Below are 54,068 nucleotides of genomic sequence, written 5' to 3'. Positions count from 1 at the left end.
ACATATCTGGCGTTGACTTTTGGCACGCTGTTGAGTTCTCAAGGAACGGACACTTCCTTCGAGCCGCTTATCAGGCGGACCCTCCGGGCGCTTCGTTCGTTTCCACCATCCTAGCAGATCCGTTTGCTTCGTTTTAACCGAAGTTTTGCGAATCCGTCATCTGGTGTTCATCGCCGTCTTGCGGCGACTCGACAAACCATAGCCCTTCCGCAGCGGAGTGCCTAATCGAGCCGCCGCGCGCCGCGTCGACCCCTCACCCGGTCGGCCCAGCACTGTCTGCTCACACCCCTCTATGCCGCCCGATCGGCACGATCGTCGCGGCTCATCCGCATGGCGTAGAGTGCGGCGCGTCGACCAAGAGGACTAGACCACTCGTGCCCTCGTAAGCCCCTGCCAGCAGGGACGATGACGGCACGCAGCAGCAACCGTGCACTACGGGCGTCGGATCGCCAGTCGGGACCCGCCCCAGTGGATGCTTGCGAAATGTCCTTAGTTGGCATGATTTAGGCTTCAGAACGATCACACCGCCGCTGTCCGCGGCGGCACGCTGTGCTCCGTACCTGGGAGGCTCCACCATGACCACTGTGACCTCGCCGCTGGCTGGTCGCGCCGTCGGGCTCGCCAACGTGCCCGACCCTGTCTTCGCCGGCGCGATGGTGGGCCCCGGCACCGCCATCGACCCGGTGCGCGAGCCCACCGAGGCGGTCGCTCCGGTGGACGGTGTCGTCGTCTCCATGCACCCGCACGCCTTTGTGGTGGTGGACGTCGACGGCCACGGGGTGCTGACTCACCTGGGCATCGACACCGTCCAGCTCAATGGCGAGGGCTTCGAGCTGCTGGTGTCGAAGGGCGACACCGTCACCCGCGGCCAGGCGGTCATCCGCTGGAACCCGGCCGAGGTCGAGAAGGCCGGCAAGTCGCCGATCTCCCCGATCGTCGCGCTGGAGGCCTCGGCCGACGCGCTGTCCGGGGTGGTCGAGAACGGCGACATCGCCGTCGACGGCGACCTGTTCACCTGGAACTGACGGACCGAGACGACATAACGCGCCGTCCCGCCCCGCAGTCCGGGGTGGGGCGGCTCGGCCAGTACCCGGGTGAAAGGAACCCACAATGGAACAGGCGCTGCGAGGCGTAGGTGTCAGCCACGGTGTCGCGATCGGCCAGGTCCGGCACATGGGCACGGCGGTGCTGGAGCCCCCGGCCACCCAGATCCCCACCGAGGACGCGCCTCGCGAGCAGGCTCGCGCCCAGGCGGCCGTGGACGCCGTCGCGGCGGACCTGATCGCCCGTGGCAACCTGGCGGGTGGCGAGGCCCAGGCCGTGCTGGAGGCCCAGGCGCTGATGGCGCAGGACCCGGAGCTGATCGCCGACGTGAACCGTCGGATCGCGGTCGGCAGCAGCGCGGAGCGGGGCGTCTACGACGCCTTCGCCGCGTACCGGGCGCTGCTCGCCGCTGCCGGGGACTACCTGGCCGGCCGGGTCGCCGACCTGGACGACGTGCGGAACCGGATCGTGGCCCGGCTGCTCGGCATGCCGATGCCGGGTGTGCCGGACAGCGACGAGCCGTACGTACTGTTCGCCCGGGACCTGGCGCCGGCCGACACCGCGCTGCTCGACCCGACCCTGGTGCTCGGCTTCGTGACCGAGGAGGGCGGGCCGACCAGCCACAGCGCCATCCTGGCCCGGGCGATGGGCGTGCCGGCCGTGGTTGCCATGCCCGGTGCCACCGATCTGCCCGAGGGTGTCGTGGTCGCGGTCGACGGCTCCACCGGCGAGGTGCTGATCAAGCCGTCCGAGGAGAAGCAGGCCGAGCTGCGCCGAGTCGCGGCCGAACGCAAGGCCGCGCTCTCCTCGTCCTCCGGTCCGGGGCAGACCTCGGACGGGCACAAGGTGCCGCTGCTCGCCAACATCGGCGGCCCGGCGGACCTGCCGGCCGCGCTGGAGAACGGTGCCGAGGGCGTCGGCCTGTTCCGTACCGAGTTCCTGTTCCTGGACGACTCGGCCAAGGCGCCGAGCGAGCAGAAGCAGATCGAGGCGTACCGCAAGGTGCTGGAGGCCTTCCCCGAGGGCCGGGTGGTGGTGCGGGCGCTGGATGCCGGCGCCGACAAGCCGCTGGACTTCCTCACCCCGGCGGACGAGCCAAACCCGGCGCTCGGTGTGCGCGGTCTGCGCACCCTGCTGGAGAACCCCGAGGTGATGCAGACTCAGCTGCGCGCGCTGGCCAAGGCCGTCGAGGGTCTGCCGGTCTACCTCGAGGTGATGGCGCCGATGGTGGCCGACCGGGTCGACGCCAAGGCGTTCGCGGACGCCTGCCGCGAGGCCGGGTTGAAGGCGAAGTTCGGCGCGATGGTGGAGATTCCGTCCGCCGCGCTGCGGGCCCGTTCGATCCTGAACGAGGTCGAGTTCCTCTCGCTGGGCACCAACGATCTGGCTCAGTACACCTTCGCGGCGGACCGCCAGGTCGGCGCGCTGGCCCGGCTCCAGGACCCGTGGCAGCCCGCGCTGCTCGACCTGGTGGCGCTCTCGGCCGAGGCGGCGAAGTCGGTCGGCAAGAGCTGTGGGGTCTGCGGCGAGGCGGCCTCCGACCCGCTGCTCGCCTGTGTGCTGACCGGTCTCGGCGTGACCAGCCTGTCGATGGGCGCGGCGGCGATCCCGTACGTGCGCTCCACGCTGGCGAAGTACACCCTGGCGCAGTGTCAGCGGGCGGCCGAGGCGGCCCGTGCCACGGACACCGCCGACGAGGCCCGGGCGGCAGCGCAGCAGGTGCTGTCCGGCGAGTAGTCCGGAAAAGGGGCGCCCACCAACTGGTGGGCGCCCCTCTGTCGTACGGTCAGGACCGGCGGTCGCGGCCGAGCTGTTCGAAGAACCGCAGGTGGTCGAGGTTGTCGACCGAGCCGGGGTTGACGGCCTGCTCCAGCGGGGTGCCGGCCAGCAGGCGCTTGACCGGGACCTCGATCCGCTTGCCGGTGAGGGTGTGCGGCAGGCCGGTCACCGCGATCACCTCGTCGGGGACGTGACGGGGTGACAGCTCGGTGCGGAGCGAGCTGCGGATACGGCCGATCAGGTCCTCGTCCAGGGTCGCGCCGGGGGCGAGGACCACGAACAGCGGCATCCAGTAGCCGCCTTCGGCCTCCTCCAGGCCGATCACCAGGGACTCGGTGATCTCGGGGAGGCGTTCGACCACCTCGTAGATGTCGGCGGAGCCCATCCGGACGCCCTGCCGGTTGAGGGTGGAGTCGGAACGACCGTGGATGACCACGGTGCCGCGCGAGGTGACGGTGATCCAGTCGCCGTGCCGCCAGATGCCGGGGTAGGTGTCGAAGTAGCTGTCGTGGTAGCGGGTGCCGTCCTTGTCGCCCCAGAAGCCGATCGGCATCGAGGGCAGCGGCTGGGTGACGACCAGTTCGCCGACCTGGTCGGTGAGCGGGTCGCCGTTGACGTCCCAGGCCTCGACGGCGGAGCCGAGGCAGGGGGCCTGGATCTCGCCGAGGTACACGGGGAGGGTGGGGACGCCGCCGACGAAGCAGGAGCAGACGTCGGTGCCGCCGCTGACCGAGGCGAGCCAGACGTCCTGCTTGACCTCGTCGTAGATCCACTGGAAGCCGTCGGGGGGCAGCGGCGAGCCGGTGGTCCCGATGCAGCGGACGGCCGAGAGGTCGAGGTCGCGGCCGGGGTGCAGCTCGGCCTTGCGGCTGGCGATCACGTACGCGGCGGAGGTGCCGAGCACGTTGGCGCGGGTGCGGGCGGCGACCGACCAGAGGGCGCCGGTGTCGGGGTGGCCTGGGCTGCCGTCGTACGTGACGATCGTGGACCCGACCAGCAGGCCGGCGATGAGGAAGTTCCACATCATCCAGCCGGTGGAGGTGTACCAGAAGAACCGGTCGTCGGGGCCGAGGTCGAGGTGCAGGCCGGCCTGCTTGAGGTGCTCGACCAGGATGCCGCCCTGGCTCTGCACGATGGCCTTGGGCAGGCCGGTGGTGCCGGAGGAGTAGAGCACCCAGAGCGGGTGGTCGAACGGGACGGGCTCGAAGACCGGCTCGACGTCGGCGGCGGTCAGCGCGCTCCACGGCAGGGTGCCCTCGGGGGCCTCGGTGCCGAGCAGCGGGACGTGCACCACGGTCTGCAGGGACGGCAGTTCACGGCGCAGCTCGGCGACCACCTCGCGGCGGTCGTGGTTCTTGCCGCCGTACCGGTAGCCGTCCACGGTGATCAGGGCGACGGGTTCGAGCTGCTGGAAGCGGTCGAGCACGCTGCGGGCGCCGAAGTCGGGGGCGCAGCTGGTCCAGACCGCGCCGACGGCGGCGGTGGCCAGCAGGGCGACCACGGCCTCCGGGATGTTCGGCAGGTAGCCGGCCACCCGGTCGCCGGGGCGGATGCCCTGCTCGCGCAGGGCGGCGCTCAACGAGCCGACCTGGCGGCGGAGTTCGGCCCAGCTGAGCTCGGTGGGCGGCTCGCCGCTCTCGTCCAGGTGGAGGATCGCGGGCTTGTCCCGGTAGCTGTCCTGCTCGCCGCGGCGGAGGGCAGCGGCGGCGTAGTTGAGGCGGGCGCCGGGGAACCAGCGGGCGCCGGGCATGGACCGGTCGGTGAGCACGGCCTCGGGCTCGGTGCTGAACCGGACGTCGAACCACTCGGTGACGGCCCCCCAGAACCGGGGCAGGTCCTCGGTGGACCAGGCGTGCAGGGCCGCGTACCGGGCGGCGGCCTCGTCGTCACCGGCGGTGGGCGCGAGCGGCGCGGCGGGGGCGCCGTGGTGTTCGGCGGCCCAGGCCTGGAAGGCGACGATCTGGGTGGCGGCGGCGCGAGCGGGGTCGGGCCGCCAGAGCGGCTGATCCTGGGGTGGGGTGCTCACGGTGGTGGTCTCCCGGCCGGTCGGTGGGGACGGGACCGGCTTGTGGCGGCCCGCCCGGAGTGGCGCTGACGGTGCTGGACTCTGCCACGTGATCGTCCTGTGCGCCAGGGTGGCAGGTGGGCGCCCACCTGCGGCGACGGGCCGGAAGTCGGCCCGCCGTCAGTCGAAGCTGCCCTTGAACCAGGCGTCGGCGACCTGGTTGTGCAGCGGGAAGGCCAGTGGGGTGGGCGTGTTGATCAGGTACCAGCCGTCGGTCTCGTCGGTCGGGACGGAGGGCGGCAGGTCGGCCAGGGCGCGGGACGGGAAGAGGGCGAAGAGCATCAGGAACGCGCCGCGCGGGTCACTGCCGGTGTCCACCAGGCGGGCGCTCGCGGGGTCGGCGTCGATGCCGGCCTCCTCGCGGAGTTCGCGGGCGGCGCCCTGCTGCCAGCTCTCGCCGAAGTCGACGTAGCCGCCGGGGAGGGCGAGTTCGCCGTAGCCGGGCTCGATGGTGCGGCGGATGACCAGCAGGCTGCGGGTGCCGTCCGGCCGTTCGACGGGGAGCAGCGCGACGGCGACGGGCAGCGGGTTGCGGTAGCTGATCTCGCCGCAGCCGGGGCAGGTACGCGGCCAGACGGTGCCGGCAGCCGCGTACGGCGTGCCGCAGAAGTGGCAGTGTGAGTGGGGGCCGGTCATGACTGGATGGTAGTGCGAAGGGGTGACGACGCGTCACTGTCTCGCGCAGCTGCCTCGAGGAGGAGATGTGATGGCTGCTTCGTTCGCCGAGGCGCTCGCGGCGGGGCCGCTGGTGCTGGACGGCGGGTTGTCCAATCAGCTTGCGGACGCGGGGCACGATCTCTCGGACGGGCTCTGGTCCGCCCGGCTGCTGGCGGACGACCCGTCGGCGATCACCGAGGCGCACCGGGCGTACTTCGCGGCGGGTGCCCAGGTGGCCATCACCGCGAGCTACCAGGCGAGCTTCGAGGGGTTCGCCCGCCGGGGTGTCGACCGGGAGCAGGCCGCCGCGCTGCTGGGCCGCAGCGTCGGGCTGGCGAGGGCGGCGGGACCGGGCTGGGTGGCGGCCTCGGTGGGACCGTACGGGGCCGTGCTGGCGGACGGTTCGGAGTACCGGGGCCGGTACGGGCTGACCGAGGGTCAGCTGGTGGACTTCCACCGGCCCCGGATCGAGGCGCTGCTGGCGGCGGGTCCGGACGTGCTGGCGGTGGAGACGATCCCGGACACCGACGAGGCGGCGGCCGTGCTGCGCGCGCTGGCGGGGGTCGAGGTCCCGGTCTGGCTGTCGTTCAGCATCGCGGGTGACCGGACCAGGGCGGGCCAGCCGATCGCGGAGGCGTTCGCGCTGGCGGGGGCCGCGCCCGAGGTGCTGGCAGTCGGGGTGAACTGCTGCTCTCCGGCGGACGCGGACGCCGCCGTGCGGGTCGCGGCGCGGGCGAGCGGGAAGCCGGTGGTGGTGTACCCGAACAGTGGGGAGAGCTGGCAGGGCCGGTCCTGGCAGGGTGAGCCGACCTTCCGGCCCGACCGGGTGACGTCCTGGCTGGCGGACGGGGCCCGGCTGGTGGGTGGCTGCTGCCGGGTCGGTCCGGCACAGATCCGAGCCCTGGCCGCGGCCGTGCGGAACTGACCGCTACTACCGGGAAAGGTGCACGTCCGGCCGTCGGCCTGGCAGACTCAGTGCGATACCACTGCGGTCGACAATGTCGACCGCCTGTCAGCGGAGGTACGCAATGCCCGGCCCGATCCAGTCGTTGTCCCGGGCTGCCGCGATCCTGCGGCTGCTGGCCGGTGGCGAGCGGCGACTCGGTCTGTCGGAGGTGTCCACCGCGCTGGGGCTGGCCAAGGGGACGGCGCACGGCATCCTCCGCACCCTCCAGCAGGAGGGTTTCGTCGAGCAGGATCCGGAGAGCGGCAAGTACCAGCTGGGCGCCGAGCTGCTCCGGCTGGGCCAGAGCTACCTGGACGTGCACGAGCTCCGGGCCAGGGCTCTGGTCTGGGCGGACGACCTGGCGCGGGCCAGCGGTGAGACGGTCTACCTCGGGGTGCTGCACCAGCGCGGCGTGCTGATCGTCCATCACGTGTTCCGCCCGGACGACACCCGCCAGGTGCTGGAGGTCGGCTCGATGCAGCCGCTGCACTCCACCGCGCTGGGCAAGGTGCTGCTGGCGTACGACCCGGTGGCCCGCGGCGAGCTGGGCGAGGAGCCGTTGGAGGCGTACACCTCGCGGACCCTGACGGATCTGGCCTCGGTGGACGAGGAGTGCGGGCTGATCCGGGAGCGCGGCTGGGCCGACGCGGTGGAGGAGACCTGGGAGGGCGTGGCCTCGATCGGCGCGCTGATCCAGGACCGGCGGCGCAACCCGGTGGGTGCGGTCTGCATCAGCGGTGCGGTGGAGCGGGTCTGCGAGGACGGCTTCGTCCGGCCCTCGTTGGTGGCCTCGGTGCGCAGCGCGGCCCGGGCGATCTCCCGGGACCTGGGTGCCGGCCGGTTCTGACGCCTGGCCTCTGCCGCCCGGCTTGTGCCGCTCGGCTTCTGACGCTTGGTGAGATTCCCGTAGGTGCGGGTGGGCTTCGGCCTGCCCGCTCTTTGGCGTTTTGTCCATATTTTCCGCCATGCGGTTGCTAGTTTCGACGCCACGGCGTGATCACGTCGAGTGATGGATCACAGGTGTGTCACCCCGTCTTGACGTGAGGGTGATAGCGGGGGGAAGCTTCCGCATGACGGTCGACATTGTCGAACGGTGTCCGGAGCAAACGGAACGCCACCGTCATGGCGCGACCCCGGGACGGGAAGCGCCGCCCTCCCCCACCTGCTCCGGTCACGGACGAAGGAGTCCTTAGTGTCCGCGTTCTCCAACGGCGACATCTTTGTCGGCGAAACCCTCGGCACCGCCGCGCTGATACTCCTCGGCGGCGGCGTCTGCGCCGCCGTCACGCTGAAGAAGTCCAAGGCCCTCAACGCCGGCTGGCTGGCCATCACCTTCGGCTGGGGCTTCGCGGTGATGATCGCCGCGTACATGTCCGCGCCGAAGTCGGGTGCCCACCTCAACCCGGCCGTCACCCTCGCCATCGCCGCGAACAGCGGCGAGTGGGGCAAGGTCCCGCTCTACCTCGGCTCCCAGCTGCTCGGCGCGCTGATCGGCGCCGGTCTGGTCTGGGTCACCTACCTGGGCCAGTTCCAGGCGAACGAGGAGCCCACCCTCGGCATCTTCGCCACCGGCCCCGAGGTGCGGAACCCGGTGCAGAACCTGCTCACCGAGATCATCGCCACCTTCGTGCTCTGCCTGGCCATCCTCACCCAGGGCCTCACCACGGGTCTCGGCCTCTCCGGCACCGGCATCCTGATCGTCGCCTTCACCGTGGTCGGCATCGGCCTCTCGCTCGGCGGCCCGACCGGCTACGCGATCAACCCGGCCCGTGACCTCGGCCCGCGGATCATGCACGCGCTGCTGCCGATCCCGAACAAGGGCGGATCCGACTGGTCGTACGCCTGGATCCCGGTGGCCGGCCCGGTCGTCGGCGGTCTGCTGGCCGGTGGCTTCTACCACCTGGCGTTCTGACGCCGCGTTGGTTTGCCCCACGTCCGCGTACGGGGACTGACCCAGGGTCAGGCCCAACCCTCCCTGAACCCCTCATTCGAGCCGAGGACCTCATGACCACCACTGGCAACTACATCGCCGCGATCGACCAGGGCACCACGTCGAGCCGCTGCATCATCTTCGGCGCCGACGGCCGGATCGTCGCCGTCGACCAGCAGGAGCACAGCCAGATCTTCCCGCAGCCCGGCTACGTCGAGCACGACGCCGCCGAGATCTGGACCCGGGTGCAGTCCGTGGTCGCGGGCGCGCTGGAGAAGGCCGGTCTGACCAAGGACGACATCCGCGCGATCGGTATCACCAACCAGCGCGAGACCACCGTCCTGTGGGACAAGTACACCGGCCAGCCCGTGCACAACGCGCTGGTCTGGCAGGACACCCGGACCGAGGCGCTCTGCCGCGAGCTGGGCCGCAACGTCGGCCAGGACCGGTTCCGCCGCGAGACCGGCCTGCCGCTGGCCAGCTACTTCGCAGGCCCGAAGATCCGCTGGCTGCTGGACAACGTCGAGGGCCTGCGGGAGCGTGCCGAGGCGGGCGACATCCTGTTCGGCACCATGGACACCTGGGTGATCTGGAACCTCACCGGTGGCGTCAACGGCGGGAAGCACGTCACCGACGTGACCAACGCCAGCCGCACCATGCTGATGAACCTCTCCACCCTGGCCTGGGACGAGAAGATCGCCGAGTCGATGGGCGTGCCGCTCACCGTGCTGCCGGAGATCCGCTCCTCCGCCGAGGTCTACGGCCACGCGGTCGGCGTCCTGGACGGCGTGCCGGTCGCCGCCGCGCTCGGTGACCAGCAGGCCGCGCTGTTCGGCCAGACCTGCTTCTCCCCCGGCGAGGCCAAGTCGACCTACGGCACCGGCACCTTCCTGCTGCTGAACACCGGCGAACAGATCGTCAACTCCTACCACGGCCTGCTGACCACGGTCGGCTACCGGATCGGCGACCAGAAGCCGGTCTACGCCCTGGAGGGCTCGATCGCGGTCACCGGCTCGCTCGTGCAGTGGCTGCGCGACCAGCTCGGCATCATCTCCACCGCCGCCGAGATCGAGACCCTGGCCTCGACGGTGGAGGACAACGGCGGCGCCTACTTCGTGCCGGCCTTCTCCGGCCTGTTCGCCCCGTACTGGCGCTCCGACGCCCGCGGTGTGATCGCCGGTCTGACCCGGTACGTGACCAAGGGCCACCTGGCCCGCGCCGTGCTGGAGGCCACCGCCTGGCAGACCCGCGAGGTCGTCGACGCCATGCAGAAGGACTCCGGCGTCGAGCTGACCGCGCTCAAGGTCGACGGCGGCATGACCTCCAACAACCTGCTCATGCAGAACATCGCGGACGTGCTGAACGCCCCGGTCGAGCGCCCGTACGTGGCCGAGACCACCGCGCTCGGCGCAGCGTACGCAGCAGGCCTCGCGGTGGGCTTCTGGCCCGACCTGGACACCCTGCGGGCCAACTGGCACCGCGCCGCCGAGTGGACTCCCCGGATGGACGAGGCCACCCGCGAGCGCGAGTACAAGAAGTGGCTCAAGGCGGTCGAGCGCACCATGGGGTGGGTGGAGGAGGACGACGAGAGCTGACCGTCACGCCGGTCGGGGCCTGCAGCGGCCCCGACCGGCCAACGCCGTCTGACGGCCTCTCAGAGGCCGCACCGGTCTCCGAGAGACCGCACCCGCACCATCGCACCATCGAGAGGAGATGCGGCGCCGCCCGCACCGAGCGCCGCAACACACACCATGGCTACCATCCCGACCCTGGGCGCCGGCTACACCAACGGCCACACCGCCTCGCGTGCAGAGACCCGCGAGCTGCTCGGCAAGGCCACCTACGACCTGTTGGTGATCGGCGGCGGCATCCTCGGTACCGCCACCGCCTGGACTGCCGCCCAGTCGGGCCTCAAGGTCGCCATGGTGGACGCGGGCGACTTCGCCGGTGCCACCTCCAGCGCCTCCTCCAAGCTGGTCCACGGCGGGCTGCGCTACCTGCAGACCGGCGCGGTCAAGCTGGTCGCGGAGAACCACAAGGAGCGCCGGGTGCTCTCCAGTGACGTGGCCCCGCACCTGGTCAACCCGCTGACCTTCTTCGTCCCGGTCTACAAGGGCGGCCCGCACGGCGCGGCCAAGCTCGGCGCCGGTGTCTTCCTCTACTCCGCGCTCTCCGCCTTCCGGGACGGCATGGGCCGGGTCTCCACCGCCGCGCACGCCGCCCAGCAGGTGCCCGCGCTCCGTACCGAGGGCCTGCGCTCGGTCGCGGTCTACGGCGACCACCAGATGAACGACTCCCGGGTCGCCGTGATGACCGTCCGCGCGGCCGTCGAGGCGGGCGCGGTGGTGCTCAACCACGCCGCGGTGACGGGTCTTCGGTTCACCGGCACCCGGGTGACCGGCGCCGAGCTGACGGACCGCCTGGACGGCACCGAGTTCGGCATCAGCGCCCGCCTGGTGCTGAACGCCACCGGCCCCTGGGTCGACCACCTGCGCAAGATGGAGGACGCGGGCGCCGCCCCGTCCATCCGGCTCTCCAAGGGTGCGCACGTCGTCGTCAAGCGCCGTACGCCGTGGCGCGCTGCGCTCACCATCCCGATCGACAAGTACCGCGTGTCGTTCGCGATCCCGTGGGAGGACCACGTCCTGCTCGGCACCACGGACGAGGAGTACACCGGCGACCCGCAGGACGTCCGCGCCACCGAGGCCGACATCGACCAGATCATGGGCGAGGCCGGCCACGCGATCCGCGACGAGCACCTCGACCGGGACCTGATCACGTACGCCTTCGCCGGCCTGCGGGTGCTGCCCGGCGGCCCCGGCGAGACCTCCGCAGCCAAGCGCGAGACCGTGGTCACCGAGGGCCGGGGTGGCATGCTCTCGGTCGCCGGCGGCAAGTGGACGACGTACCGTCACATCGGCCGCACGGTGCTCGAGAAGCTCGCGCACGTGCCCGGCACCGGCCTGCGCGAGGACATGTCGCCGATCCCGGCCACCGTCCCGCTCCCCGGCGTCGGCGCCCCGAACGCCGTCGCGCACCGCCTGCTGGTGGACCGCGAGCCCGGCTCCCGGATGGAGCCGCTGGTGGCCAGGCACCTGGCTTCGCACTACGGCACGCTGTCCTTCGAGATCGCCCGCCTGATCGCCGAGCACCCCGAGCTGGGCGAGCCGATCCACGCCGACGGCCCGGACGTCTGGGCCCAGGTCGCGTACGCCGCCGACAACGAGTGGGCGTACACCGCCGACGACGTGCTGCGCCGCCGCACCACCATGACGGTCCGTGGGCTGGACACGCCGGAGATCCGGCAGCAGGTGGAGACCTTCCTGGCGAAGCGTGGGACCAAGTAGCAGCTGCCGTGAACGGCCCGGCCGCGGAAGAGCGGCCGGGCCGTTCGGCTGTTCAGCCGCGCCGCCGCCACCAGGGCTTCGGGGCCTCCCCCGCTGGGGTGATCGGCTCGAAGGTGCTCTCCACGGGCTCGTCCCACTCGACCAGCGCCGCCGGGAACCAGGTCACCGGATCGGTGTCGGCCCGGGCGTTGGCCCAGTCCGCGACCTTCTCGGCGTCGGCGCGGTCGGCCAGCAGGCCGAACGGGCCGGTGCGGACGCCGAGTTCGGCGACCGCGTCCCGGTGGAGGTCGCTGCAGAGCCAGGTGTGCAGGTGGCCGAGCTCGTAGCCGAGAACCTCCCAGCCGATCCGGGTGCCGCCTTCGGCCAGCGCGGGCGGGCGCCACAGGTTCCCGAGCAGGACGGGGTCGTCGAACTCGCTCGCCCGGATCTCGGCTGCCAGCCCGGCCACGCAGTCGGCCGGGACCAGCACCGCGAGCAGCCGGGCGGCCGGAGTGACCCGCAGCGATGCGCAGGCCGCCAGAGCGGCCTGCGGGGAGGCGAACCAGCAGGCATCGGCCGGAAGTTGGTCGACCAGGCAGACCGCCGCCGACACCAGTCGCTCGACCTCGGGCAGCTGGCTGCCCCGCACCTGCTCCGGCTCGACCACCAGGTAGCCGGCCACCTGTAGCTGCTCCACCCTGGGTGTACTCCGACGGCCGGTCGGTCGCCCGCCCAGGACGGGCAGCGCCTCGCAGCGCTCCGGTACGCGGTGTTCGGCCAGCCAGAACACGTACCCGCGTAGGTACGCCTCCAGTCCGCCGTCGATGTGGTCGGCGTAGGCACGCAGCCGTCGGGCCACTGCGAGGTAACTTTCGTCGCCCTCGGTCCGACTGACGCTCTCCCAGTTCTTGGCGGTCTCCAGGGCCCACTCGCGAGCCCGGCCGCGCTCGCTCCACCAGCCCCGGACACCGTCCGGCGTCCAGTGCTCGTCGCCGTCCATCGCCAAGCCCTCGCAGCCGAGCAGGACATCGGCGACCAGGGCTCGGGTCTCCGGGACGTTGACGGGCTGCCAGCTGACAAAGACGCCGACCTTGGGGTCGTCGTAGGCGATGTGCTCCGCCGCGTCGCGCGGCGCGATCTGCCCGGCCTCGATCTCGGCCGCGTAGAACGGGCCCGGCACGTTGCGCCAGTCCCGCTCGGCCCAGCGGCCGTCGAACGGGTCGGTTCCCTTGGCGATCATCGACCGGGCCGTCGGCAGTGGGTCCCAGTACATTCCGAACATCTCAGCTCCCCAGGCTCGGCCGTCCGGCAATGATCGTACCGACGGCCGGGAGCAGGAACCGCTCACCTCGTCCGCCCGTCATCTCCACGGGAGTTGACACAGAGTCAACACCTTTCGCTCGTCACCACCGAGGTCCGAGGAGATCCATGGTCGACACCGTCAACTCACTGGCCACCCGTCTTCACGAAGTGCTGGTGGCGCTCCTGACCAGCGGGCCCGCCGCGGTGGGCACCGCGGGCCTCCACGACGTCATCGCCCGCGCCACGGCGCTCGGCCCCGACGGCGGGTGGCTGGTCGCCGCGGGCCACGGGAGTCTCGGCGAACTGGCCTGCCTGAACGGACAGGCGGACCAGGCCATCCTCCATCTCGACGCTGCGGTGGCGGCCGGCTTCAACGACTGCGTGGCGCTCCACACGGCCCCCATGCGCCCGCTGCACCACGATCCCCGGTTCCGCTCCCTGTACGAGCGGATGCGCATCACCCCGGCCGATCTCGACGAGTTCTTCTGGCTGCACCAGGAAATGCAGATCATGGTGAGGGACGCCCAGCAAGCGACCGTCGACAACATCGGCCGCCTCGACACCGGGGTGTCGCTGCTCCCGCAGGCCCCCCTGCCGACCCGCGAACCGAACACCCTCGGCGTCCTGATCACCCGCATCGATCTCGCCGCGACCCAGAGCGCACTCCAACAGGCCGCCGTGAAGGCGGAGTTCCAGCGCAGCTCCGGCAACACCAGCCTCAGCCTCATCGACGACTCGTGGGACTACGACCGCGCCAGGCGCGATGCCTGGTACGCCGACGACGTGGATACCCGGCGCCAGCAGGCCGCCGAGGCCCGGGCTTTCGTCGAACGCCCCGGCGCCGACACCACGCTCATGCCCTGCCCGCCGCTGGGCTCGATCACCTACCCGGGCTGAGAACGGCCGCGCGCCCCCGCCGATCTCGATCGGCGGGGGCGCGGTGGCAGCTGCTCAGGCTTCGGTCAGCCAGTCTCCGTCAAGGCCGTCGAGAACGAACCCGTTCTCGAAGCGCACCCGATATCTGACCTGAGCGCCGACTCCGGTGCCGGATCCTCCCTGCCGGATGACCCGCTGGCGGAGATCCTCGATCAGGTGGGTCGTGAAGCCGTCGAACTGGCTGCCCCGGATGGCCTGTTCAAAGCTCGCGAGATGGTCCTGAGCCCCGCCGGCTTCCTTGGCCGAGCCCGTGACGATGCCCGCCAGGCCCTCGGCCAGGAACAGCGGACCGGGGTGGCCCGTCCTGACCGCTGCGCCGTCTGTGGTGACCTGCACATCCCTGGTCAGCTTCACCCTTGCGCCGATCTCGTACGGCATCGCTGTACCCCCTCGTTCGGTCTTGGCCGTGACCACGGAAAGCGTAGTACTAGATGATCAGGCTGAGGGGGAGGATCAGGGCGATCGCGGTGACCGAGATGACCGTCTCCATCACCGACCAGGACTTGAGGGTCTGACCGACCGTCATCCCGAAGTACTCCTTGACCAGCCAGAAGCCCGCGTCGTTGACGTGTGAGAAGAACAGCGAACCGGCGCCGATGGCCAGCACCAGCAGGGCGGCGTGGGTGGTGGAGAGGTCGGCGGCCAGCGGGGCGACGATGCCCGCCGCGGTGATGGTGGCGACCGTGGCGGAGCCGGTGGCCAGGCGGATCAGGACGGCGATCAGCCAGCCGAGCAGCAGGGCGGAGATGTGCCACTTGGCGGACCACTCGCTGACCGCGTTGCCGACGCCGACGTCGATCAGGGTCTGCTTGAAGCCGCCGCCCGCGCCGACGATGAAGACGATGCCCGCGATCGGGGCGAGCGACTTCTCCACGGTGGTGGAGATCCGGGCCTTGCTGAAGCCGGCGGCCCGGCCGAGGGTGAACATCGCCAGCAGGGTGGCGGCGAGCAGGGCGATCAGCGGGGAGCCGATGAAGTCCATCACCCGCTGTGGTCCGGCCTTGGGGTCGTCGACGACCACGTCGGCGAGGGCCTTGCCGAGCATCAGGACCACCGGCAGCAGGATGGTGGCCAGCACGGCCGCGAAGCTCGGGGTGTGCTCGCCGCGCTCGGGGCGCTCGGTCTCGGCGGGGAGGGTGAGCGGGCCGACCCAGCGCTCGGCGAAGCGGGCGAACAGCGGGCCCGCGACGATCAGGGTGGGGACGGCGATCAGCAGGCCGAGCGCCAGGGTGACGCCGAGGTCGGCCTTCAGCGCGTCGACGGCGACCAGCGGGCCGGGGTGCGGGGGCACCAGGCCGTGCAGCACGGAGAGTCCGGCGAGCGCGGGGATGCCCAGGCGCAGCACCGGGATGTTCCCGCGCCGGGCGACCAGCAGCACGATCGGGATCAGCAGCACGACGCCGACCTCGAAGAACAGCGGCAGCCCGAGCACGGCCGCGATCAGCGCCATCGACCAGGGCAGCATCCGCTTGGTGGAGCGGCGCAGCACCGTGTCGGCGACGATGTCGGCGCCGCCGGAGTCGGCGAGCAGTTTGCCGAGCATCGCGCCGAGGCCGATCAGCAGGCCGACGCTGCTGACGGTCGATCCGAAGCCGGTGGCGAAGCTGCTGAGCAGCTTGTCGAACGGCGCGCCCGCGACGGCCGCCAGCACTCCGGAGCCGAGCGTCAGCGCGAGGAAGGGGTGCAGCTTGAGGCGGGTGATCAGCAACACGATCACGCCGATGCTGAGCAGCACCGCGAGCAGCAGGACACCGTCACTGTCGGTGTGGGGCAGGGCAGCGGTCAGGGTGGTCACGCGAGGTCTCCGTTGACGGGGCGCGGGTGGGAGGGGGCGAACAGGAGAGCGGCGCGGGCCGCGAGCTCGGACGGGGTGTGGGCCACGTCCATCTCGGCGCCTGGCTCGTCCGGCTGGAGCGGTTCGAGGGCGGCGTACTGGGAGTCGAGCAGCGAGGCGGGCATGAAGTGTCCGCTGCGGTCGGCCAGTCGGGCCCGGATCAGGGTCTGATCACCGGTCAGGTGCAGGAAGCGGGTGGCCGGGGCCTGGCTGCGCAGGATGTCCCGGTAGCGGCGTTTGAGCGCCGAGCAGGCCACCACTCCCCCGGTCCCGGTGGCGACCTGGCTGCCGAGCCAGTCGGCCAGGGCGTGCAGCCACGGCTGCCGGTCCTGGTCGTCGAGCGGGATGCCGGCCGCCATCTTGGCGATGTTGGCGGGCGGGTGGAAGTCGTCGGCCTCCGCGTACGGGAGGCCGAGCCGCTCGGCCAGCAGCCGGGCGACGGTGGTCTTGCCGACGCCCGAGACGCCCATCACCACGAGGGTGGGCGGCTGGTTCTCGACGCTGAGACCCATGGCTGGTGCTCCTGTTCTGGCTGGCTCACGACCGACAGTGCCGCAAAGGTATGACTTATTCAAGTGGTTGAAACCTAATCGTCATACATGTGTGGCCGGATATCCTGATCCGATGGAGATCCAGGGCCTGCCAGGACGACTGCTCGCGGACCTCGGTCCGGCCATCGCCTCCGGTGAGATCCCGGAGGGCGCGGTGCTCCGCGGCGAGGAGCTGGAGGCGAAGTACGGGGTGTCCCGCACCGTGGTGCGGGAGGCGATCCGGATCCTGGAGTCGATGCGGATGGTCGCCTCCCGCCGCCGGGTCGGCATCACCGTCCAGCCCAAGACCGACTGGGACGTCTTCGACCCGCTGGTGATCCGCTGGCGGCTGGCGGGCGCCGACCGCTCCGCCCAGCTGCGCTCGCTCGGCTCGCTCCGGGTCGCGGTCGAACCGGCCGCCGCCGCCCTGGCCGCCACTCACGCCACCGACGACCAGCGCCGCGAACTCGGCGCCCTGGCGGTCGAACTGACGGTCGCCGCCCGCGCCGCCGACCTCGACACCTTCCTGCGACACGACATCGCCTTCCACGCGACCGTCCTCCGTGCCTCCGGCAACGAGATGTTCGCCCACCTCGGCGACACGGTCGGCGCGGTGCTCACCGGCCGCACCGAGCACCAGCTGATGCCACATCAACCGGAGCCGTACGCGGTGAAGTTGCACCGCGAGGTGGCCGACGCCATCTGCACCGGGCAGGCCGAGGCCGCCGAGCAGGCCATGCGCACCATCGTCCAGGGGGCGCTCGCGGAGCTGGACGCGACCCTGGACGGCTGACCCGAGCCCCGGAAGGCGCCGAGGCCCGGGCCAGGAGGTTTCCTGNNNNAGGAGGTTTCCTGGCCCGGGCCTCACCTGGAGCTGCTCCGTCGGCAGAGTCGGCCTCGGCGATTACCCGACTGGGCCGGCCCAGAACGGGCAAGCTGGGTACGGACGTTCCGCTCACGTACGCCCCGGGGGAAGCCGATGCCCACTGCACGCCGTCGCCGTCGTCTGCCGGACGAGGTGCGGTCCGCCGCCGTGCGCGCGTGGATGTTCTTCTCCTGCACGCTGATCAGCCTGATCGTGGCCACCCTGGCCTCGTACGCGCGCAGTTGGCTGCTCACCCCGGCGCTGATGGCCACCGCGCTCGGGGTGTTCGGTACCGCGTGGTGCCTGCTGGAGATCCTGATCTCGCGTCAGATCGCCGCCCAGCGACAGCGTGGGCCCAATGCGGCCGACCCGATGACGGGCAGTCGTGAGCGGCGCCGGGCACCCGGGCCGGTGGATCAGCCGCGCCTGCGCAGGGTGTAGCCGTACTGGACCGGCCAGCGCGGCTCGGCGCCGAGCTCGGCCGCCGCACGCTGCGGCCAGTACGCGTCGCGCAGCAACTCGCGGCCGAGCGAGACCACGTCGGCCTGGCCGCTCGCCACGATCTGCTCCGCCTGGGCCGGCTCGGTGATCAGCCCGACCGCCCCGGTGGGCAGCCCGGCCTCGGAGCGGATCCGGGCCGCGAACGGCACCTGGAAGCCGGGGCCGATCGCGATCTTCGCGTCCGGGTCGATCCCGGCCGAGGAGGCGTCCAGCAGGTCCACCCCGGCCGCGTGCAGCTCCTTGGCGAGCCGGACGGTGTCCTCCACCGTCCAGCTCGGCACGCCCTCCAGCCAGTCGGTGGCGGAGGTGCGGTAGAGCAGCGGCAGCTCGGCGGGCCACACCTCGCGGACGGCCGCGACCACCTCCAGCGCGAACCGGGTGCGGCCGGCGAAGTCGCCGCCGTAGGCGTCGGTGCGGTGGTTGGAGTGCGGTGACAGGAAGGAGTGGATCAGGTAGCCGTGTGCCCCGTGGATCTCCACCGCCTCGAACCCGGCCGCCAGCGCCCGCCCGGCCGCCTCGGCGAACGCCCGGACCACGTCCTGGATCTCCTCGACCGTCAGCTCGTCCGGCACCTGGCTCTCCGCGCTGAACGGCACCGGGGAGGCGCCGACCGGCTGCCAGCCGCCCGCCTCGATCGACAGCGGCTTCCCGCCCAGCCACGGCCGGTCGGTGGCGGCCTTGCGGCCGGCGTGGGCGAGCTGGATCGCCGGGACGGCGCCGTGCGACTTCACCAACGCGGCGACCCGGGCCAGCTCGTGCTGCTGGTGCTCGTTCCACAGCCCCAGGTCCCACGGTGAGATCCGGCCCTCGGGGCTGACGGCGGTGGCCTCGACCATCACCAGGCCGGCCCCGCCGGCCGCTCTGGCCCCCAGGTGGGCGAGGTGGAAGTCGGTCGCGACTCCGGCCTCGGGCCCCTCGGGCGCGGCCGAGTACATGCACATCGGCGCCAGCCAGATCCGGTTGGGCACGGTCAGCGAGCGAAGGGTGATCGGCTCGAACAGGGTACTCACGGTCGGCTCCTCGGCTGGGACATCGGGATTTGTACGATAGCTCTCGTAGTACGGCAGCTGTCAAACTACGATACTTTTCGTACTATGGGCGGGTGGCAGACACCCAACTCCCCGAACCCGCCCTGGCCGAGATCAGGCTCGCGGCGGTGCTGCACGCCCTCGCCGACCCGGTCCGACTCCGGATCGCCGCCGAACTCGCACGCGACCAGCGCGAGTTGGCCTGCCAGGCGTTCGACCTGCCGGTGACCAAGTCGACCACCACGCACCACTTCAAGGTGCTCCGCGAGGCCGGCGTGATCCGCCAGTGCCGCCGAGGGACGTCCCGGATGAGCCACCTGCGCAGCGCGGACCTGGAGACGCTCTTCCCCGGCCTGCTCGACGGCATCCTGACCGCCCACCTCGCGGAGGACGGGCGACGGGACTGACCGGTCGTGCGGTCAGTCGCCGTCCTCCTCCGGGGTGTGTGGCAGGTCGATGCCGTGATGCCCGGCGATCCTGATCAGGGACGTGATCCGGCCCTCGTAGGCCTCGGCGCCGTCCTCGTCACCCGCCTCGCGGGCCGCGGCCAGCGCGAGGCGGGCCTGGGCCAGCTGCTCACGGAGCTCTTGCTCGAACACATGTCAAGCATCGCACCAAACGCCGGAGCGGCCAGGCTCAGTCGACGGGGCGCTTGAACATCCGGGTGGCGGTGATCTCGCCGTGGATCGCCGGGCCCTCCGGGTCCTGCGGGGCGGGCAGGCCCGGGCGCAGGTGCTCCTCGACCGAGATGTACTTCAGGCCGGCCCGTAGGTCGGCGTCGTTGCGCAGCCGGATCACCAGCGGGAACTCGGCCAGCGCCGTGGTGTCGAAGAGCCCGGTGGTGTAGATCAACTGGACGCCGAGCGCGTCGGCCACCGCCCGCTGGAGCTCCAGCAGGTACGTCGCGTTGGCTCGCCCGATCGGGTTGTCCAGGAACAGCGTCCCCGCGTGCCGCAGCTGGGACTGGCCCCGGTCGTTCGCCCGCAGGGCCGCCATCGTGCAGTACAGCGCGATCGCGGCGGTGAGCAGCTGGCCGCCGGAGAAGACGTCCGACATCTGACCGACACTCACCCGCTCGGCCCGCAGCACCGCGTCGGGCTTGAGGATCTCCACCGAGACGCCCTTCGGGCCGATCGCGGCGGCCACCCCGCGCAGCAGCAGTGACATACCGTCACGTCGCAGGTCGGAGTTCTTCTTCACGGCGGAGCTGGTGGCCTCGTCGATCACCTCGCCGAGCCGCTCGACCAGCAGCGCGTGGTCCGGGTCCTCGAAGCGGATCCGGAGGAACTCCTGGCCGGACCACTCCCCCAGGCCCTCGGGCAGCCGGGACAGCCGCTGGGCCGCGCGCAGGGTGGCGAGCGAGCTCTCCACCAGACCGCGCAGCCGGTCCACGATCGAGCCCCGGTTGCGCTCCAGCTGCGCCAACTCGTCGGTGAGGACCCGCAGTCGGGGCGCGAAGGCGGTGGCCCAGGCGGCCGCGTGGTCGGGCAGTGCGGCGGCGGGCAGCTCGCGGATCTGCTGCCGGGCCGGGGTGCGGACGGCCTCGTACCGGGCCGCGTTGGCGTGCCGGACCAGCGCGTCCGAGGCGTCCCGGACGGCGAGTTCGGCGGCGGTCAGCTCGGTGGAGGCGGTCCGCAGGGTGCGGCGGGAGTCGGCGGCGGTGTTGCGGGCCTCGGCGAGCGAGCCGAGGTAGGGCTCGGCGGGCTGCTCGTTCTCCTCGGGGTGGTGGTCGCGCAGGCCGTCGCGGAGCTGGGCCGCGCTCTCCTCGAAGTCGGCGGCGGCGCTCTGCGCGGCGTCCAGCGTGCGTTGCAGGTCGGCGTGCGCGGTCCGGGCGTTGTCCACCAGCTCGCGCCGCTCGGCGAGCCGGGAGGTGGCGGTGCGCAGCAGCAGCTGGGCGTGCTCGGGGTCGGCCGGGACCAGGTCCTCGGGCAGCGCGGTGTGCTCCTCGCCGCTGGCGGGGGCGGACCGCTCGGCCTCGCCGCGCAGCCGGCCGAGCTGCTCGGAGGCGGTCGCGGAGCGGGCCTCGATGGTGGCGACCAGCTCCTCGGCGCGGGCCGCGGCGGCCTGCCTGGCCGGGCCGTCGGCGCCGTCCGGGCTGGCCAGCAGCTCCTCGGCGCGCAGCCGGACCTTGTTGCTGAGCCGGTCCAGCTCGGTCGCGGAGGCGGCCTCGTCGCCCTCGGCCCTGGCCTGCTCGGCGCGCAGGTCGGCGCCGACGCCGACCTTCTCGTACAGCTGGGCGGCGGCCCGGTACGCCTCGCGCAGCGCGGGCAGCGAGGCCGGGGCCTCGGTCGGCTCCTCGGCCTCGGCGACGGCCGACAGCTCGGAGCGCTCGGAGCGCAGCGTACGGACGGTGCGGCGGGCGTCGTCGGCGGCGCGCTGGGCGGCCCGGCGATCCTCGTCGCAGGTGCGGGCCCGCTCGGCGCAGACGGCCTGGCGGCGGTCGCACTCGGTGGCGTCCTCGGTCAGCTCGCGCTGCCGGCGGGTCCAGTTGCCGCGCTCGCGGAGCCGGAAGGCCAGCCCGGCCAGTGCGTCGGCCCGGCGGCGGGTGCGCTGGGCGGTCTCCCGGCGCTCCTCGTGCGCGGCGGCGGCGGCGAGCTGGTCGGCCTCGGCCTCGCTGTGCTCGGCGCGCAGGGTGGCCAGCTCGGCAGCGGCGGTCTCGGCCTGGGCGGCGGCGGCCAGGGTGGCCTCGGTCAGCTCGGCCAGCGTGCCGGGCGGGCACTGCTGGTGCCAGGAGGCGAGCCGGCCGTTCAGCGCCCGGTCGCCGCCGAGCCGGGCGGCCAGCTCGCGGATGTGCTCCTCCCGGGCGGTGGCCCGGGTCCGCAGCTGGCGACGCTCGTCGTCGGCCGCGCCCTCGTTGTGCATCGCCGGGTTCGGCGGCACCAGGAAGAACGGCGGCTCGGCGCCGATCGGCGCGATCAGCGCGGCGGCGGTGCCGACCGCCACGGTGGAGCGCGGCAGCAGGGCGGCGGCCTGCAGGGCCTCCCTGGCCCGGTCGAGCGACTGCGGGTCGGTGACCACCACGCCGTCGACCAGCTCGGGCCGGGCGGCCAGGATCGCCTCGTGGTCGGCCGGGTCGACCGACTGGGCCAGGTAGCGCCAGCCGGGCAGCGCGGGGATGCCGTGCTCACCCAGGAACTCGACCGTGGCCAGCACGTCGGGGCCGGGCGGCAGCAGGCCGCCGTCACCGAGCGCGGCCAGGATCCGGGAGTCGTCGGCGGCGGCGGTGCGCAGGTCGAAGAGTGTGCGCTCGGCGCTGGTGACGGCCGCTTCGAGCTGCTCGCGCAGCGTCTCGGCGTTGGCGTCCAGCAGGGCGGGGGTGAGTTGCCCCTCTTCTTCCTGGTCCCCCGTTGTCCAGTCAAGAGGTGCGGGCGTCAGGGCGAGCAGCTCGGCCAGCCGGGGCTCGGCGGCCAGCGCGGCGGCGGTGCGCTGCTCGGCCGAGAGCGCGCGGTGGGCGTTCTGGTAGGCGTCGCTGGCGCGGGCGGCGGCCAGCTCGGCTCGGGCCTCGGCAGCGCCGGTCTCCCGGGCCCGGGCGGCGGCCTGCTCGGCGGCGGCGCGGGACTGCTCCAGTGCGGCGGTCGCGGCCTGCTCCGCGTCGGCGGCATGCAGGGCTGCGCGGGCCGGGTCCGGCTCGTCGGTGTCGGCGTCGATCCAGCCCGCCTCAACGGCTGCCCGGGTCTCCTGCTCGACCTCGGCCAGCCGCTGGCCGAGGTGGCCCGCCTCGGAGCGGGCCTTCTGGGCGGCGGTCGCGGCGGCGGTGGCCTCGGCCTGTGCGGCGGCGCCGTCGGACTGCAACTCCCCGGCCCGCAACTCCTCCTGGTCGGCGCGGGTCTCGGCCGCACCGGCGGCGGTCTCCAGCGCACGGGCCAGCGCCCCGGCCGCGCGGGCCCGGGCGGCCAGCGCGGGGGCGGCGTCCAGCTCGGCCTCCCGGATCGCGACCGCCACCCGGGCCACCCGGTCGGCGGCGGCGCGGTGGCGCAGCACCGCCTCGGCGGCCTGCCAGGCGGCGTGCAGCGTACGGGCCTCGGTGAGCTCGCGGCGCAGGGCGGCCGCGTCGGTGGTGGCGGCGGCCAGGCCGAGGGTGGCGTGACGGTAGGTCAGCTCGGCGGTGATCAGCGAGTGCCGGGTGCGGTCGGCCTCGGCGGCGGTGACGGCGCTCGCGGCGGCCGCCACCTCGATCGCCAGGTCGTGCGCCCGCTCACGCTCGGCGCCGCCCCGGGCGGCCAGCGCGTGCGCGAGCCTGCGGGTGCGGCGCTCGGTGGTGCGGTGCAGCTCGCGGACCGACTCGCGCGCCGTGGTGGCGTCGACGATCCGCTGCAGCAGGTCGACCGAGCCGGCCGTGAAGTCCCGCTCGGCGGTGAGCTCGGACCGGCGGCCGAGCTTGGCGGCGAAGCCGTGCACCAGGTCGGCCAGGCCGTCGGTGTCCCGGGTGTCGGTGACGGCGCGCAGCAGCAGGTCGGTGAAGTCCGCGTCGTGCTTGACCGCGAAGAGACCGGCCGCCTCGCCCTCGTCGGCGTTCATCTCGCGCTGGTAGCGGAAGAGTTCGGGGTCGAGACCGAGGTCGGCGAGGTGCTCGTTCCACCGGTCGTGGCCGTCCTCGAAGACCAGCTCCAGGGCGGGGTACGCCTTGCCCGCCTCGGTCAGCGCGTCCCGGAAGCCCTTCATGGTGCGGCGGCGGCCGCGGACCCGCTGCTCGCCGGTCAGGCTGATCCGCTCGGCCACCGGCAGCGCGTCCAGGGTCAGACCGTCGCCGGGACGGAACGAGTACCAGGTCTCGGCGAACTTGCGCGGGTCGGACGAGACCTGACGCCCCCTCCACTCACTGACCTTGCCGACCACGACCAGCTCACCGGTGACGGTGTGCTGCCACTCCAGCGCGACGTGACCGCAGTCGTCGGCGAGCAGGAACTTGCGCAGCACGCCGGAGCTGGCACCGCCCAGGGTGTTGCGGTGGCCGGGCAGCATCACCGAGAAGATCAGCTTGAGCAGGACGGACTTGCCGCCGCCGTTCTCCAGGAACAGCACACCGGCCGGTGCCGGGCGCCGCTGCGGGCCTTCCGGCTCCTCGCCGAACAGGCCGATCTGCTGCGGCCGGGGCTCGGCCACCGGCTCACCGACTCCGCGCAGGTCGAGCACCGTGTCGGCATAGCGTGCACCGGCCGGTCCGATCGAGTACAGGCGGACCCGGTTGAGCTCGTACATGTGCGGCGGTTCTCCAGCTTGACGGTGGATCAGGATTTCAGAGGAGTCTTCAGAGGGAGTGGAACGGCAGACCCGCGTCGGCGACCAGCTCCTCGCTGTGGTCGGCGGGCAGCAGGGTGGCGGTGCCGTCGCTGACCGGGACCACGCCCAGGTCGAGCAGCTCGGCCATCGCGGCGCTGCTCGCCAGGTCGCGGACCTGGAGCTGGAAGCGGGCGGTGGTGCGGTAGGTGCCGCCGGCGTCGTCCGAGGTCTTCTGCAGGAAGCCGGAGTCGACCAGGAAGAGCACCGCCTTGGAGACGATGCCGATGGTCGAGCCTGACAGGCGGCGCGCGTCCTTGGTGGCACCGGTGGCGGAGCGGCGGGCCCAGACCCGCCAGGCCGCCTCCAGGCCTGGGGCGTCGGTGGTCGGGTCGGTGTTGGTGCCCTCCGCCTCGGCCCGCTCCTCCAGCCGGCGGCAGGCCTGCCGGACGAAGGCGTCGATGCCGTTGACGGTGATCCGGCCCAGGTAGCCGTCGTCGGCCAGGTCCTCCGGGCGGGGGAACGCCATCGCGGCCACCGCGAGGTGGGCCAGACCGTGCAGGAATCGGTCGGTGGTCTCACCGGCCGCCCGGCGCGAGTAGTCGCCCATCCGGACGGCGAAGACCGAGTCCTCGTCGGCGGCCACCGCCATGCCCGCCCGGGGGGAGACCTCCAGCACCACCAGGCCCATGCCGGTCGCCACCGCGTCGGCCAGCCGCGCGAACGCCGGATCCTCGCGGTGACGGCGGATCAGGTCGGCGTACTCCGCGTCCCGGGCCGGGAGCAGCTTGGCCTGCAGGCCGAACGAGACCAGCCGCGCGGCGTCGGCCACGTCGGCGGGGGTGAGGGCGGCTGCCGCCGGGGCGGCTTGCGGTTCGGCCTCGGGCTCCCAGGTGTCGGTGCTCACGGGCGGTACTCCTCATGGATTGGTGCACCCAGGGGCGCGGGGAACTGCGCGAATCGGAAGGTCTCCGGGTGGCCACTCCGCGACGGTGGAACAGTGCAGCTTGCTCTCCGGGGGAACGTGCGGGACGAGTTGCCTGCCGAAGCGCGCAGTTCCCCGCGCCCCTGGGATACCCACTCAAGCCAAACCATTCAGCTCGCGTCCTTGCGGTCCGCTGCCATGCCGACGGCGTCGAGCAGGGCGCTGCCCACGATCAGGTCGGCCCCGCCGAACTCCCAGTCATCCAGTCGAGTCCCGTCGTCGACGGCGAAGAGCAGCCGCTCCTCGCCCTGACGGTACGCCGTCCCGACCGGGGGGCTGGCCGCGTGCACGGCGAGCAGCGCGACCAGGTAAGGCAGCTCGGCGTCGCGCTCGCGGGCTTCGGCGAGCAGGCCGGAGAGGCGTCGGGGGGCGTCCGGCGGGAGGTCGAGCAGTTCCAGGGCGGATTCCAGCTGGGCTTCGGTGAAGCGGCTGTCGTCGGGTGTGGCGACCAGGTCCGGGTCGGGGAGCTCGGCGCCGAGGTGCTCGCGCTCGACCGGCGGGGTGAGCAGCAGCTCGACCAGGTCGGCGACCCGGACCGAGACGGGGGTGCGCAGCCCGATGCCCCGGGCGAAGAACGCGTCGGTGGGCCGGGTGGCCTGATCGATCGGCAGCTCCAGCAGCGGTGCGAGCAGTTGCCCGTACAGGTCGATGCCGCTGCGCGCGGTCGGGGCGGCGAAGGCCTGCCGGTCCTGCTCGGCGCGGAACAGCGGGCCGGCCTCCAGCAGCCGGGTCTGCAGCTGGGTGTGGCGGCGGATGCAGTCCTTGACGATGTCGACCAGCTCGGCGGCCCGGCGCTTCTGCTCGGCATCCTCGGACTCGTCGCGGGCCTTGCGGATGTTGGTGAGGATCGCGTTCTCGTGCCGGTAGCGGTCGGCGATGTGGTCCAGCGCCTCGTCGATCAGGTCGGGGACGGCCTGCATCCAGTCCACCGCGCGGACGTTGCGCCGGGTGGCGTCCAGCGCGCGGCGCAGCGTCTCGGCGTACTGGACGGTGCGGTAGCGGGCCTGCTCGGCGGCGAGCTGGGCATCGGCCAGCCGGCCCCGGCTGATCAGCACCTCGAGTTTGACCTCGGCGGCGATCTGAGCGGACGTCACGTCCGTGTCGAGGGCGCCGACCAGGACGTTGACCGCCTCGTCGGTGGTGCGCAGGTAGACACCGCCGTCGGGGCCCGGCACCTCCTCGATCAGCTTGAAGTCGTAGTCGCGGCGGACGTACGAACCGTCGGAGCCGAAGGTGCCGTAGACGGCGCGGAAGCCGCGGTCCACGCTGCCGACGTTGATCAGCGACTCCAGCACCCAGCGGGCCACCCGCTCGTGCTCGGCGACGGGGCGGCCCGGGTTCTGCGCGGCGACCCGGGGGTGCAGCCGGCCGAGCACTATGTCGCGGTCGGCCCCGGTGTCGAAGTCCATGTTGAGCGTGACCAGGTCGATCACGGCGAGCCCGATCTCGGCCATCGCGTACGAGCTGTACTCGCCGGCCAGGTTGACCTTCCGGCTCTCCAGGTCGTGCAGCGGAGCGGTGCAGGCCAGCGCCTTGAGCCGACGGGCCAGCCCCTCGTCGGCGGCCGGGCCCGGGGCGGGCCGGGCGACGCCGGGGGCGGGCGGGCGGGGCGGTTGCCCGGTGGGTCGGTCTGCGATGGCGGTCACGGTGGTCAAGGTTAGAGGTTCACCCCGACAGAGTCCGAAACGACCCCGGTTGTCCCCGTTTCCGAAGGGAGTTGAACATGTTCAGTTATCCGCTTAGAGTCAGCTCTGCGCAGGTCGGGGCAGTGAACCCGACCCGCACTACCCGTATGGGGGTTTTGCGACATGACCGAGGATCAGAGGATCACCGAGGCCGCCATCCTGCGCCGGGTCCGGCGATGGATCTTGATCTTCATCGTCTGCCTGGTGCTCAGTGGCCTGACGGCTTTTCCGCTGGAGACCGAGACCCGCTGGCTGGCCGATCTGGTGGCCGGTTCACCGCTGGCCGAGCACTTCCCGGCGGCCGCCGCCTGGATCGAGCGGGTCCGGGAGGGGGTGGCCGAGACCAACGTCCGCTACCCGTTCCTCGCCTACGGCACCGACTGGCTGGCCTTCGCGCACCTGGTGATTGCGATCGGGTTCTGGGGGTCCTACCGGGATCCGGTGCGCAACGTCTGGGTGATCCAGTGGGCGCTGATCGCCTGCGCCGCGATCATCCCGCTCGCGCTGATCTGCGGGCCACTGCGTGGGATACCGCTGCCGTGGCGCTTCGTCGACATGTCGTTCGGAGTCATCGGGGTGATCCCGCTGCTGATCGTGCTCCGTGGCATCCGGCGACTGGAGTGGGCGGCGGCCGTGCGGCAGGCTCCGCCGGTGCTGGCGGCCTGACCGGTCCTCAGAGCGGCCGACCAGCCTGGACGGTGAACGGGGAGGAAACGTTCCGCCATGTGAGGGAGCGCGCACCGTCCGGTGCGCGCTCCGGGCTCGGGTCACGTGCACACGCGCCCGCGCGCAGGCCCTACGATCACCCCGAGCGAACGGCGACGGACAGGTGCGGGAGGCGGGCGTTGGCGTGACCGAATCGGTGATCGACCTCAATGCGGACCTCGGCGAGGGGTTCGGACGCTGGACCCTGACCGACGACGAGGCCCTGCTCTCCGTGGTCACCAGCGCCAACGTGGCCTGCGGCTTCCACGCAGGCGACCCCTCCACCATGCGCCGGGTCTGCGCGCTGGCCGCCGAACGCGGCGTCCGGATCGGCGCCCAGGTCTCCTACCGCGACCTGGCCGGCTTCGGCCGCCGCCCGATGGACGTCCCGCCCGAGGAACTGGCCGACGAGATCGCGTACCAGATCGGCGCCCTCCAGGTCTTCGCCCGCGCCGCCGGCTCCCGAGTCTCCTACGTCAAACCGCACGGTGCCCTCTACAACAAGGTGGTCACCGACTCCGAACAGGCCGAGGCCGTGGTCGCGGGCGTGCTCCGGGCCGGTGCGATCTGCGACGGCCCGCTGCCGGTGCTCGGCCTGCCGGGCTCCCGGCTGCTCGCGGTGGCCGAGGGTGTCGGACTCCCGGTGGTCACCGAGGCGTTCGCCGACCGGGCCTACACCTGGGCGGGCACCCTGGTGCCGCGCCGCGACCCGGAGGCCGTGGTCCACGATCCCGAGTCGGTGATCGCCCGCGCGGTCGGCATCGCCCGGGATGGCCTGGTCACCGCCATCGGCGGCGAACCGGTCGCGGTCGAGGCACGCTCCCTGTGCGTGCACGGCGACACCCCCGGCGCGGCCCAGCTCGCCTGGCGGGTCCGGGGCGCGCTCGCCTCCGCCGGCGTGCGGGTCGAGGCGTTCGTCTGATGCACCTGACGTTCCGCCAGGTCGGCGCCGACGCACTGCTGGTGCGGGCCCCCGACGGCGAGAGCGTCGCCGCGCTCTACGCCGCCCTGCTGGCCCGGCGGGACGAACTTCCGGCGATCACCGAGATCGTGCCCGCCGCCCGCACCGTCCTGCTCGACGGCCTCGCCGACTCGGCCCTGACCCGGCAGCGGCTGGCCGGCTGGCAGCTACCGCCGCACCCGCCCGCCGACGGCCCGCTGATCGAGCTGCCCACCGTCTACGACGGCGCGGACCTGGCGGAGGTGGCTGCCCTCTGGGGGTGCTCCGCGGCGGAGGCCGTCCGGCTGCACAGCTCCTTCGAGTATCGGGTCGCGTTCTGCGGCTTCTCCCCCGGCTTCGGCTACCTGACCGGGCTGCCCGCCCCGTACGAGGTGCCGCGCCGGGACACCCCGCGCAGCGCCGTACCGGCCGGGTCGGTCGCGCTGGCCGGACCGTACACCGGGGTCTACCCGAGCTCCTCGCCCGGCGGCTGGCAGCTGCTCGGCCGGACCTCGGTGGTGCTCTGGGACACCGGCCGGGAGCCCGCCGCGCTGCTCGCGCCGGGGGTGCGGGTACGGTTCGTGCCGGTGGCGGACGCGTGACCGGGCTGGTGGTGGTGCGGCCCGGGCCGCTGACGACCGTTCAGGACCTGGGGCGGCGCGGGGTGGCCCACCTCGGCGTGCCCCGGGCCGGGGCACTGGACGAACCCGCGCTGCGGGCGGCCAACCGGCTGGTCGGCAACCCGGCCGGGACGGCCGGTCTGGAGACCACGCTCGGCGGCGTGGCGCTGCGCGCGGTCGGCCCGCAGCTGATCGCTGTCACGGGCGCACCGGCGGCGGTCCGGCTGGACGGGCGGTCGGTCGCCTGGGGGGCGGCGGTCACCGTACCGGACGGCTCGGTGCTCGATCTCGGCCCGGCCACCCACGGGGTCCGGGGCTACCTCGCGGTGGCGGGCGGTCTGGCCGTCCCGCCCGTCCTGGGCAGCCGCTCCGCCGACCTGCTCTCCGGTCTCGGCCCGGCCCCGCTGACGGCGGGTCAGCTGCTGCCGGTCGGGCCGCGCTTTCCGGGTGACCGGGCAGACCTGATCCCGTTGCCCGCGCCCCCTGCGGAGTTGGTGCTCCGGCTGCACCCGGGGCCGCACCTGGACTGGTTCGCGGCGGCGGCCCGCCCGCTGCTGGCCCGCTCGCGCTATCTGGTCGCGACCGCCAGCAACCGGATCGCCCTACGCACCGAGGGCCCGGCACTCCCCCGCTCCCGATCGGGCGAACTCCCCAGCGAGGGCATGGTGCTGGGCGCCGTCCAAGTCCCGCCGGACGGCCGCCCGGTGATCTTCCTCGCCGACCACCCCACCACCGGCGGCTACCCGGTGATCGGCGTCGTGCCGACCGCCGACCTGCCCGCAGCCGCCCAGGCCCGCCCGGGCACCCCGGTCCGGTTCGTGCCGCTCACCCGGTGACACCGGATCAGCGCGACGGGCCGGCCAGGCCCATCTCGTAGGCGGTGATGACGAGTTGGACCCGATCCCGGGCGCCCAGCTTGCTGAACAGCCGGGCCACGTGGGACTTGGCGGTGGCCACCGAGATGAAGAGCTGCTCGGCGATCTCGGTGTTCGAGAGGCCCCGGCCGACCAGGGTGAGCACCTCGCGTTCGCGTTCGGTGATGCCCTCGATCGGCTGCCGGGTGCGGCCGGGGCCGGGGTGGTCCAGGAAGTCGGCGATCAGGCGGCGGGTGACGCCCGGGGCGATCAGGGCGTCCCCGGCGGCGACCACTCGGATGGCGCCGAGGATGTCGTCCACCGCCATGTCCTTGACCACGAATCCGCTCGCGCCGGCCCGCAGTGCGCCGTAGACGTGGTCGTCCTCGTCGAAGGTGGTCAGCATCAGCACCCGGGTGGCGCCACCTGCGGCGATGATCCGGCGGGTGGCCTCGATTCCGTCCATCCCGGGCATCCGAATGTCCATCAGCACCACGTCGGGGCCCAGCTCCTGGGCCAGCCGGACCGCCTCGGTGCCCGTTCCGGCCTCGCCGACCACCTCCAGGTCGGGGTGGTCGGCCATGATCACCCGTAGGCCGGACCGGACCAGCGGCTGGTCGTCGGCGAGCACCACCCGGATGCTCATCGCGCCTCCGCCCCGGACCCGGTCACCCCGGCCACGGCCGGCTCGGGCAGCGGCAGGCGCTGAACCGGCCGTGCAGCAGGCCGGCCCGCTCCCGCATACCGGTGATCCCGAAGCCCGGTCCCAACGTGGCGGAGCCCGCCGTGCCCGGCACCCCGCGCCCCTCGTCGAGCACCTCCACGGACAGCTCCTCCGCCCCGTAGTCGACGGTCACCCGGCAGTGCCCGGTGCCCGCGTGGCGGACCACGTTGGTCACCGCCTCCTGCACGATACGGTAGGCCGAAAGGTCGATGTCGGCCGGTAGTTGACGCCGCTCACCGGCCCAGCGGAGCTCGACCCGGACCCCCGCGTCGGCGGTCGCCGCCGCCAGCCGTTCGAGGTCGGCGAGGCCCGGGGCGGGAGCGAGCGAAGCCTCGGTCTGCGGGTCGGCCTGACGCAGCGCCACCAGCGTGCGCCGCAGCCCCGACAGGGTCTCCCGGCTGGTGGCCTCGATCGCCTGCAGCGCCGCCCTCGCCTCGGCGGGCTGGGTCTCGATGACCCGGCTGCCGACCCCGGCCTGGATCGCGATGATCCCGATGCTGTGCGCGACCATGTCGTGCAACTCCCGGGCGATCCGCAGCCGTTCGGCGGTCACCGCCTCGGCCACCTCCTGCGAGCGCAGGGCCACCGCATGCTCACGACGCTCCCGGAACAGCAGCCCGCCCAGGCAGCAGGTACCGAGCAGCAGCACGGAGATGATCGCGACGGCGACCTGGTGGTCGGGCCCGGACATGAAGCCGAAGGCGGTGACGACCTGCAACAGGGCCGACAGCACGGCGGCGGTGATCCAGACCCGCCGGGGCCGGGTGGCGACGATGAAGCCCAGCGCCAGATCGGCCGCCAGGAACGGCAGGAACCGGCCCGGGCTCTGGTCCGGGCCGCCCACCGCCACCATCACGACCGCGCCGAGCAGGGTCAACACCAGGGCCCACAGCGGAGCTCGGCGCAGCACACCGATCAGCAGACCACCCGCGAGCAGGGCCCCCAGCCCGTACAGGTTCGGGGAACGGAACGCGCCGCCCACCAACAGGAGCAGTACGAGGGGGTACAGCCCTCCCCAGGCCATCGCCCGTGTGTTCGTCATCCCGCGACACTATCCGCCCACCGCCCGCCGGACATTGGCCCCCGGATGTACGCCCCCGGGCTGAGCTGCCCGGATGATTGCCGCCCCCGGCCCGATGCCCGCTCCGGGGGCGCGGCGGCAGTGTTGCCCCCGTGATCGAAGTCAACGAACTCACCAAGACCTACGGCCGCAAGACGGCCGTGCAGCAGCTCTCCTTCACCGTCAGGCCCGGCCGGGTGACCGGCTTCCTCGGGCCCAACGGGGCCGGCAAGACCACCACCCTGCGGATGATCCTGGGCCTGGACGCTCCGACCGGCGGCACCGCCACCGTCAGCGGCGTCCCGTTCCGGCAGCACCGGCGCGGGCTGCACCACGTCGGCGCGCTGCTCGACGCGGGCCATGTGCACGGCGGCCGCAGCGCCGCCGCCCACCTGTCCGCCCTGGCCCGCAGCAACGGCATCCCGCTGCGCCGGGTGGACGAGGTGCTGGCGGAGGTCGGCCTGGCCGAGGTGGCCCGGCGGCGGATCGGTGGCTTCTCGCTCGGTATGAAGCAGCGGCTCGGCATCGCGACCGCGCTGCTCGGTGACCCGCCGGTGCTGATGTTCGACGAACCGGTCAACGGCATGGACCCCGAGGGTGTGCTCTGGGTCCGCCACCTGTTCCGCCGGATGGCCGCCGAGGGCCGGACGGTCTTCCTCTCCAGCCACCTGATGACGGAGATGGAGCAGACCGCCGACGACCTGGTGGTGATCGGTCAGGGCCGGCTGATCGCCGCCGAGTCGGTACGGACCTTTGCTGCCCGCAGCACCCGGTTCAGCGTCGTGGTGGGCACACCGCAGGCCGCCGAACTGGCCGCCCTGCTGACCGCAGCGGGAGCCGCCGTCGAACCGGAGGGCTCGGCCGGGGTCGAACGGCTCGCCGTGACCGGCCTGCCGGCCGCCCGGATCGGGGCGCTCGCCCTCGAACACCGGATCGCCCTGCACGAACTGACCACCCGGACCGCCTCGTTGGAAGAGGCGTTCATGGAACTGACCGCCGACAGCGTCGACTACCTGGCAGGACGTCCCCGATGACCACACTCGCCCCCGCCCTCCCCCCGGTCCGCTTCGGAGATCTGGTCGCCGCCGAGTGGATCAAGATGCGCTCGCTGCGCTCCACCCCGTGGACGCTCGCCCTGATCACCCTGTTCGTCATCGGATCCGCTGTGGCGGCCGCTCTGGGGGACTATCAGAACCTGACGAACAGTCTCCCGGAGTCCCGGAGTTTCGAGGGGTTCCGGTGCTTCGACGCCTTCCCGCCGGCCGGCTATGTCTCCCTGATGCTGGTCTCCGGCAGCATCGGGGCGATCACCATGGCCGGGGAGTACGGCAGTGGACTGATCCGCACCACCAGCGTGGCCGTCCCCGCCCGCCGATCGGTGGTGCTGGCCAAGGCGGTGCTGCTCGCCACGGTCTGGGCCGTGGTCGGGGTGGTCGTCTCGCTCACCTCGTTCCTGCTCGCCCAGGCGATCCTGAGCGGACGGGACGCCGGGGTCCCGATCACCCACCCCGGGGTGGGCCGGGCCCTGCTGGCCTCCGTACTGGCGGCGCCGGTCTGCGCGCTGATCGGGCTGGGCCTCGGGGTGCTGATCCGGCACAGCGCGGCGGCCGTGCTCGCCACCTGCTTCAGCCTGCTGATCCTGCCGATGCTCTTCGCGCCGACCAACCAATGGTCCGCCGATGTCAACCAGACGATGGTGGTCAGCGCCTGGCGACGGCTGGTGCAGACCTGGGGCCAGCTCGGCGATCCGATCCGGATCGCCGGCGTCCCGGACTCCTGGGCCGTGTTCGCACTCTGGCCGCTCGTCGGGCTCGCCCTCGCCCTGCTGGTGATCCGGCGCCGCGACGTGTGAACCGGGCATGGCCGGGGCTGGGTACGGGGTCTATGGACATGATCAGCAGCGGACCCCAGGATGGGGCCCATGCTGAGCACTCTCCTCGCCTTCCTCGGCGCCTGCACCCTGATCGCGGCCTCACCCGGCCCGAGCACGATGCTGATCATCCGTCAGTCCCTGCGCAGCCGCCGGGCCGGATTCCTCACCGTTCTGGGCAATGAGACCGGCGTCTTCGTCTGGGGTGTCACCGCCGCGCTCGGGCTCACAGCGCTGCTGGCGGCGTCCCAGCTGGCGTACGACAGCATGCGGATCGCCGGTGCCGTGACGCTGGTCGTCTTCGGTGTGAAGACGCTGCTGGACGCCCGCGGCGAGCAGCGACCGGAGGAGCAGCAGGATCCCCTGACAGCGCGCTCCGGCTGGAGTTCCTACCGCTCGGGCCTGCTGCTGAACCTCGCCAACCCCAAGGCCGCAGTGTTCGCGATGTCCTTCCTCCCGCAGTTCGTGCCCGCGGGCGCCCCGCATCTGCCCACCATGATCGGCCTGGCGGCCGTCTGGGCCGTCTTCGAGATCGGTTACTACGGCCTGTACGTCTGGTTCGTCGGCCGGATGAAGAAGGTCATCTCCCGAGCCACGGTCCGCAAGCGCCTCGAACTGGTCTCCGGCTCTGTGCTGGTCCTTCTCGGTGTTCGGATGGCCATCGACGGCTGACTAGTCCTGGCCCAGCTCGGTGGCGTGCGCCCGGGCGAGCAGCAGGTAGCCCTGGCCGTTGACCTTGATGCCGGAGCGCTCGTCCTCGGTGAGTTCGCGCTTGACCTTGGCGGGCACTCCGGCCACCAGCGAGCCGGGCGGCACCTGCATGCCCTGCGGAACCACCGCGCCCGCCGCCACCAGCGAACCGGCGCCGATCCGGGCGCCGTTCAGCACGGTGGCGCTCATCCCGACCAGGACGTCGTCCTCCACGGTGCAGCCGTGCAGCACCGCGTTGTGGCCGACCGAGATCCGCTCGCCGAGGACCGCCGGGAAGTCCGGGTCGGCGTGCACGGTGCAGTTGTCCTGGATGTTGGTGTCCGCGCCGACCGTGATCGACTCGGCGTCGCCGCGCAGCACCGCGCCGTACCAGATGCTCACGCCGGGGCCGAGGGTGACCGATCCGACCACCACCGCGTTGGCGGCGACGAACGCGGTCGGGTCGACCTTCGGCGTCCGGCCGGCGACTGCGGCGATCAGGGGCTCTGCCATGGGTGCTCCGTTGAACGGTCCGGTGGGGTTACCCGGTCACCGTACAAGGCAGTTGATCAGCACTCAGCCGGTGGGTGCGGCGAACTCGGGCTGGTCCAGCAGCCGGAGCCAGCTGCCGTCGGGCTGACGGCGGACCACCTGCGCGCGGGCGCCGGAGCCGTCGGCGGGCGGGGTCGAGGTCAGCGCGATGCCGTCGCTGACCAGCGTCGGCAGCGGCTGCTCCGGCTGGAACCGGGGCCGGTTGGCCAGCACCTTGGCCCACAGCTCGCGGATCGCCTCCCGACCCACCGTCAGACTGCCGGGCGGGTAGGCCAGCACCGCGTCCTCCTCGTAGAGCGCCGCCACCCCGGCCGCGTCACCGGCGTTCGAGCGCTCGACGAAGAACCGGGTGAGGTCCTCGGGTCGCATCGCCTTCTCGTACGCCTGGTACTCCGTCATGGCTTCCTCCGGGTGTTCGGTGCTGGTTGACCTCCAGCTTCGTTCGGGCCGGTCGACAAGTCCAACAGCTGGTTCGGATCAGAACTAGAATCCGGAGTCATGGAACTGAGACAGCTGGAGTACTTCGTCGCGGTCGCCGAGGAGCGGAACTTCACCCGGGCCGCCGAGCGGGTGCACATCAGCCAGTCCGGGGTCAGCGCCCAGATCCGGCAGCTCGAACGCGAGCTGGGCGCCGAGCTGTTCGACCGGTCCACCCGTACTGCCACCCTGACCGTGGCCGGGAAGGCCGCCCTCGAACATGCCAGGGCCGCGCTGGCCGCCGCCGGTGCGGTCGGCCAGGCGGTCGGCGAGGTGACCGAGCTGATCCGGGGCCGGCTGACGGTGGGCATGGTGGTCGGATGCACCGTCACCCCGCTGTTCGACGCACTGGCCGGTTTCCACCGCGCGCACCCCGGGGTGCAGCTCTCGCTGCTGGAGGACGGCTCGGACCGGCTGGTCGAGGAGGTGCACTCCGGCGCCGTCGATCTGGCCCTGATCGGCGCCGCGGCCACCACCCCCGCCGGCCTGGAGGCACTCACCGTGATCAGCGAACAGCTGGTCGCCGCCGTACCCCCGGGGCATCCACTGGCCGACCGGAGCAGCGTGACACTCCGTCAGCTGCTCGCCCACCCGGTCATCTGCATGCCACCGGGCACCGGCCTGCGGGCGGTACTCGACCGGGCCTGCGCCGGGCAGGGCGTCGAGCCCCGGATCGCCCTGCAGGCGAGCGCGGCGGACGCGATCGCCGACCTGGCCGCCCGGGGGCTCGGTGTCGCGGTGCTCAGCGCCTCGATGGCCGCCCACTACCGCGACCGGCTCACCCCGGTCGGCATCGAGGACGTCGACACGCCCGCGCTGCTCGCCCTGGTCTGGCGGGACACCCGCAACCCCGCGCTCCGCGAGCTGCTGGCGCACAGCCGACGGGCGTTCGGCAGCTGACTCAGCTTCCGGCTGCGGGGGAGAGCAGCCGGAAGCGCTTGACCACCACCAAGGTGTCGTCGTCGACCGTGAAGTCCGCACCGAGCTCCGCGCGGATCTCCGGGCTGTGCCAGAACTCCTCGTGTCCGGCCCGCCACTGGGCCACCGACTCGTCGCCCTCGCCCTCGTCCACGGCGTGCCGGAGGTCGATGTCGGCGAGCCGGACCACCCGGACCTCGGTGAGTTCGATCGCCGCGACCCGGCGGCCGGCCGAGTCGATCACCGCCGACCGCGTACCGGCTTCCGGCAGCGGCTCGCCGTCGTACTCGTAACTGGCCACCAGGGCTGAGGTGGTGGTCTTGGCGCCGGACAGGATCGCTGCGACGAGTTGGTCGCGCAGCGGGCCGGGGAAGGCGAACTCCACCACGGGCAGGGTTTCGAGGTCCATGCCGCGCAGGCTACCGACCGGCCGGGGCGAAAGCCCGTCAATAATCAGCCTGCCGTACCGAACCGGGCCAGGTAGTGCCAGACCTTCTTGAGGTCCTGCGGATCGTGCTCCCCGGTGGCCACCGCCGCGCCGAGCACGCGGGGGTCGAGCCACCCGTCCTCGGCGATCGTGGCGCCCAGCTCGACGTACTCGGCGCCCCGGTAGTCCGGGTGGCGGCGCAGCTCGGTGACCGCGAGCCGGTACCCCGGGTGCCACTCGACCGGGCAGGGCAGCCCGGCCGCGTCGGCCTCGACGGCGGTGCCCCGGAAGCTCGGGTCCAGCACCAGGGCCTCGACGTCGCGGTCCAGCCGGACGCCGCCGTGCACATGGGCCTCGACGTAGTCGTCCAGGGCGTCCTGCTCGTCGGCCTCGGCCAGTTCGACCAGGGACATCCGCGCGGCGGTGCCGAAGTCGGCCGGCTCCAGGAAGCTGTCGGGGTAGCAGAAGCTGGTCCGGGCGAGTGCCTCGGCGGTCAGCCGGAGGTGCGCGGAGCCGAACCTCGGGGCGGCCCCGGCCGGCTGGTGACGGAAGTTCAGCGCGCCGTACACCGGGCGCTGTTCGGCGGGTGCGGAGTCGTACGCACCGCCGAAGATCCGGCTCTCCCAGTTCCAGCGGTCGCCGCCGGGGTGGGCGGTCAGGCCGCCGTTGCTGGTGCCGGTGACGAACTGGGAGCGGTAGGCGCCGTCCTCGGCCAGCGCGCGCAGGATCGGGCGGCCGCCCGTGAAGGCCCGGTCCGGGTGGAAGTTGAGGGTGACCCTCAGGCCGACGGTCAGCGGCCCGCCGGTGGACCGGGCCGCGACATGACGGAGCGCCAGCTCCGCTGCGGTGACGGTCATCGGGCGGCCAGGGTGGCGAGCTCCTCGGCGGACAGTCGCAGGGCGCCGGCCGCGATGTTCTCCACCAGGTGGTCGGGGTTGCCGGTGCCGGGGATGGCGAGCACGTGCGGGCCCTGGGCCAGCGTCCAGGCGAGCCGGATCTGGGCCGGGGAGGCGCCGTGCGCGGCCGCCACCGCGAGCAGTTCGGGGCTGTCGGTGCCACCCACGCCGCTCTCCTTGCCCTCCCCCGCGATCGCGAAGAACGGGACGAAGGCCACACCCTGCTCGCCGCAGCTGCGCAGCAGCTCCTGCTCTGCGGCGGCGGCGCCGAGCCCGAACCGGTTCTGCACGCAGACCACCGGCGCGATGGCCTGGGCCTCGGCCAGCTGGGCGGCGTCCGCGTTGGAGACGCCGAGGTGGCGGATCAGGCCGGCCGCCCGCAGCTCGGCCAGGGCGCCGTAGTGCTCGGCGAGCGGGCCCCGGCCCTGCATCCGCAGGTTGACCACGTCCAGGTGGTCGCGGCCGAGCTGGCGCAGGTTCTCCTCGACCTGACCACGCAGCTGGTCGGGCCGGGGCCAGTCCAGCCAGTCGCCGGAGGGGCCGCGCCCGGGGCCGACCTTGGTGGTGATCACCAGGTCGTCGGCGTACGGGGCGAGCGCCCGGTTGATCAGCTCGTTGGCGGAGCGCAGCGAGGAGAAGTAGAAGGCGGCGGTGTCGATGTGGTTGACGCCGAGCTCGACGGCCTTCCGGAGCACGGCTATCGAGCGCTCCCGGTTGCTGGGGGTGCCCAGGTCGAAGGCGGCGCTGCCGGTCAGCCGCATCGCGCCGAAGCCGATCCGGTTGACGGTCAGGTCGCCGAGGGTCCAGGTGCCGGAGTCCGCTGCAGTGATCATCCCGGGATGATGCCACATGCCATGAGCACGGCGACAGGCAGCGCGGGGTGCACTGGCAGCGGCCGTACACCTTGAAGCCGTATCATCTGGCTGCGCCGGACGGTGCCCTGTGAGCCCGGCGGCGCCGGTGCGACGACGGGGCGGCGCGCCCCGGTTTCCGTGAACAGAACAGGACCAGAGCTGATGCGCACCCTCCCCCAGATAACCGCGGCGGGTGCCCGGTGATCGAGTGGTTCCACGCCGCCGTACTCGGCCTCGTCCAGGGCCTCACCGAATTCCTCCCGGTGTCCTCCTCCGCCCACCTGCGGGTGTTCTCGGCCCTCGTGGGCTGGCAGGACCCGGGGGCGGCCTTCACCGCGGTGACCCAGCTGGGTACCGAGACGGCCGTGTTGATCTACTTCCGGAAGGACATCGCGGCGATCGTCTCGGCCTGGGTGGTCGCGCTCTTCAAGCGCGAGCGGCGCAGCGACCCGAACGCCCGGCTCGGCTGGTTCGTCATCCTGGGCACGCTGCCGATCGGTATCTTCGGGGCGCTGTTCCAGGACAGCATCGAGACCACCCTGCGCGACCTGCGGGTGATCGGCACCACGCTGATCGTGTTCGGCGTGATCCTGGCGATCGCCGACCGCACCCGGGCAGTCCGGCACGCCAAGCCGATCAGCGAGCTGACGCTGCCTCACGCCATCGCGTACGGGCTGGCGCAGTCACTGGCGCTGATCCCCGGGGTGTCCCGCTCGGGCGGCACGATCAGCGCGGGCCTGCTGCTCGGCTACAGCCGGGAGGCGGCGGCCCGGTACTCGTTCCTGCTCGCCATCCCGGCCGTGCTGGCATCCGGGGTGCTGGAGCTGTTCAAGATCGGCGAAGGCCCGGCCCCGGCCTGGGGGCCGACCATCCTGGCGACCCTGATCGCCTTCGCGGTCGGCTACGCGGCCATCGCCTGGTTCCTGAAGTACATCTCCAGCCACAGCTTCATGCCGTTCGTGATCTACCGGGTGCTGCTCGGCATCCTGATCATCGGCCTGGTGACGGCGGGCGTGCTGGCGCCGGACGCGGGCGTCCCGGCCAAGTAGCGACCCCGGTGGCGCCGTCGCTCAGCTCCTGGCCGACCGGCGGCGCCACCAGATCACGCCGCCGACCGCGACCAGCAGGACGGCGACCGTGCCGATGACGATCCCGCCGTTGCCCAAGCTCTTCTCCGTCGACGTCTCCAGGACGAGCGTCACATTGGCTCTCGCACTGGGGACGGCCTGCGACGGCGACGGACTCGGCGTCGGGCTGGGGCTCGGCGAAGGGCTCGGGCTGGCGGCGGCCAGCGGGGTGGCACCGGGAGCGGCCTTGGCCAGCTTGAGCACCGGGGCCGGGTTCTTCGGCTCGCTGCCGCCCTGCGGGACCTCGATCCAGCGGTCCACCTGGGTGTCGGTGTACAGCACCAGGGTCTTGAACACCACCTGCTGGGCGTCCGGCAGCTGACGCACCTTCACCTGGTACTCGGCGTTCTTGCCCGGTGCCAGACCGGGCCCGGCCAGCGAGAAGCCCTCGGCCCCCGGCTTGAACGTCCAGCCCTCCGGGGCCTTCACCAGACTCACGTCGGCCGGCGCGATCCCGGCCGGCAGCACCACCTGCACCTCGTCGATCCCGGCCGTGTCCGACTCCCCCGCCGCCTTGAACGAGAGCACGGCGTCCACCGCCAGCGCCTGGGCCTGCTGGGAGGTGACCCCGGTGTGCGCGAACGCGGGGCCGCCGAGCAGCACCACCCCGGCCAGAGCGGCTATCGGCGTGGCGACGCGGGCGAGCGAGCGGTAACGGATCATCAGCGGCGAGGCTCCCGGGTTCGGGCGGGCGGAGGGCCCGTCCATCATGCCAGTCGCCCCGCGCTCGTCGGCCCGAAAGCGCGACCTTGCTTCAGTGCCCGGTCAGGCGCCCGCGGATGACCGCGTGCAGCTCGGCCTCCTCGGCCGGATCGGCGGCCAGTCGGCGCAGCCGCTCCAGCACCCGGACGTCGCCGGTGGTGGTGACGTGGCGGGCGGCCAGCTCGCGGGTGGCCTCCTCGCAGTCCCAGAGGCACTCGACCGCTATCCCCCGACCGAAGTGCGGGTCCGTGACGGCCAGCGCGCGGGCGGCCCGGCCGCCCCCCCTCGCCGTAGACGTGACGCAGGGCGGGGACGGCTCCGGCGGCGGCCAGCCGCCCCACACCGTCGACCAGGGTGCCGAGGCCGGCTCCGGTCACGCCACGGACCGAGATCCACTGGCGCAGCCCGTCGACCACCAACGGCCCGTCGGCCGGGTCGCCGGCGTCGGCGAGCAGCTGGACGGCGACCTCGCCGAGCGCGCTGTCGGCGCCACCGGTGGCGGGGTCGGCCCAGCGGCGGGCATGAGCCAGCGCGGCCGGGCCGCGCATCCGGCCGAGCACCGACAGGGCCGCGTCGACGACCCGTTCGTCGATGTCGGCGGCGGCGGCCTCGATCAGTTCGGCGGCGTCCGGATCCTGCTGGTCCACCAGGTAACGGAGGGCGGCCGTCCTGGCGCCGGGCGAGCCCGTCCGGGCGGCCTCCAGCACCGTCTGCCGGTCCTCGGGACGCACCACGGCGGCCAGGCAGCGGGCGGCGGCGGCCGCGCGGCGCTCGGCGGAGCCGCCGGGCTCGGCCTGGTCCGCCCAGGCCAGCACATCGGTGGTGCTCCAGCCGGGGGTGATCCCGCCGCGGTTCATCTGCCGCTGCCACAGGTCGAACGGGGACTGCTCGCTCGCGGCGGCGATCCGGGGGTGGTGCGCGGCCCACAGCCGCCATGGCCGGGGCTCGTATGCAGCTCTGATCGCGGCCCGCAGCCCGGCGTCACCCTGCGGGTCGGCCGGGAAGCGGCCGAGCACCGAGGGGGCCAGCGAGAGCAGGCTGCGGTCGTCGTCGCGCAGCGCCAGCTCGTCCAGCGCCCAGGCCCAGTTGGTGCCGACCGCGACATAGCCGCGCAGCAGGTCCAGGGCGTCCCGGCGGCCGTACGCGGCCAGGTGGCCGAGCACCGCCAGGGCCAGGCCGGTCCGCGACTCGTCCGGCTCGAAGACGTCCTCCGTGGCGTGCAGGTGCTGCTCGAGCCCGCTGAGCGGCGCCTCCAGCTCCATGAAGAGGCGGGCGTAGTAAAGGGAGCGGTTCTCGACCTGCCAGTCGGCCCTGGGGTCGTTGGTGACGCACTCCTCCAGGGCGGTGATCGCCTCGTGACGGTCGGCCGCGAGCGCATGCAGCTGTCCGTCACCACGGCCTCGCTGGAGGAGGCCGAGGAGGCTGGCACTGGGCGCTATCACTGGCTCGAACATGACGTCAGCATCCGTTGCGGCGGTCGTGGTGGCAACGGGATTTCCGTCGCCGGGGGGTCTGATGGCTCCTGCAAGGGCGCCCGGGCGCCGGAATCACCGAAGGTTACCGCCTGGGCGCCCCTTACGCACACAGGACCGATCAGGTCCGTGCCCGGACCCCGTCGCCGCATATGCCAATGGAAATTCCGTGAAGGATTTGCCGTAACCCCTCACACCCGTCCCGCCCTCGTGGCAGAGTCTTTCCACCGCCGCACGCCCTGGGCGTCCTCCTTGCCCATACCTACGTGAGGGGTAGCGATGAGCACTGCCGTCTGGGACCTGCGCACCGACCAGGTCAGCTGGCAGCCCGAGGTCTACCGGCTGCTCGGCCGTGATCCAAGGCTCGGCCCGCTCAGCCTCGACCAGCTGCTCCGGGCGGACCGGCCCACGCTCCGCCGGGTGGTCACCTCCGCGCTGCTGCGCGGGCAGGCCGAATCCGGCCTGGTGCCGATCGAACAGCCCGGCGACGAGCCGCGCCACCTCCAGGTGACCGGCGTGCCCATGCTCGACCAGGACGGCCAGGTGACCGCCCTGCGGATGTCACTCCGTCAGCTCGCCTGAGCCTCGGCAGCTCTACGAGGCTCTGCTCTACGAGACTCAGATCTCCCGGCGGGCCTCGGGCAGCACCGCGTGGATCTCCGCCCGCAGCTCGGCCACCGCCGGCACGCCCTGGTAGCGGCTGGACAGCCGGTACATCTCGCGCAGCCGGTCCCAGGTCCGGGTCGAGGAGGTCTGGCCGATCGAGTTGAGCGCCAGCTTGGCGTGCGTCAGCGCCCCCTCCGGCTCGCCGGAGAGCCAGTAGACCGAGGCCAGGGTGATCTCGTCGAGCAGGCTGGAGCGCTCCCGGCCGGTGGTCGCCCGCAGGTCCATCGCGCGCTGCGCGTGCCGCTCGGCCAACCGGGCCGCGCCCGGGTCGTGTTCGGCCAGCGTCCGGTAGACCAGCGCCTGCATACCGTGCAGCTCGGCCTCGTTGAAGGTGGCCATCCAGGTGGGCACCGCCAGGTCGCTGTGCTGGACGAACAGCTCCTCCGCCTCGCCGAGCACCCGGCGGGTGGCATCGGCCCGGCCGAGCGCGGCCTGCGCCCACGCCTCCACGGTGTGCAGCATCGCCCTGGTCTGCGGCAGCATCTGATCCCCGCTGCTGGCCCGGGCCAGCTGCATCAGCTCCAACGCGTCGTCGGCCCGGCCGAGATGGAGCATCTGCCGGGCGGCCCGGGAGATCGCCTCACCCGCCCGCGGCCGGTCGTCCGCCTCCTTGGCCGCCTGCGCCGCGATCACGAAGTACCGCTGCGCGGTGGGCTCCAGACCCACGTCGTGCGACATCCAGCCGGCCAGCACCGCCAGGTTGGCGGCCACGATCCAGAGCCGCTGCTTCACGTCGGGCCGCAGGTCGTGGGTGAGCAGCCCGCCCACCTCGTTCAGCTGGCCGACCACCGCCTTGCGCTGCAGGCCGCCGCCCCGGGAGGCGTCCCAGGCCCGGAAGACCTCCACCGACCGCTCCAGCGCGGTCACTTCCTCCGCGCCCACCGGGCCCGGCTCGTACACGTCGATGACCGGCCGGGGCCCGCCCTGGGTGATCACTCTTCGGAGGCCCGGCCGTTGGACTGCGGCCGCCACGTCGGCGCCCCGCATCCAGTCGTAGAGGTTGTCGCCGATGACGGCGCCCGCGGCGAGCGCGGTGCCCGCGCCCACCAGTCCGCGTCGGTTGAGCATGAGGTCCATTCCCGTGAACTCGGTGAGGACTTCAGCCGTCCGATCCGACTCCCAGGGTTCTGCTGACGGCGTGCTGCCGGACCTGGTGGGCCGGTGTCGTTCCAGACCGAGGTCCTCAGTGGTGACGACACGGCCGAGCCGCTCGGTGAACAGGGCAGCCAGTAGTCTCGGCACCGGATCGCGGGGGATCTCCCCCTGCTCCATCCAGCGCCGCACCCGCGAGGTGTCGGTGGACAGCTGCTGCTGACCCATCGCCGCACCGCGCCGGTTCACCAGCCTCGCCAACTCGCCCTTGGACCAACCGGTCAGGGCGAACAGGTCGGCGAATCTGGCGTTCGGCCCCTTGCTCACGTGAAGCCCCCAGGAATCCTCGGCTGCTCTCGACCCTAGTGCGCTGGCATGTGCCGCGCGACCATTCGCCACGCTTCGCCAGGGTCCGCCACATGGTGCACCAGTGCTGACCGGGTGTCAGGTAGAGATGCGCCACCCCGACTCCGGGTCGGAAGGCCCGAAAACGGCTCAGGGACTGCCCTGAGCAGCCGTCAACGGACTTTCCGGGGCCTCATCCGAGGGGGTGGCGCGGCAGGGTGGCGCACAGGCGCCGGGCATGGCCAGGGCAGGCGCCACGGCACGCACTCCCCAGGGTGCGGGTCGTGACGGCTAGTCAAGTTCCGTGCCCGGCGCCTGCGCTCCACCCCTCCGCCCCGGCGGTGCACCGCGACGGTGCACACCTCCGCCACCCGGGGCAGTCCGTAGCAGACACCGGCAGAGGCCAGCCGCCGGCCAGGAAGGGACCCTCACCACCCCATGTACTCCTCAGCGACCACCGGCACCCCCACCCAGACCCGTACCGCGCTGCGCCCCCCCACCGCAGCCGGCGGTCGCCCCGGTCAGGGCCCTGCCCCGTACCGCGACCCGAGGGCGCTGGCCACCGCACGCGGCCTGCTCCCCCGTCAGGCCGACCAGCTGGCGGCCCGCAACGGCACCGACCGGCTGAACCGCGGCCGCGCCCTGGAGGCCGCCACCGCCGACCGGCTCGACCCGGCCGCCCTGCAGACCCCCGCGGTACGGGCCGCCCTCGCCAACATCTCGCGGATATGCCCTGGCTTCCTTCCCCGCCAGGTCCTGCGGGAAGGCAGCCGACACATCCTGATCGCCGGCACCATCGGCCGGGCACCCGTGGTCGCCAAGTGCCTCGCTCCGCAGGCGCTTCGCAGCGAGCACGCCGAGCAGTTGATCGAACGTTTCCACCACGAGGTCTCGGTCTACCGGGCCTTCGTCCGGCACCGTCCGCCGGTCCGGCTGCCCCGGCTGGTGGCCGCCGACCACGAGCGCTGCGTGCTCGTGATGGAGCGGGTACCGGGCCGTCAGGCCGCCCGCGAGCGGCACCCGGTGAGCGCGCCGACTCCCGGCGAGCTGCGCGCCGTGCTCGGCTCGATCCGCTCGCTGAACCTCTGGCGGCCGCCGACCGACGTGTTCGGCAAGCCGCTCGACTACCAGCTGGAGATCTCCCGCTTCCACTCGGTCGGCCAGCTCACCGACCGGGACGCGAGCGACCTGCGGGCCCTGCTGCACGGCCTGGCCGGCAGCCCGCTCCAGCTCTGCCACGGCGACGCGCTGCTCGGCAACATCCTGCTCGCTCCGTCGGGCCCGGTCCTGGTCGACTGGGAGCAGGCCGGCTGGTACCTGCCCGGGTACGACCTGGCGGTGCTCTGGAGCGTCCTCTCCGGGGACTCCGCCGCCCGCCGCCAGATCAGCCAACTCGCCCAGTCCGGCGGGACGGTGGCGCGGGACGCGTTCCTGGTCAACCTGGTCCTGGTGCTGATGCGGGAGATCCGCCTGCACGACGTCCCGGGCGCGGGCGAGGAGCAGCGCATCATGATCCGCCGCCTCTACGACGACGCCGCACTCGCCCGCCGGGCGGTCCGCACCGCGGTCGGGACCCGCTGAGGCACGCCTTTTGCAGGGCGCTCGGTTGCACTGTCCAGGGGCTCGGGGAACTGCGAGGAGATCTGGCGCCGGGGTCACGTACGAAAGTGCCTGACCATTTACGTACGGATCACCTTGCAAGGGTCGGCGTCGCCGTTCCCCGAGCCCCTGGCGGGTGCCGACTTGGCGCAGTTGCCTCAGCCCAGGTGGGTGTGGGCGAGGCTGTCGAGGACGATGTCCTCGGGCGCGAGGTGGGTGCGCCCGCTGAGGACGTCGCGGAGGTAGCGCTCCAGGGGGTGGCGGCGGCTGAGGCCGGGGTTGCCGGTGAGGGTGACGGCCTGTTGGACGGCTGCGGTGGCGGTGCGGTTGACCAGCAGCTGGGCCGCCCCGGAGCGCGCAGCGGCCGCCTGGTCGCCCTGGTCCACCCGGGCGGCCAGGCCGTACAGCAGTTCCTCGGCGCCGATCAGCGAGGCCTCGATCTCGGCCACCGCCGTGCGGTACCGGGGCACGGTCGCCAGCGGCTCGGTCAGATTGGCCGGAGTCCGCTGGCCGAGGAACCGAATCAGCCACTCCTGCGCGGCCCGGGCGACGCCCAGGTGCACGGCCGAGAGGGCGAGTTCACGCCAGGCCCGGTCCAGCCGGTCGGCGGGCGGCTCCTCGGCCGGGGTCCCGGCCAGCCCGACCACCGCGTCGGCGGCCACCGCGACATCGGTCAGCAGCACGTCGTGCCCGGCACTCGCCCGCAGACCCAACTGGTCCCAGACCGGATCGAGTTCGATGCCCGGACTGTCACCGCGGACCAGGAAGAGGCCGGTCCGCGGAACCGTCTCCTCGGTCCGGGCCCGGACCGCCAGCCAGGCCAGCGCCTCGGCGCCCGCGCAGAAGGTCTTCCGGCCGGTCAGCCGCCAGCCGCTGCCGTCCCAGCGGGCCACCGTGGCCAGCCGGCCGCCGGGCTCCGCGCGCAGCGTGTTGACCAGGGCGGGGCCCCGGCGGGATTCGGTCAGCAGCCGGCGGTAGACCCCGGCCGGCCAGCTGCCGTTCCTGGCCTGCTCGGCGTGCTGGAGCAGGGTGAAGGCGGTGAGCACCGCCACCGAGGCGTCCCCGCGCCCGAGTTGGGCGAGCAGCCGGACGGTGTCGGCGAGCGTGCCGCCCGGGCCGCCGTAACGCTGACCGATGGTCAGGGTGAGCAGCCCCGCCTCGTGCACGGCCTCGATGCCCTGGTACGGGAAGGTGGCGTCCCGGTCGTGCTCCTCGGCCCGGGCCGCCAGCAGGTCGACCACCCGGGGCAGCCGGGCGAGGGCGTCCACGACGGGTGAGGTGCCATCAGTGACGGTCATGAGCTGGTGCCTCCGGGCGGCAGCGTGGTGCGCGGCGAACTGCGGGCGAGCGCACCGGCGGCGGCGCGCGGAACCGTAGACGGCGACCTCGCATAGAACGGCTGGATTCAGCCGGAGGCGGGCCGCCGGAGGAGTCGACTCCCCCTCAGCGGCCCGGACACGCCGCGCTCGCGGTACGCCGCAGATCGAGATAGCTGCGCCGGGTCAGCAGCAGGCGAGGACACGACATGCTGGTGACTGTACGAAGCGTTGATCAATACCGTCAAGCAGAGTCTGGCCGGAAATCAGCCCTGCTGGAACATGTCCGCCGGGAGCGGCTTGAGCAACTGGTAGAGATCGTCCGCAATCGGCCGGTCCCAGGAGGCGATGGTGACCTGGACGCCGTCGCTGCGGCCGAACTGGGCGCAGAACACCCGCTCCTCGCTGACCTTGACCTTCCGGACGATCAGCAGGTCGTCGCCGAGCATGACCGGAAAGTCCTCGGCCGAGACGAACTCGACCGGCTCCTCGTGCTCCAGCGCGGTGAGCAGCTGGCGGATCTCGAACGGGACGCCGTCCTCGGCGTCCCGGGCCGGCGATCCCTCGGGCAGATTCCCGATGAACATCGCGGGGCCACGACCGCCGAACAGGTCGTACCGCAGGAAGATGCCCTGACAGGAGCCGTCCGGGCCGCTCATCATCATGGCGCCGAAGTCGCCCGGCCAGTCGCCCGGGTCCATCGCGAGCACGTCGAAGTCCGGTCCCGCGGGAGAGCCGGAGCGGCGGCGGAGAAATGACATGACACCATCGTACGGTGCGGTCACGCCCTGCTCACGGGGCGGGTGGGTGCCCCGAGCGAGATCCACGCTCAGAGACCAATGTTGACTCTGAGCAACCGTCCGGGCTACGTTCGGTTCAGCACGACAGCCGCTGTGGGCTCGATCCACCGGGGGGCGGTGTTGTCGCAGCGCGCCCGCGTGTGCGTTCCCTCATGCACATCGTCGTGCGACACCCGAGTCACCTGCACAGGCACTTTCCGCTGTCCACCGACCGTCGAGTAGCGTCAGGCGCAGAGCAGCACACACAACACCCATAGACCAGGTTCGCGGGGCCCCGGCCCGTCGCAGCTCGTGAACCTGCCCGGGACACCGCCGCGTGGGGGCGTGCGGATCCCGGGAACCCGGCACCGGTCTCCGAGTCGCTCTCGGAGCCGAAGCCACGCCTCCCGGCGACGGCGCACCCTGGTGCGTCCGGGGTTCTACCTCGGGAGGGGGTCCGGCACTTGTGCCCGGACCGCACAGCAGGCGCCGTGCCTGGACGCGTGGGGGCGTTGGGCACGGCGTCTGTCTGCTTCTTACTGTGGGCCGTTACTTGTCGAACAGTCAACGACTATCGGACCATCAGATTTCTTTCCGGTGCCGACTGCCGTCCCGCCGAGCTGACGAAGTAGGAGTCAGCGTGGGTCGAACTCGCCGTCCCGCGCCCCAAGAACGAACGCCCGCCACTCGGCCGGCGTGAAGACCAGCACCGGCCCGTCCGGCTCCCGCCCGTCCCGCATCGCGATGTACTCGCCGACGAAGGCGATCTGTACTGCGCCGTCGCCCTGGTCGCTGGAGAGCCACTCCGCCCCGGTGAGGTCCAGCTCCGGCTTCGGGCCCCATCCCTGGGCCGCCGCCCCGGTCTCGCTCGCCACACTGGTGCCACTGTCGGCCGCCACTGGATGCTCCTCCCTGTCGAACGTGGCCCCAGCCTAGTCAGCCGGGCCCGGCCTGCACCGGCTTGCCGCTTTCGCCCCTCCACACGGGGCCGGATAAGTCGTTCCGCCCCGCCTGCGACACGTGCTGTGCTAGGGCCGGGCGGATCCGGTCGCGACCGGGGTACGGCTGCGAGAGTGTTGTTCCACGCCCCGTCAGAAGACGTCCCGTCAGACCGTGTACCGCAGAGGCCCCGAGGAGCAGTCATGGAACGCCGGGAGGACTCCCGGGCCGATGTGATTCCCATCTCACAGGCCCCGTCCGCGCCGCACCCCGGCGAGCCGGATCCCGAGGTTCCGCGGCACCCCCGGGCGGCCGGGCTCGGGCGGGTCGGCGTGGTGCTGGTCTCGCACAGCCAGCGGCTGGCCGAGGCGGTCGCCGCACTGGCGGTCGGGCTGACCAGGACCGACGACCCGGCGGCGGTGGCCGCCACCGGGGGCAGCCTGGCGGACGGGCTCGGTACCAGCGCGGTCCTGGTGGCCGCGGCGGCCCGCCGGGTGGACCAGGGGCACGGGGTCGTGGTCCTGGCCGACCTGGGCAGCGCGGTCGGCACCGTCCGGGCGCTGCTGACCGACGCGGACGAGCACGGACTGCCGTTCCCGGTCCGGCTGGCCGACGCCCCGTTCGTGGAGGGGGCGGTGGCGGCGGTGGCCACCGCCAGCGCGGGCGGGGACCTGGCGGCGGTGCTGGACGCGGCCGAGGAGATGTACCGCCAGCGCAAGCTCTGAGCCCCCGATTCCTCCTTTCCCGCACCGGAGTTCACGAGATCCGCACGTCGGCGGTGGTCACGCCGATAGCATGCGGCGCAGTGCGCCCGAGGCGGGGAGGCCGCGGGCCGACGGTGGGGGGAGCTTGAACATGCGGGTGGTCGTGACCGGCGGAGCCGGTTTCATCGGAGCCAACCTCGCCCGGGCCCTGCTGGCCCGTCCCGAGGTGGACCACGTGGTCGTGGTCGACAACCTCAGCACCGGCAGCAAGGCCAACCTGGCCGGTCTGGACGTGACCCTGCACGAGGGCACCATCCTGGACCCGGCCCTGCTGGACGACGCCTTCGCGGGCGCCGACGCGGTGGTGCACCTGGCCGCGCTGCCCTCGGTGCCGCGCTCGGTGGCCGATCCGCTGGCCAGCCACCACGCCAACGCCACCGGCACCCTGGAGGTGCTGGAGGCGGCCCGCCGGGCGGGCGTCGGCTACCTGGTGGCGGCGTCCTCGTCCTCGGTCTACGGGGCCAACCGGGAGCTGCCCAAGCGGGAGACCATGCGGACGGCGCCGATGAGCCCGTACGCGGTCAGCAAGCTGGCCACCGAGGCGTATCTGACGGCCTACCACCACTGCTACGGGCTGGGCGTGCTGCCGCTGCGGTTCTTCAACGTGTTCGGCCCGCTGCAGCCCGCCGGGCACGCGTACGCGGCCGTGCTGCCCGCCTTCCTGGACGCGGCGCTGGCCGGGCGGCCGCTGACCGTGCACGGGGACGGCGGCCAGAGCCGGGACTTCACCTACGTCGGTACGGTCACCCAGGTGATCAGCGAGGCGGTGGTCCGCCGGGTGGTGCACGCCGACCCGGTGAACCTGGCCTTCGGCACCCGGACCACCCTGCTGGAACTGATCGACGAGATCGGCTCGGTGCTCGGCCTGCCGCTGGCCGCCGAGCACGTCGAGTCCCGGCCCGGTGACGTCCGCGACTCGCAGGCCGACAACAGCCGGCTCCGGGAGCTGTTCCCCGAGGTGGTACCCGTGCCGCTGCGCGAGGGCATCGAGCGCACCGCCGAGTGGTTCCGGACGCTCTGATCCCCGGTCGGGCCGGGTCGCTGACTCCGGATCAGGCCGGGTCGCCCGTCGGCGGGGTGAAGGAGAACACCGTCTCGGCCTTCCCCGCCAGGGCCAGTTCCAGCCGGTAGCGGGCGTAGTCGTCCAGCTCGGGCAGCTCGGTCGGGGCGAACCAGGCCACCTCCAGCGACTCGTCGTCGTTCACCCGGGCGTCGCCGGAGACCTGGCGGCAGCGGAAGGTCAGGTCGAGGTACTGGGCCTGGTCCCCGTTCGGGTAGCTGAGCAGCGGCGAGACGGTCACCGAGGCCAGTGCCTCCGGCTCGACCACCAGACCGGTCTCCTCGAACACCTCCCTGACCAGCCCGTCGGCGGGCTGCTCCCCCGGGTCGAGGATGCCGCCGACGATCGACCAACGACCGGAGTCGGAGCGGCGGTTGAGCAGCACCCGGCCCTGCTCGTCCCGGACCACCGCCCCCACGCCGGAGAGCCAGAGCGGACGGGTGCCGACGACGGAGCGCAGCTCCGCCAGGAAGGAAGGAATGGCCATGGCCCGACCCTATGCGTTCGCGAGGTGCCGATGACCTCCCAGGACTCGATCCGGAACCTGATCACGGGTCTGTCCAAGGCCAGGAACGTGATCCAGGCCGGCCGGATCGACCGGCTCACCATCTCCGCCGTACCGACCGGCCGCCCCGTGAAGTCCGGGCTGCCCGCCCACAGTCCGAATTTCGCCGGACGACAGGACGAGCTGAGCACGCTGCTGGACCTGCTCACGCCGGACCGGATCGAGCCACCGGGCACCGGGCCGGAGCCGGAGCCGGAGCCCGAACAGACCCTGGAGGAGCTGGCGGCGGCCCGTGGGTTGGAGCCGTGGTCACCGAACCGACCGAACGACGACGGCTCCGAACTGACCTGGCGGCTGAGCACCCCGGACGGCCGGTTCGTCCCGGTCCCGGACAACTTCCGGATGTTCGCCCGCCGGAGCCCGTCGGGTCAGCTGCTGCCGCTGCCGCACGTCCTGGTCGAGGCGCCGGGCGCGGCCACCCCGGCGGCGGACGGGCCCGAGCCGGTACCGGACCCCGCTTCGGTGGTGCTGGTGACCGGGCCCGGCGGGGTCGGCAAGACCGAGCTGGCCCTGCAGGCCGCACGCCGGGCCCGGGACCGGCAGCTGTTCCCGGGCGGCGAGCTGTTCGTCGACCTGCAGGGCTACCGGCCGGACCGGAGTCTGCAGCCGGCCCAGGCGCTCGGTGTGCTGCTGGTGGCACTCGGCGTGCGCGAGAGCGACCTCCCCACCGGGCAGCCGGAGCGGGAGCAGCTCTACCGGTCGATGCTGGCCGAGCGGGCGGCCGGGGGGAAGGCCGTGCTGGTGCTGCTCGACAATGCCGCCTCGGTCGGACAGGTCGGCCCGCTGCTGCCGGGCGACGGCCGGACCCGGGTGCTGGTCACCTCGCGGAACTCCTTCGCCCTGCCCGGTGCGCAGGTGCTGGAGCTGACCGCACTCGACCGGCAGACAGCGCTGGAGATGCTGAAACTGACCGTCCGGACCCTGCTGGGCCGGTGCGACAGCCGCTTCGAGCGGGATCCGGTGGCGGCCGAGCAGCTCTCCTCCTTCTGCCAGCACCTGCCGCGGGCGCTGGTGATGGTCGGTGCCCTGATCGCCCAGGACGAGGAACTGTCACTCGGTCAGCTGGTGGCCGAGCTGGCCGACTTCCGGACCCGGCTCGACGACATCGCGGACGACCAGGAGACCCTGCGGACCGTCATCGAGCTGTCGTACCGTCACCTGCCGGAGGACCAGGCCAGGCTGCTCCGCCTGCTCGCCCTGCCCGGCTTCCCGGTCAGCACCGCCGACGCCGCCGCGTTGAACGGCTCCTCGGAGAACGCCACCCGGCGGCTGCTGCGGGCGCTGGTCAAGGCCCATCTGGTGGAGGGCAGCGGACACCAGGAGGGGCGCTGGCAGCTGCCCCGGCTGACCCACCTGTTCCTGCACGGGCTCGCTGCGGAGGGAACGGACCATCAGGAGGCGCTGACCCGGTTGGTGCTGCGTCAGGTGCGGCACCTGCACGGCGCCGTCCTGGATCTGACCGCCACCGCGCCCCGGGCCGGGCGGCCGGTCCCGGTGCTCCGGGCCACGGCCCTGCAATGGCTGGACGACCACTGGCCGGCCGCCGCCCTGCTGGCCATCGGTGCCGGGCCGCCGGATCTGCGGATGCAGCTCTGCCGTGACCTGGCGACCTACTTCGAGCGGCGGCACCTGCCCGAGGATGCGCTGCTGATCGCCCACGTCGCCGTGCTGACCGCCCGGCAGCTGCCCACCGCCGGGCCGGCCCCGGAGGTGGCGGAGCAGGTGCAGTCCGGCCGACTGCTCCGGGACGCGCTGAACGGGCTCGGGCATGCGCTGATCAGCTGCCACCGGCCGGCCGAGGCCGTCGGCTGCTTCGAGGAGGCCGCTGCACTGTCCCGGGCCGACCTGGACGCGTTCGGCGAGGCCCGGGCGCTCTCCCACCTCGGGCAGGCGCTGAGCGACCTGGAGCGGGACGACGACGCCCTGACCGCACAGCGGCAGGCCGTCTCGCTGCTCACCGGGCCGGAGCACGCCGACGCACTGGCCACCGCCCGGCTGCGGCTGGGCCACAGTCTGCGCGCGGCTGGACAGCCGGAGCAGGCCCTGGAGGAGTTCCGGGCGCTGCTGCCGCAGTCGCACCAGGACGTCCAGGCCGAGGCCGAACGGGGCGTCGCCGACGCCCTGTTGGAGCTCGACCGGCCGGGCGAGGCGGTGACCGCGCTGCGTGCGGCGCTCCACCGCTACGAGGCGCTGGAGAACGTACTGGCCATGACGACCACCCGGCTCCGGCTCGGCAAGGCACTGATCGCGGCGGGTGAGTCGGCCGAGGCGGTCGCGGTCCTGAAGATCGTCGAGCTGTCCGCCGCCATGAACGCCGACCACTGGCTGACCGCCCGCGCCTGGCTCCAGCTCGGCCGCGCCTTCCACCGGCTGGAACAGCCGGACCGGGCCAAGGAGTTGCTGGACCACTCGGCCGCCCTGGCGGTCCAGGAGGGCGACGCCGCGCTGCTGGTCGACCTGGGCCATGCCTACCAGTACGGCGGGCAGGGGCTCGCGGAGGCCGTGGACGTCTGGATGAACGCCGCCGTCTGCCTGGCCGCCGTCGGCGACCTGCCGAAGGCCCGGTCGGTGCTGACCCAGCTGGCCGACGGTCTGGCGGAGGGCGAGGTGGACCCAGAACTCCAGGCGCTGATCCCCGAGTTGCGGGAGGCCGAGCGCCTGCTCGGCGAGCCCTGAGTCAGTCTCCCCGAGGGGCCATCGGCCGGGCCGGGGAGCCGACCACCGTGCCGGCCGCCGGCACGTCCCGGGTGACCACGGCGGCAGCGCCGACGAAGGCGTACCGGCCCAGGCGGCGGCCTTGCAGCACCACGGCGTTGCTGCCGACCGTGGCGCCCTGCTCCGCGTGCACCGAACCGGACACGTTGCCGCCCGGATAGACCGTCACCAGGTCGGCCAGCACCGTGTCGTGGCCGACCGTCGCATTGTAGTGCACCTGGCTGTGCGCGCCGATCCGGACGCTGCTGGAGACGTACGCGCCGCCCATCACCAGGCAGCCGGGGCCGAGTTCGGTCTCCGGCGCGATGATCGCCCTCGGGTGCACCAGCGTCACCGCCCGCCCACCGAGGCCGTCCAGCAACGCGGCCAGCCGGGCCCGCACCGCCGGATCGGCGATCCCGATCAGGTACTCCGCCCCGGCGGCGAGCTCCTTCGGTGCCCGCACCGGCAACCCGCGCACGGTGCCGCCCTGCGCCCGGTCGTCCAGAAACCCGGTCACCGGGACACCGGCCGCGAGCGCGGTGTCCAACGCCTCCCGGCCGACACCGCCGGCCCCGACGATCCACAGGCTCATCTCACTCCTCGTCAAGTTGCACTATCCAGGGGCTCGGGGCTCTGCTGACTTGCGGCTCCGCCGCGTGGGCGAGGAGATCTGGCGTTCGGGTCACTGCGAAAGTGCCTGACCATTTACGCACGGATCACCTTTTTCG

50 protein-coding genes and 1 pseudogene are annotated in these 54,068 nt (G+C 72.8%); 25 read left to right on the top strand and 26 right to left on the bottom strand.

Annotation, left to right across the window (positions count from 1 at the left end):
* Nucleotides 1-575 precede the first annotated feature (575 nt).
* Nucleotides 576-1,025, top strand: coding sequence for a PTS glucose transporter subunit IIA (locus ASC99_RS20025; RefSeq protein ID WP_057233988.1), 450 nt, complete (start codon nucleotides 576-578; stop codon nucleotides 1,023-1,025).
* 85 nt (nucleotides 1,026-1,110) lie between these two features.
* A complete protein-coding gene (ptsP, locus tag ASC99_RS20020) occupies nucleotides 1,111-2,781 on the top strand; it encodes a phosphoenolpyruvate--protein phosphotransferase (protein WP_057233986.1) in 1,671 nt (556 codons plus the stop codon).
* A 49-nt stretch (nucleotides 2,782-2,830) separates the two neighbouring features.
* Here ptsP and ASC99_RS20015 read toward each other — a convergent pair whose 3' ends face one another.
* Nucleotides 2,831-4,849: an acetoacetate--CoA ligase gene (locus ASC99_RS20015; RefSeq protein WP_057233985.1), complete on the bottom strand. Its 2,019-nt coding sequence runs from the start codon at nucleotides 4,847-4,849 to the stop codon at nucleotides 2,831-2,833.
* 159 nt (nucleotides 4,850-5,008) lie between these two features.
* Nucleotides 5,009-5,524 (bottom strand): NUDIX domain-containing protein, encoded by a 516-nt coding sequence (locus ASC99_RS20010; RefSeq protein WP_057233983.1) that lies wholly within the window; start codon nucleotides 5,522-5,524, stop codon nucleotides 5,009-5,011.
* Nucleotides 5,525-5,594: 70 nt separating this feature from the next.
* On the opposite strand from ASC99_RS20010, the gene mmuM reads away from it, so the two are divergent.
* From mmuM to ASC99_RS19985, 5 genes are all read left to right on the top strand, one after another.
* Nucleotides 5,595-6,470: a homocysteine S-methyltransferase gene (gene mmuM / locus ASC99_RS20005; RefSeq protein WP_057233981.1), complete on the top strand. Its 876-nt coding sequence runs from the start codon at nucleotides 5,595-5,597 to the stop codon at nucleotides 6,468-6,470.
* 103 nt (nucleotides 6,471-6,573) lie between these two features.
* Nucleotides 6,574-7,338 (top strand): IclR family transcriptional regulator, encoded by a 765-nt coding sequence (locus ASC99_RS20000; RefSeq protein WP_057233979.1) that lies wholly within the window; start codon nucleotides 6,574-6,576, stop codon nucleotides 7,336-7,338.
* A gap of 345 nt (nucleotides 7,339-7,683) precedes the next feature.
* A complete protein-coding gene (locus ASC99_RS19995) occupies nucleotides 7,684-8,403 on the top strand; it encodes an MIP/aquaporin family protein (RefSeq protein WP_057233978.1) in 720 nt (239 codons plus the stop codon).
* Between the two features lie 92 nt (nucleotides 8,404-8,495).
* Entirely contained in the window at nucleotides 8,496-10,016 is a 1,521-nt protein-coding gene (glpK, locus tag ASC99_RS19990) for a glycerol kinase GlpK (RefSeq protein WP_057233976.1), read from the top strand.
* Between the two features lie 156 nt (nucleotides 10,017-10,172).
* Nucleotides 10,173-11,768 carry a glycerol-3-phosphate dehydrogenase/oxidase gene (locus ASC99_RS19985; RefSeq protein ID WP_057233974.1) on the top strand — a complete coding sequence of 532 codons (1,596 nt, stop codon included), beginning with the start codon at nucleotides 10,173-10,175 and terminating at the stop codon, nucleotides 11,766-11,768.
* Between the two features lie 52 nt (nucleotides 11,769-11,820).
* On the opposite strand, the gene ASC99_RS19980 is transcribed toward ASC99_RS19985, so the two are convergent.
* Complete coding sequence (locus ASC99_RS19980; protein ID WP_057233972.1) at nucleotides 11,821-13,029, bottom strand: hypothetical protein; 1,209 nt, start codon at nucleotides 13,027-13,029, stop codon at nucleotides 11,821-11,823.
* Nucleotides 13,030-13,175: 146 nt separating this feature from the next.
* Here ASC99_RS19980 and ASC99_RS19975 point away from each other — a divergent pair, with 146 nt between their 5' ends.
* Nucleotides 13,176-13,946: a hypothetical protein gene (locus ASC99_RS19975; protein ID WP_057233970.1), complete on the top strand. Its 771-nt coding sequence runs from the start codon at nucleotides 13,176-13,178 to the stop codon at nucleotides 13,944-13,946.
* Between the two features lie 54 nt (nucleotides 13,947-14,000).
* Here ASC99_RS19975 and ASC99_RS19970 read toward each other — a convergent pair whose 3' ends face one another.
* Genes ASC99_RS19970 through ASC99_RS19960 form a run of 3 tightly spaced genes read right to left on the bottom strand, consistent with a single transcriptional unit; the run spans nucleotide 14,001 to nucleotide 16,331 of the window.
* The gene (locus ASC99_RS19970) at nucleotides 14,001-14,363 is read right to left on the bottom strand and encodes a hypothetical protein (protein WP_057233968.1); all 363 of its coding nucleotides are present in this window, start codon (nucleotides 14,361-14,363) and stop codon (nucleotides 14,001-14,003) included.
* Between the two features lie 49 nt (nucleotides 14,364-14,412).
* Nucleotides 14,413-15,780: a gluconate:H+ symporter gene (locus ASC99_RS19965; protein WP_057233966.1), complete on the bottom strand. Its 1,368-nt coding sequence runs from the start codon at nucleotides 15,778-15,780 to the stop codon at nucleotides 14,413-14,415.
* Nucleotides 15,777-16,331 carry a gluconokinase gene (locus ASC99_RS19960; protein WP_057233964.1) on the bottom strand — a complete coding sequence of 185 codons (555 nt, stop codon included), beginning with the start codon at nucleotides 16,329-16,331 and terminating at the stop codon, nucleotides 15,777-15,779. Before ASC99_RS19960 ends, ASC99_RS19965 begins: the two co-directional genes overlap by 4 nt.
* 112 nt (nucleotides 16,332-16,443) lie before the next feature.
* Here ASC99_RS19960 and ASC99_RS19955 point away from each other — a divergent pair, with 112 nt between their 5' ends.
* Together ASC99_RS19955 and ASC99_RS19950 are read left to right on the top strand one after the other, a co-directional pair.
* Complete coding sequence (locus tag ASC99_RS19955; RefSeq protein ID WP_057233962.1) at nucleotides 16,444-17,142, top strand: FadR/GntR family transcriptional regulator; 699 nt, start codon at nucleotides 16,444-16,446, stop codon at nucleotides 17,140-17,142.
* A gap of 186 nt (nucleotides 17,143-17,328) precedes the next feature.
* Nucleotides 17,329-17,655 carry a hypothetical protein gene (locus tag ASC99_RS19950; RefSeq protein ID WP_157531642.1) on the top strand — a complete coding sequence of 109 codons (327 nt, stop codon included), beginning with the start codon at nucleotides 17,329-17,331 and terminating at the stop codon, nucleotides 17,653-17,655.
* Here ASC99_RS19950 and ASC99_RS19945 read toward each other — a convergent pair.
* Complete coding sequence (locus ASC99_RS19945; RefSeq protein WP_057233958.1) at nucleotides 17,631-18,725, bottom strand: NADH:flavin oxidoreductase/NADH oxidase; 1,095 nt, start codon at nucleotides 18,723-18,725, stop codon at nucleotides 17,631-17,633. The two genes, ASC99_RS19950 and ASC99_RS19945, sit on opposite strands and share 25 nt — an antisense overlap.
* Nucleotides 18,726-18,817: 92 nt before the next feature.
* Here ASC99_RS19945 and ASC99_RS19940 point away from each other — a divergent pair, with 92 nt between their 5' ends.
* The gene (locus ASC99_RS19940; RefSeq protein WP_057233956.1) at nucleotides 18,818-19,150 is read left to right on the top strand and encodes a helix-turn-helix transcriptional regulator; all 333 of its coding nucleotides are present in this window, start codon (nucleotides 18,818-18,820) and stop codon (nucleotides 19,148-19,150) included.
* A gap of 12 nt (nucleotides 19,151-19,162) precedes the next feature.
* On the opposite strand, the gene ASC99_RS19935 is transcribed toward ASC99_RS19940, so the two are convergent.
* The 4 genes from ASC99_RS19935 to ASC99_RS19920 form a co-directional block, all read right to left on the bottom strand.
* Nucleotides 19,163-19,342 carry a hypothetical protein gene (locus tag ASC99_RS19935; RefSeq protein ID WP_057233954.1) on the bottom strand — a complete coding sequence of 60 codons (180 nt, stop codon included), beginning with the start codon at nucleotides 19,340-19,342 and terminating at the stop codon, nucleotides 19,163-19,165.
* A gap of 37 nt (nucleotides 19,343-19,379) precedes the next feature.
* A complete protein-coding gene (locus ASC99_RS19930) occupies nucleotides 19,380-23,942 on the bottom strand; it encodes a hypothetical protein (protein ID WP_057233952.1) in 4,563 nt (1,520 codons plus the stop codon).
* A gap of 49 nt (nucleotides 23,943-23,991) precedes the next feature.
* Nucleotides 23,992-24,867 carry a hypothetical protein gene (locus tag ASC99_RS19925; RefSeq protein ID WP_057233950.1) on the bottom strand — a complete coding sequence of 292 codons (876 nt, stop codon included), beginning with the start codon at nucleotides 24,865-24,867 and terminating at the stop codon, nucleotides 23,992-23,994.
* A gap of 188 nt (nucleotides 24,868-25,055) precedes the next feature.
* Nucleotides 25,056-26,582 (bottom strand): hypothetical protein, encoded by a 1,527-nt coding sequence (locus tag ASC99_RS19920; RefSeq protein ID WP_057234000.1) that lies wholly within the window; start codon nucleotides 26,580-26,582, stop codon nucleotides 25,056-25,058.
* 171 nt (nucleotides 26,583-26,753) lie between these two features.
* On the opposite strand from ASC99_RS19920, the gene ASC99_RS19915 reads away from it, so the two are divergent.
* The 4 genes from ASC99_RS19915 to ASC99_RS19900 all read left to right on the top strand — a co-directional run bounded on the left by ASC99_RS19915 (nucleotide 26,754) and on the right by ASC99_RS19900 (nucleotide 29,731).
* Nucleotides 26,754-27,296: a hypothetical protein gene (locus tag ASC99_RS19915; protein WP_057233948.1), complete on the top strand. Its 543-nt coding sequence runs from the start codon at nucleotides 26,754-26,756 to the stop codon at nucleotides 27,294-27,296.
* Between the two features lie 184 nt (nucleotides 27,297-27,480).
* Nucleotides 27,481-28,257, top strand: coding sequence for a LamB/YcsF family protein (locus ASC99_RS19910; protein WP_057233946.1), 777 nt, complete (start codon nucleotides 27,481-27,483; stop codon nucleotides 28,255-28,257).
* A complete protein-coding gene (locus tag ASC99_RS19905; protein WP_057233943.1) occupies nucleotides 28,257-28,877 on the top strand; it encodes an allophanate hydrolase subunit 1 in 621 nt (206 codons plus the stop codon). Before ASC99_RS19910 ends, ASC99_RS19905 begins: the two co-directional genes overlap by 1 nt.
* Nucleotides 28,874-29,731: a biotin-dependent carboxyltransferase family protein gene (locus ASC99_RS19900; protein ID WP_057233941.1), complete on the top strand. Its 858-nt coding sequence runs from the start codon at nucleotides 28,874-28,876 to the stop codon at nucleotides 29,729-29,731. The genes ASC99_RS19905 and ASC99_RS19900 overlap by 4 nt, the downstream gene beginning before the upstream one ends.
* A 7-nt stretch (nucleotides 29,732-29,738) precedes the next feature.
* On the opposite strand, the gene ASC99_RS19895 is transcribed toward ASC99_RS19900, so the two are convergent.
* Nucleotides 29,739-30,395: a response regulator transcription factor gene (locus ASC99_RS19895; protein ID WP_057233939.1), complete on the bottom strand. Its 657-nt coding sequence runs from the start codon at nucleotides 30,393-30,395 to the stop codon at nucleotides 29,739-29,741.
* Between the two features lie 22 nt (nucleotides 30,396-30,417).
* On the bottom strand, nucleotides 30,418-31,515 hold the full coding sequence (locus tag ASC99_RS19890; protein WP_057233937.1) for a sensor histidine kinase: 1,098 nt from the start codon (nucleotides 31,513-31,515) through the stop codon (nucleotides 30,418-30,420).
* A 131-nt stretch (nucleotides 31,516-31,646) separates the two neighbouring features.
* Here ASC99_RS19890 and ASC99_RS19885 point away from each other — a divergent pair, with 131 nt between their 5' ends.
* From ASC99_RS19885 to ASC99_RS19875, 3 genes are all read left to right on the top strand, one after another.
* Nucleotides 31,647-32,567, top strand: coding sequence for an ATP-binding cassette domain-containing protein (locus ASC99_RS19885; protein WP_057233935.1), 921 nt, complete (start codon nucleotides 31,647-31,649; stop codon nucleotides 32,565-32,567).
* Complete coding sequence (locus tag ASC99_RS19880) at nucleotides 32,564-33,385, top strand: ABC transporter permease (protein ID WP_057233933.1); 822 nt, start codon at nucleotides 32,564-32,566, stop codon at nucleotides 33,383-33,385. Before ASC99_RS19885 ends, ASC99_RS19880 begins: the two co-directional genes overlap by 4 nt.
* A 69-nt stretch (nucleotides 33,386-33,454) precedes the next feature.
* Entirely contained in the window at nucleotides 33,455-34,075 is a 621-nt protein-coding gene (locus tag ASC99_RS19875) for a LysE family translocator (protein ID WP_057233931.1), read from the top strand.
* Here the strand turns inward: ASC99_RS19875 and ASC99_RS19870 are convergent, their stop codons facing one another.
* Together ASC99_RS19870 and ASC99_RS19865 are read right to left on the bottom strand one after the other, a co-directional pair.
* On the bottom strand, nucleotides 34,076-34,606 hold the full coding sequence (locus ASC99_RS19870; RefSeq protein ID WP_057233929.1) for a gamma carbonic anhydrase family protein: 531 nt from the start codon (nucleotides 34,604-34,606) through the stop codon (nucleotides 34,076-34,078).
* Nucleotides 34,607-34,669: 63 nt separating this feature from the next.
* Nucleotides 34,670-35,044, bottom strand: coding sequence for a nuclear transport factor 2 family protein (locus ASC99_RS19865; RefSeq protein ID WP_057233927.1), 375 nt, complete (start codon nucleotides 35,042-35,044; stop codon nucleotides 34,670-34,672).
* A 99-nt stretch (nucleotides 35,045-35,143) separates the two neighbouring features.
* Here ASC99_RS19865 and ASC99_RS19860 point away from each other — a divergent pair, with 99 nt between their 5' ends.
* Nucleotides 35,144-36,022, top strand: a complete 879-nt coding sequence (locus tag ASC99_RS19860; RefSeq protein ID WP_057233925.1) for a LysR family transcriptional regulator — start codon at nucleotides 35,144-35,146, stop codon at nucleotides 36,020-36,022.
* A gap of 1 nt (nucleotide 36,023) precedes the next feature.
* On the opposite strand, the gene ASC99_RS19855 is transcribed toward ASC99_RS19860, so the two are convergent.
* From ASC99_RS19855 to ASC99_RS19845, 3 genes are read right to left on the bottom strand one after another with little or no spacing between them, the layout of a single operon-like run.
* Nucleotides 36,024-36,449 (bottom strand): ASCH domain-containing protein, encoded by a 426-nt coding sequence (locus ASC99_RS19855; RefSeq protein WP_057233923.1) that lies wholly within the window; start codon nucleotides 36,447-36,449, stop codon nucleotides 36,024-36,026.
* A gap of 44 nt (nucleotides 36,450-36,493) precedes the next feature.
* Entirely contained in the window at nucleotides 36,494-37,324 is an 831-nt protein-coding gene (locus ASC99_RS19850; RefSeq protein WP_057233921.1) for a DUF3626 domain-containing protein, read from the bottom strand.
* Nucleotides 37,321-38,196 carry an aldo/keto reductase gene (locus ASC99_RS19845; RefSeq protein ID WP_057233919.1) on the bottom strand — a complete coding sequence of 292 codons (876 nt, stop codon included), beginning with the start codon at nucleotides 38,194-38,196 and terminating at the stop codon, nucleotides 37,321-37,323. Before ASC99_RS19845 ends, ASC99_RS19850 begins: the two co-directional genes overlap by 4 nt.
* A 224-nt stretch (nucleotides 38,197-38,420) precedes the next feature.
* Here ASC99_RS19845 and ASC99_RS19840 point away from each other — a divergent pair, with 224 nt between their 5' ends.
* Nucleotides 38,421-39,266, top strand: a complete 846-nt coding sequence (locus tag ASC99_RS19840) for an undecaprenyl-diphosphate phosphatase (RefSeq protein WP_057233998.1) — start codon at nucleotides 38,421-38,423, stop codon at nucleotides 39,264-39,266.
* Nucleotides 39,267-39,287: 21 nt separating this feature from the next.
* Here the strand turns inward: ASC99_RS19840 and ASC99_RS19835 are convergent, their stop codons facing one another.
* Both ASC99_RS19835 and ASC99_RS19830 read right to left on the bottom strand, forming a co-directional pair.
* Nucleotides 39,288-40,007 carry a DUF1775 domain-containing protein gene (locus ASC99_RS19835; RefSeq protein ID WP_057233996.1) on the bottom strand — a complete coding sequence of 240 codons (720 nt, stop codon included), beginning with the start codon at nucleotides 40,005-40,007 and terminating at the stop codon, nucleotides 39,288-39,290.
* Between the two features lie 91 nt (nucleotides 40,008-40,098).
* Nucleotides 40,099-41,500: pseudogene (locus tag ASC99_RS19830) on the bottom strand (HEAT repeat domain-containing protein).
* Nucleotides 41,501-41,797: 297 nt separating this feature from the next.
* Between ASC99_RS19830 and ASC99_RS19825 the strand changes: the two are divergent.
* A complete protein-coding gene (locus tag ASC99_RS19825) occupies nucleotides 41,798-42,100 on the top strand; it encodes a hypothetical protein (RefSeq protein ID WP_057233917.1) in 303 nt (100 codons plus the stop codon).
* A 36-nt stretch (nucleotides 42,101-42,136) separates the two neighbouring features.
* On the opposite strand, the gene ASC99_RS19820 is transcribed toward ASC99_RS19825, so the two are convergent.
* Nucleotides 42,137-43,603 carry a hypothetical protein gene (locus ASC99_RS19820; RefSeq protein ID WP_057233915.1) on the bottom strand — a complete coding sequence of 489 codons (1,467 nt, stop codon included), beginning with the start codon at nucleotides 43,601-43,603 and terminating at the stop codon, nucleotides 42,137-42,139.
* A 456-nt stretch (nucleotides 43,604-44,059) separates the two neighbouring features.
* On the opposite strand from ASC99_RS19820, the gene ASC99_RS19815 reads away from it, so the two are divergent.
* The gene (locus ASC99_RS19815) at nucleotides 44,060-45,202 is read left to right on the top strand and encodes an aminoglycoside phosphotransferase family protein (RefSeq protein ID WP_082598473.1); all 1,143 of its coding nucleotides are present in this window, start codon (nucleotides 44,060-44,062) and stop codon (nucleotides 45,200-45,202) included.
* 176 nt (nucleotides 45,203-45,378) lie between these two features.
* Here ASC99_RS19815 and ASC99_RS19810 read toward each other — a convergent pair whose 3' ends face one another.
* The 3 genes from ASC99_RS19810 to ASC99_RS19800 all read right to left on the bottom strand — a co-directional run bounded on the left by ASC99_RS19810 (nucleotide 45,379) and on the right by ASC99_RS19800 (nucleotide 48,190).
* Nucleotides 45,379-46,518: an acyl-CoA dehydrogenase family protein gene (locus ASC99_RS19810; RefSeq protein WP_057233912.1), complete on the bottom strand. Its 1,140-nt coding sequence runs from the start codon at nucleotides 46,516-46,518 to the stop codon at nucleotides 45,379-45,381.
* Nucleotides 46,519-46,802: 284 nt separating this feature from the next.
* Nucleotides 46,803-47,297, bottom strand: coding sequence for a hypothetical protein (locus ASC99_RS19805; protein WP_057233910.1), 495 nt, complete (start codon nucleotides 47,295-47,297; stop codon nucleotides 46,803-46,805).
* Between the two features lie 653 nt (nucleotides 47,298-47,950).
* Complete coding sequence (locus tag ASC99_RS19800; RefSeq protein WP_057233992.1) at nucleotides 47,951-48,190, bottom strand: DUF397 domain-containing protein; 240 nt, start codon at nucleotides 48,188-48,190, stop codon at nucleotides 47,951-47,953.
* A gap of 267 nt (nucleotides 48,191-48,457) precedes the next feature.
* Here ASC99_RS19800 and ASC99_RS19795 point away from each other — a divergent pair, with 267 nt between their 5' ends.
* On the top strand, nucleotides 48,458-48,979 hold the full coding sequence (locus ASC99_RS19795) for a hypothetical protein (protein WP_082598472.1): 522 nt from the start codon (nucleotides 48,458-48,460) through the stop codon (nucleotides 48,977-48,979).
* 130 nt (nucleotides 48,980-49,109) lie between these two features.
* Nucleotides 49,110-50,039, top strand: coding sequence for an NAD-dependent epimerase/dehydratase family protein (locus ASC99_RS19790; RefSeq protein ID WP_057233908.1), 930 nt, complete (start codon nucleotides 49,110-49,112; stop codon nucleotides 50,037-50,039).
* Between the two features lie 31 nt (nucleotides 50,040-50,070).
* Here ASC99_RS19790 and ASC99_RS19785 read toward each other — a convergent pair whose 3' ends face one another.
* On the bottom strand, nucleotides 50,071-50,565 hold the full coding sequence (locus tag ASC99_RS19785; protein ID WP_057233906.1) for an NUDIX domain-containing protein: 495 nt from the start codon (nucleotides 50,563-50,565) through the stop codon (nucleotides 50,071-50,073).
* 30 nt (nucleotides 50,566-50,595) lie between these two features.
* On the opposite strand from ASC99_RS19785, the gene ASC99_RS19780 reads away from it, so the two are divergent.
* Nucleotides 50,596-53,319, top strand: coding sequence for a tetratricopeptide repeat protein (locus ASC99_RS19780; RefSeq protein ID WP_157531640.1), 2,724 nt, complete (start codon nucleotides 50,596-50,598; stop codon nucleotides 53,317-53,319).
* A gap of 1 nt (nucleotide 53,320) precedes the next feature.
* Here the strand turns inward: ASC99_RS19780 and ASC99_RS19775 are convergent, their stop codons facing one another.
* Complete coding sequence (locus ASC99_RS19775; RefSeq protein ID WP_057233901.1) at nucleotides 53,321-53,932, bottom strand: acetyltransferase; 612 nt, start codon at nucleotides 53,930-53,932, stop codon at nucleotides 53,321-53,323.
* Between the last annotated feature and the right edge of the window lie 136 nt (nucleotides 53,933-54,068).

Origin of the sequence: Kitasatospora sp. Root107, from assembly GCF_001424875.1 — a bacterium.
Classification (GTDB): Bacteria; Actinomycetota; Actinomycetes; order Streptomycetales; family Streptomycetaceae; genus Kitasatospora.
Note: the sequence above shows the minus strand (reverse complement) of the source record. Positions and strands in the feature narration are given on the sequence as shown.

Coding starts and splice junctions, on each gene's coding strand:
- ASC99_RS20025 (WP_057233988.1), top strand. CDS start 576: ATGACCACTGTGACCTCGCCGCTGGCTGGTCGCGCCGTCGGGCTCGCC.
- ptsP (WP_057233986.1), top strand. CDS start 1,111: ATGGAACAGGCGCTGCGAGGCGTAGGTGTCAGCCACGGTGTCGCGATC.
- ASC99_RS20010 (WP_057233983.1), bottom strand. CDS start 5,524: ATGACCGGCCCCCACTCACACTGCCACTTCTGCGGCACGCCGTACGCG.
- mmuM (WP_057233981.1), top strand. CDS start 5,595: ATGGCTGCTTCGTTCGCCGAGGCGCTCGCGGCGGGGCCGCTGGTGCTG.
- ASC99_RS20000 (WP_057233979.1), top strand. CDS start 6,574: ATGCCCGGCCCGATCCAGTCGTTGTCCCGGGCTGCCGCGATCCTGCGG.
- glpK (WP_057233976.1), top strand. CDS start 8,496: ATGACCACCACTGGCAACTACATCGCCGCGATCGACCAGGGCACCACG.
- ASC99_RS19985 (WP_057233974.1), top strand. CDS start 10,173: ATGGCTACCATCCCGACCCTGGGCGCCGGCTACACCAACGGCCACACC.
- ASC99_RS19980 (WP_057233972.1), bottom strand. CDS start 13,029: ATGTTCGGAATGTACTGGGACCCACTGCCGACGGCCCGGTCGATGATC.
- ASC99_RS19975 (WP_057233970.1), top strand. CDS start 13,176: ATGGTCGACACCGTCAACTCACTGGCCACCCGTCTTCACGAAGTGCTG.
- ASC99_RS19970 (WP_057233968.1), bottom strand. CDS start 14,363: ATGCCGTACGAGATCGGCGCAAGGGTGAAGCTGACCAGGGATGTGCAG.
- ASC99_RS19960 (WP_057233964.1), bottom strand. CDS start 16,331: ATGGGTCTCAGCGTCGAGAACCAGCCGCCCACCCTCGTGGTGATGGGC.
- ASC99_RS19955 (WP_057233962.1), top strand. CDS start 16,444: ATGGAGATCCAGGGCCTGCCAGGACGACTGCTCGCGGACCTCGGTCCG.
- ASC99_RS19950 (WP_157531642.1), top strand. CDS start 17,329: ATGCCCACTGCACGCCGTCGCCGTCGTCTGCCGGACGAGGTGCGGTCC.
- ASC99_RS19930 (WP_057233952.1), bottom strand. CDS start 23,942: ATGTACGAGCTCAACCGGGTCCGCCTGTACTCGATCGGACCGGCCGGT.
- ASC99_RS19915 (WP_057233948.1), top strand. CDS start 26,754: ATGACCGAGGATCAGAGGATCACCGAGGCCGCCATCCTGCGCCGGGTC.
- ASC99_RS19905 (WP_057233943.1), top strand. CDS start 28,257: ATGCACCTGACGTTCCGCCAGGTCGGCGCCGACGCACTGCTGGTGCGG.
- ASC99_RS19895 (WP_057233939.1), bottom strand. CDS start 30,395: ATGAGCATCCGGGTGGTGCTCGCCGACGACCAGCCGCTGGTCCGGTCC.
- ASC99_RS19890 (WP_057233937.1), bottom strand. CDS start 31,515: ATGACGAACACACGGGCGATGGCCTGGGGAGGGCTGTACCCCCTCGTA.
- ASC99_RS19880 (WP_057233933.1), top strand. CDS start 32,564: ATGACCACACTCGCCCCCGCCCTCCCCCCGGTCCGCTTCGGAGATCTG.
- ASC99_RS19875 (WP_057233931.1), top strand. CDS start 33,455: ATGCTGAGCACTCTCCTCGCCTTCCTCGGCGCCTGCACCCTGATCGCG.
- ASC99_RS19870 (WP_057233929.1), bottom strand. CDS start 34,606: ATGGCAGAGCCCCTGATCGCCGCAGTCGCCGGCCGGACGCCGAAGGTC.
- ASC99_RS19865 (WP_057233927.1), bottom strand. CDS start 35,044: ATGACGGAGTACCAGGCGTACGAGAAGGCGATGCGACCCGAGGACCTC.
- ASC99_RS19860 (WP_057233925.1), top strand. CDS start 35,144: ATGGAACTGAGACAGCTGGAGTACTTCGTCGCGGTCGCCGAGGAGCGG.
- ASC99_RS19855 (WP_057233923.1), bottom strand. CDS start 36,449: ATGGACCTCGAAACCCTGCCCGTGGTGGAGTTCGCCTTCCCCGGCCCG.
- ASC99_RS19850 (WP_057233921.1), bottom strand. CDS start 37,324: ATGACCGTCACCGCAGCGGAGCTGGCGCTCCGTCATGTCGCGGCCCGG.
- ASC99_RS19845 (WP_057233919.1), bottom strand. CDS start 38,196: ATGATCACTGCAGCGGACTCCGGCACCTGGACCCTCGGCGACCTGACC.
- ASC99_RS19835 (WP_057233996.1), bottom strand. CDS start 40,007: ATGATCCGTTACCGCTCGCTCGCCCGCGTCGCCACGCCGATAGCCGCT.
- ASC99_RS19825 (WP_057233917.1), top strand. CDS start 41,798: ATGAGCACTGCCGTCTGGGACCTGCGCACCGACCAGGTCAGCTGGCAG.
- ASC99_RS19815 (WP_082598473.1), top strand. CDS start 44,060: ATGTACTCCTCAGCGACCACCGGCACCCCCACCCAGACCCGTACCGCG.
- ASC99_RS19810 (WP_057233912.1), bottom strand. CDS start 46,518: ATGACCGTCACTGATGGCACCTCACCCGTCGTGGACGCCCTCGCCCGG.
- ASC99_RS19805 (WP_057233910.1), bottom strand. CDS start 47,297: ATGTCATTTCTCCGCCGCCGCTCCGGCTCTCCCGCGGGACCGGACTTC.
- ASC99_RS19795 (WP_082598472.1), top strand. CDS start 48,458: ATGGAACGCCGGGAGGACTCCCGGGCCGATGTGATTCCCATCTCACAG.
- ASC99_RS19790 (WP_057233908.1), top strand. CDS start 49,110: ATGCGGGTGGTCGTGACCGGCGGAGCCGGTTTCATCGGAGCCAACCTC.
- ASC99_RS19785 (WP_057233906.1), bottom strand. CDS start 50,565: ATGGCCATTCCTTCCTTCCTGGCGGAGCTGCGCTCCGTCGTCGGCACC.
- ASC99_RS19780 (WP_157531640.1), top strand. CDS start 50,596: ATGACCTCCCAGGACTCGATCCGGAACCTGATCACGGGTCTGTCCAAG.
- ASC99_RS19775 (WP_057233901.1), bottom strand. CDS start 53,932: ATGAGCCTGTGGATCGTCGGGGCCGGCGGTGTCGGCCGGGAGGCGTTG.